Annotated in this window: 51 protein-coding genes (2 of these 51 only partly in view); 30 read left to right on the top strand and 21 right to left on the bottom strand. The window is 58.2% G+C overall.

The genetic code is table 11. The features are described from left to right. The 5 genes in view from ACMGG5_RS08090 to ACMGG5_RS08110 are tightly spaced (at most 1 nt apart) and all read left to right on the top strand, a layout consistent with a single transcriptional unit that may run on beyond the window. Positions 1–3,574: the 3' end of an aminotransferase class III-fold pyridoxal phosphate-dependent enzyme gene (locus ACMGG5_RS08090; protein WP_420278611.1), read on the top strand. It extends 4,163 nt beyond the left edge of the window; the window shows 3,574 of its 7,737 coding nt (coding positions 4,164–7,737); its start codon lies off the left edge, out of view; the stop codon is at positions 3,572–3,574. After that, entirely contained in the window at positions 3,571–4,587 is a 1,017-nt protein-coding gene (locus ACMGG5_RS08095; RefSeq protein WP_420277692.1) for an arylesterase, read from the top strand. Before ACMGG5_RS08090 ends, ACMGG5_RS08095 begins: the two co-directional genes overlap by 4 nt. Before the next feature lies 1 nt (position 4,588). Further along, positions 4,589–5,644 (top strand): 2Fe-2S iron-sulfur cluster binding domain-containing protein, encoded by a 1,056-nt coding sequence (locus ACMGG5_RS08100; RefSeq protein ID WP_420277693.1) that lies wholly within the window; start codon positions 4,589–4,591, stop codon positions 5,642–5,644. Then, complete coding sequence (locus tag ACMGG5_RS08105; RefSeq protein WP_048989472.1) at positions 5,638–6,807, top strand: alkane 1-monooxygenase; 1,170 nt, start codon at positions 5,638–5,640, stop codon at positions 6,805–6,807. The genes ACMGG5_RS08100 and ACMGG5_RS08105 overlap by 7 nt, the downstream gene beginning before the upstream one ends. Next, positions 6,800–7,747 (top strand): alpha/beta fold hydrolase, encoded by a 948-nt coding sequence (locus ACMGG5_RS08110; protein WP_032651394.1) that lies wholly within the window; start codon positions 6,800–6,802, stop codon positions 7,745–7,747. The genes ACMGG5_RS08105 and ACMGG5_RS08110 overlap by 8 nt, the downstream gene beginning before the upstream one ends. Here ACMGG5_RS08110 and ACMGG5_RS08115 read toward each other — a convergent pair. Beyond that, positions 7,715–8,428, bottom strand: coding sequence for a 4'-phosphopantetheinyl transferase family protein (locus ACMGG5_RS08115; protein WP_157188516.1), 714 nt, complete (start codon positions 8,426–8,428; stop codon positions 7,715–7,717). The genes ACMGG5_RS08110 and ACMGG5_RS08115 overlap by 33 nt on opposite strands. Positions 8,429–8,524: 96 nt before the next feature. Then, complete coding sequence (locus ACMGG5_RS08120) at positions 8,525–9,373, bottom strand: SDR family oxidoreductase (RefSeq protein WP_157188517.1); 849 nt, start codon at positions 9,371–9,373, stop codon at positions 8,525–8,527. Positions 9,374–9,457: 84 nt separating this feature from the next. On the opposite strand from ACMGG5_RS08120, the gene ACMGG5_RS08125 reads away from it, so the two are divergent. Beyond that, positions 9,458–9,844, top strand: coding sequence for a winged helix-turn-helix transcriptional regulator (locus ACMGG5_RS08125; RefSeq protein WP_252033230.1), 387 nt, complete (start codon positions 9,458–9,460; stop codon positions 9,842–9,844). A gap of 98 nt (positions 9,845–9,942) precedes the next feature. On the opposite strand, the gene ACMGG5_RS08130 is transcribed toward ACMGG5_RS08125, so the two are convergent. Then, positions 9,943–11,886, bottom strand: a complete 1,944-nt coding sequence (locus tag ACMGG5_RS08130) for a bifunctional 2',3'-cyclic-nucleotide 2'-phosphodiesterase/3'-nucleotidase (protein ID WP_420277694.1) — start codon at positions 11,884–11,886, stop codon at positions 9,943–9,945. A gap of 190 nt (positions 11,887–12,076) precedes the next feature. Between ACMGG5_RS08130 and cysQ the strand changes: the two genes are divergently transcribed. Further along, positions 12,077–12,817 carry a 3'(2'),5'-bisphosphate nucleotidase CysQ gene (gene cysQ, locus ACMGG5_RS08135; protein ID WP_024907298.1) on the top strand — a complete coding sequence of 247 codons (741 nt, stop codon included), beginning with the start codon at positions 12,077–12,079 and terminating at the stop codon, positions 12,815–12,817. Here the strand turns inward: cysQ and ACMGG5_RS08140 are convergent. After that, positions 12,811–13,368 carry a YtfJ family protein gene (locus ACMGG5_RS08140; RefSeq protein WP_032651402.1) on the bottom strand — a complete coding sequence of 186 codons (558 nt, stop codon included), beginning with the start codon at positions 13,366–13,368 and terminating at the stop codon, positions 12,811–12,813. The two genes, cysQ and ACMGG5_RS08140, sit on opposite strands and share 7 nt — an antisense overlap. A 324-nt stretch (positions 13,369–13,692) precedes the next feature. On the opposite strand from ACMGG5_RS08140, the gene ACMGG5_RS08145 reads away from it, so the two are divergent. Continuing rightward, positions 13,693–13,899, top strand: coding sequence for a DUF1107 domain-containing protein (locus ACMGG5_RS08145; RefSeq protein WP_008501430.1), 207 nt, complete (start codon positions 13,693–13,695; stop codon positions 13,897–13,899). 71 nt (positions 13,900–13,970) lie between these two features. Here the strand turns inward: ACMGG5_RS08145 and ACMGG5_RS08150 are convergent, their stop codons facing one another. The 6 genes from ACMGG5_RS08150 to ACMGG5_RS08175 form a co-directional block, all read right to left on the bottom strand. Next, positions 13,971–15,308, bottom strand: coding sequence for a hemolysin family protein (locus ACMGG5_RS08150; protein ID WP_023310162.1), 1,338 nt, complete (start codon positions 15,306–15,308; stop codon positions 13,971–13,973). Positions 15,309–15,502: 194 nt separating this feature from the next. Beyond that, on the bottom strand, positions 15,503–17,050 hold the full coding sequence (locus ACMGG5_RS08155; RefSeq protein ID WP_024907296.1) for an MFS transporter: 1,548 nt from the start codon (positions 17,048–17,050) through the stop codon (positions 15,503–15,505). 79 nt (positions 17,051–17,129) lie between these two features. Further along, complete coding sequence (locus ACMGG5_RS08160) at positions 17,130–18,152, bottom strand: Gfo/Idh/MocA family protein (protein WP_248165839.1); 1,023 nt, start codon at positions 18,150–18,152, stop codon at positions 17,130–17,132. A 12-nt stretch (positions 18,153–18,164) separates the two neighbouring features. Continuing rightward, the gene (locus ACMGG5_RS08165; RefSeq protein ID WP_420277695.1) at positions 18,165–19,232 is read right to left on the bottom strand and encodes a Gfo/Idh/MocA family protein; all 1,068 of its coding nucleotides are present in this window, start codon (positions 19,230–19,232) and stop codon (positions 18,165–18,167) included. Positions 19,233–19,243: 11 nt separating this feature from the next. Next, positions 19,244–20,413, bottom strand: a complete 1,170-nt coding sequence (locus tag ACMGG5_RS08170) for a Gfo/Idh/MocA family protein (protein ID WP_420277696.1) — start codon at positions 20,411–20,413, stop codon at positions 19,244–19,246. A gap of 16 nt (positions 20,414–20,429) precedes the next feature. Continuing rightward, entirely contained in the window at positions 20,430–21,581 is a 1,152-nt protein-coding gene (locus ACMGG5_RS08175; RefSeq protein WP_407859374.1) for a Gfo/Idh/MocA family protein, read from the bottom strand. Positions 21,582–21,773: 192 nt separating this feature from the next. Between ACMGG5_RS08175 and ACMGG5_RS08180 the strand changes: the two genes are divergently transcribed. Continuing rightward, entirely contained in the window at positions 21,774–22,832 is a 1,059-nt protein-coding gene (locus tag ACMGG5_RS08180; protein WP_420277697.1) for a LacI family DNA-binding transcriptional regulator, read from the top strand. On the opposite strand, the gene msrA is transcribed toward ACMGG5_RS08180, so the two are convergent. Further along, positions 22,833–23,474, bottom strand: coding sequence for a peptide-methionine (S)-S-oxide reductase MsrA (gene msrA / locus ACMGG5_RS08185; protein ID WP_048989437.1), 642 nt, complete (start codon positions 23,472–23,474; stop codon positions 22,833–22,835). A 224-nt stretch (positions 23,475–23,698) separates the two neighbouring features. Between msrA and tamA the strand changes: the two genes are divergently transcribed. From tamA to ACMGG5_RS08200, 3 genes are read left to right on the top strand one after another with little or no spacing between them, the layout of a single operon-like run. Further along, the gene (gene tamA / locus ACMGG5_RS08190; protein WP_024907290.1) at positions 23,699–25,432 is read left to right on the top strand and encodes an autotransporter assembly complex protein TamA; all 1,734 of its coding nucleotides are present in this window, start codon (positions 23,699–23,701) and stop codon (positions 25,430–25,432) included. Further along, positions 25,429–29,205 (top strand): autotransporter assembly complex protein TamB, encoded by a 3,777-nt coding sequence (gene tamB / locus ACMGG5_RS08195; RefSeq protein ID WP_420277698.1) that lies wholly within the window; start codon positions 25,429–25,431, stop codon positions 29,203–29,205. Before tamA ends, tamB begins: the two co-directional genes overlap by 4 nt. A 2-nt stretch (positions 29,206–29,207) precedes the next feature. Beyond that, positions 29,208–29,552, top strand: a complete 345-nt coding sequence (locus tag ACMGG5_RS08200) for a gamma-glutamylcyclotransferase family protein (RefSeq protein WP_024907288.1) — start codon at positions 29,208–29,210, stop codon at positions 29,550–29,552. Positions 29,553–29,596: 44 nt separating this feature from the next. Here ACMGG5_RS08200 and ACMGG5_RS08205 read toward each other — a convergent pair whose 3' ends face one another. Continuing rightward, positions 29,597–29,920 carry a hypothetical protein gene (locus tag ACMGG5_RS08205; protein WP_023334291.1) on the bottom strand — a complete coding sequence of 108 codons (324 nt, stop codon included), beginning with the start codon at positions 29,918–29,920 and terminating at the stop codon, positions 29,597–29,599. A 98-nt stretch (positions 29,921–30,018) separates the two neighbouring features. Then, a complete protein-coding gene (gene ppa, locus ACMGG5_RS08210; protein WP_010427397.1) occupies positions 30,019–30,549 on the bottom strand; it encodes an inorganic diphosphatase in 531 nt (176 codons plus the stop codon). 309 nt (positions 30,550–30,858) lie between these two features. Here ppa and ytfQ point away from each other — a divergent pair, with 309 nt between their 5' ends. The 5 genes from ytfQ (at position 30,859) to ACMGG5_RS08235 (ending at position 37,139) form a co-directional block, all read left to right on the top strand. Further along, the gene (ytfQ, locus tag ACMGG5_RS08215) at positions 30,859–31,815 is read left to right on the top strand and encodes a galactofuranose ABC transporter substrate-binding protein YtfQ (RefSeq protein ID WP_014882271.1); all 957 of its coding nucleotides are present in this window, start codon (positions 30,859–30,861) and stop codon (positions 31,813–31,815) included. Positions 31,816–31,947: 132 nt separating this feature from the next. Beyond that, the gene (gene ytfR, locus ACMGG5_RS08220) at positions 31,948–33,450 is read left to right on the top strand and encodes a galactofuranose ABC transporter, ATP-binding protein YtfR (RefSeq protein WP_024907287.1); all 1,503 of its coding nucleotides are present in this window, start codon (positions 31,948–31,950) and stop codon (positions 33,448–33,450) included. A 10-nt stretch (positions 33,451–33,460) separates the two neighbouring features. Then, a complete protein-coding gene (gene ytfT, locus ACMGG5_RS08225) occupies positions 33,461–34,486 on the top strand; it encodes a galactofuranose ABC transporter, ATP-binding protein YtfT (protein WP_024907286.1) in 1,026 nt (341 codons plus the stop codon). Further along, positions 34,473–35,474 (top strand): galactofuranose ABC transporter, permease protein YjfF, encoded by a 1,002-nt coding sequence (gene yjfF, locus ACMGG5_RS08230; protein ID WP_023334296.1) that lies wholly within the window; start codon positions 34,473–34,475, stop codon positions 35,472–35,474. The genes ytfT and yjfF overlap by 14 nt, the downstream gene beginning before the upstream one ends. A 93-nt stretch (positions 35,475–35,567) precedes the next feature. After that, a complete protein-coding gene (locus ACMGG5_RS08235; protein ID WP_420277699.1) occupies positions 35,568–37,139 on the top strand; it encodes a methyl-accepting chemotaxis protein in 1,572 nt (523 codons plus the stop codon). Here ACMGG5_RS08235 and ACMGG5_RS08240 read toward each other — a convergent pair. Continuing rightward, complete coding sequence (locus ACMGG5_RS08240; protein WP_024907284.1) at positions 37,111–37,467, bottom strand: helix-turn-helix domain-containing protein; 357 nt, start codon at positions 37,465–37,467, stop codon at positions 37,111–37,113. The genes ACMGG5_RS08235 and ACMGG5_RS08240 overlap by 29 nt on opposite strands. A gap of 150 nt (positions 37,468–37,617) precedes the next feature. Beyond that, entirely contained in the window at positions 37,618–38,616 is a 999-nt protein-coding gene (gene fbp / locus ACMGG5_RS08245) for a class 1 fructose-bisphosphatase (RefSeq protein WP_024907283.1), read from the bottom strand. 197 nt (positions 38,617–38,813) lie between these two features. On the opposite strand from fbp, the gene mpl reads away from it, so the two are divergent. Then, entirely contained in the window at positions 38,814–40,193 is a 1,380-nt protein-coding gene (gene mpl / locus ACMGG5_RS08250; RefSeq protein ID WP_420277700.1) for a UDP-N-acetylmuramate:L-alanyl-gamma-D-glutamyl-meso-diaminopimelate ligase, read from the top strand. 73 nt (positions 40,194–40,266) lie between these two features. On the opposite strand, the gene yjgA is transcribed toward mpl, so the two are convergent. Beyond that, a complete protein-coding gene (yjgA, locus tag ACMGG5_RS08255) occupies positions 40,267–40,818 on the bottom strand; it encodes a ribosome biogenesis factor YjgA (protein WP_008501414.1) in 552 nt (183 codons plus the stop codon). A gap of 95 nt (positions 40,819–40,913) precedes the next feature. Between yjgA and pmbA the strand changes: the two genes are divergently transcribed. Then, positions 40,914–42,266: a metalloprotease PmbA gene (pmbA, locus tag ACMGG5_RS08260; RefSeq protein WP_048992995.1), complete on the top strand. Its 1,353-nt coding sequence runs from the start codon at positions 40,914–40,916 to the stop codon at positions 42,264–42,266. Positions 42,267–42,307: 41 nt separating this feature from the next. Further along, a complete protein-coding gene (cybC, locus tag ACMGG5_RS08265; RefSeq protein WP_157188525.1) occupies positions 42,308–42,694 on the top strand; it encodes a cytochrome b562 in 387 nt (128 codons plus the stop codon). Here the strand turns inward: cybC and ACMGG5_RS08270 are convergent. Continuing rightward, positions 42,609–42,920, bottom strand: a complete 312-nt coding sequence (locus ACMGG5_RS08270; RefSeq protein ID WP_157188526.1) for a Hok/Gef family protein — start codon at positions 42,918–42,920, stop codon at positions 42,609–42,611. The genes cybC and ACMGG5_RS08270 overlap by 86 nt on opposite strands. A gap of 416 nt (positions 42,921–43,336) precedes the next feature. On the opposite strand from ACMGG5_RS08270, the gene ACMGG5_RS08275 reads away from it, so the two are divergent. Genes ACMGG5_RS08275 through ACMGG5_RS08320 form a run of 10 tightly spaced genes read left to right on the top strand, consistent with a single transcriptional unit; the run spans position 43,337 to position 51,911 of the window. Beyond that, on the top strand, positions 43,337–43,675 hold the full coding sequence (locus tag ACMGG5_RS08275) for a glycine dehydrogenase (RefSeq protein ID WP_025911967.1): 339 nt from the start codon (positions 43,337–43,339) through the stop codon (positions 43,673–43,675). A gap of 10 nt (positions 43,676–43,685) precedes the next feature. Continuing rightward, entirely contained in the window at positions 43,686–44,048 is a 363-nt protein-coding gene (locus ACMGG5_RS08280) for an SFCGS family glycine-rich protein (RefSeq protein WP_010427372.1), read from the top strand. A 2-nt stretch (positions 44,049–44,050) separates the two neighbouring features. Beyond that, the gene (locus tag ACMGG5_RS08285; RefSeq protein WP_006810338.1) at positions 44,051–44,350 is read left to right on the top strand and encodes a DUF4312 family protein; all 300 of its coding nucleotides are present in this window, start codon (positions 44,051–44,053) and stop codon (positions 44,348–44,350) included. Positions 44,351–44,372: 22 nt separating this feature from the next. Continuing rightward, the gene (locus tag ACMGG5_RS08290) at positions 44,373–45,149 is read left to right on the top strand and encodes a DUF4311 domain-containing protein (RefSeq protein WP_008501408.1); all 777 of its coding nucleotides are present in this window, start codon (positions 44,373–44,375) and stop codon (positions 45,147–45,149) included. Positions 45,150–45,162: 13 nt separating this feature from the next. After that, on the top strand, positions 45,163–45,804 hold the full coding sequence (locus tag ACMGG5_RS08295; RefSeq protein ID WP_024907276.1) for a DUF4310 family protein: 642 nt from the start codon (positions 45,163–45,165) through the stop codon (positions 45,802–45,804). A 42-nt stretch (positions 45,805–45,846) separates the two neighbouring features. Further along, positions 45,847–46,980, top strand: coding sequence for an amidohydrolase/deacetylase family metallohydrolase (locus ACMGG5_RS08300; protein ID WP_420277701.1), 1,134 nt, complete (start codon positions 45,847–45,849; stop codon positions 46,978–46,980). After that, positions 46,964–48,082, top strand: coding sequence for a DgaE family pyridoxal phosphate-dependent ammonia lyase (locus tag ACMGG5_RS08305; protein ID WP_148770218.1), 1,119 nt, complete (start codon positions 46,964–46,966; stop codon positions 48,080–48,082). Before ACMGG5_RS08300 ends, ACMGG5_RS08305 begins: the two co-directional genes overlap by 17 nt. Next, the gene (gene dagF, locus ACMGG5_RS08310) at positions 48,079–48,819 is read left to right on the top strand and encodes a 2-dehydro-3-deoxy-phosphogluconate aldolase (RefSeq protein WP_420277702.1); all 741 of its coding nucleotides are present in this window, start codon (positions 48,079–48,081) and stop codon (positions 48,817–48,819) included. Before ACMGG5_RS08305 ends, dagF begins: the two co-directional genes overlap by 4 nt. A gap of 25 nt (positions 48,820–48,844) precedes the next feature. After that, complete coding sequence (locus ACMGG5_RS08315) at positions 48,845–49,981, top strand: lactonase family protein (protein WP_157188530.1); 1,137 nt, start codon at positions 48,845–48,847, stop codon at positions 49,979–49,981. Between the two features lie 19 nt (positions 49,982–50,000). Beyond that, positions 50,001–51,911 (top strand): BglG family transcription antiterminator, encoded by a 1,911-nt coding sequence (locus ACMGG5_RS08320; RefSeq protein ID WP_032651458.1) that lies wholly within the window; start codon positions 50,001–50,003, stop codon positions 51,909–51,911. Between the two features lie 32 nt (positions 51,912–51,943). On the opposite strand, the gene nrdG is transcribed toward ACMGG5_RS08320, so the two are convergent. From nrdG to treB, 4 genes are all read right to left on the bottom strand, one after another. Beyond that, a complete protein-coding gene (gene nrdG, locus ACMGG5_RS08325) occupies positions 51,944–52,408 on the bottom strand; it encodes an anaerobic ribonucleoside-triphosphate reductase-activating protein (RefSeq protein ID WP_417927931.1) in 465 nt (154 codons plus the stop codon). A 141-nt stretch (positions 52,409–52,549) separates the two neighbouring features. Further along, on the bottom strand, positions 52,550–54,688 hold the full coding sequence (gene nrdD, locus ACMGG5_RS08330) for an anaerobic ribonucleoside-triphosphate reductase (RefSeq protein ID WP_023334309.1): 2,139 nt from the start codon (positions 54,686–54,688) through the stop codon (positions 52,550–52,552). Between the two features lie 374 nt (positions 54,689–55,062). Continuing rightward, positions 55,063–56,706 (bottom strand): alpha,alpha-phosphotrehalase, encoded by a 1,644-nt coding sequence (gene treC / locus ACMGG5_RS08335; protein ID WP_420277703.1) that lies wholly within the window; start codon positions 56,704–56,706, stop codon positions 55,063–55,065. A gap of 51 nt (positions 56,707–56,757) precedes the next feature. Continuing rightward, a protein-coding gene (treB, locus tag ACMGG5_RS08340) for a PTS trehalose transporter subunit IIBC (protein ID WP_029739268.1) crosses the window boundary here: on the bottom strand, positions 56,758–57,281 show its final stretch. Its footprint extends 895 nt past the window's final position; only the last 524 of its 1,419 coding nucleotides appear in the window; its start codon lies beyond the right edge, outside the window; it ends in the stop codon at positions 56,758–56,760.

Raw genomic sequence — 57,281 nt, forward strand, 5'->3', positions numbered from 1 at the left:
GACGATCCCGTTTTACAGCAACCTGAACGGCGAGGCGCGCGACCAAACCGACGCCGACTACTGGACCCGGCAAATTCGCCAGCCCGTTCGTTTCCTTCAGGGCGTGCAAAACGTGCTTGCGCAGGGTGAGTTCACCTTTATCGATCTGAGCGCGGACAGTTCGCTGGGCAAATTTGTGACCGCCACCGACCGCCGTCACCGGGTGCTGGCCGCAGGCGATCGGCGACATGAGTACAAATCACTGCTGACGCTGCTGGGAACGCTGTGGCAGCACGGGCACGACATCAACTGGAGCGGGCTGTACCACGCGACCACGCGGGAGGCGTTAAACCTGCCCGCCATCCAGTTCTGCCGCAAACGTTACTGGCTGGCGGATGAGACGCCAGCGCAGACCCCATCTGCAAAAGAGGACGCTATGTCAAATCAACACCATTTAGCCGCTGAAATAAAAGCGATTATTGCCGGTTTTCTTGAGGCGGATCCCGCCACGCTTGACGACGAACTGCCCTTCCTGGAAATGGGGGCGGACTCGCTGGTGCTGCTGGATGCCATCAATACCATTAAGGACCGCTACGGCGTGGCCATCCCGGTACGCGCGCTGTTTGAAGAGCTCAATACGCTGGACGCGGTGATCGGTTATGTGGTGGAGCACGCGCAGCCAGCGGCGGCTGCGGCTCCGCTCAGCACCCCGGAAACCGCCGGGCAGGCGGCGCAGCCTGTCGTGGCCATGCCGGGAACCAGCAAGCCGGTGCCTGGCGCGGTTCAGGATCTGATTGCCCGCCAGCTGGAGCTTATGTCCCAGCAGCTCACGCTGCTCAACGGCACGGCGCAGACTCTCCCGATGCCCGTCGCGCCAACGATGCCGGACGTCATCGCGCCAGCGCCTGTCGCCACCCCGGCCGCACCGGTGAAGGCCAGCGCGCACAGCAGCTGGTTTAAAAAAGAGACGAAAAAGGTCTCCCTGGGCACCGAGCGCGACCAGCATCTGGCGCAGCTCACCCAGCGGTTTGTCGATAAAACAGGCGGGTCGAAACGCAATGCCCAGCAGTACCGCGCCGTGCTGGCGGATAACCGGGCCTCTGCGGGCTTTCGTTTATCCACCAAGGAGATGCTTTACCCCTTAGTGGGGGAACGCTCTCAGGGATCGCGCATCTGGGACGTTGATGGCAACGAGTATATTGATTTTACGATGGGTTTTGGCGCCAACCTGCTGGGGCATGCACCGGACTGCGTACAGCAGGCGGTTGCCGACCAGCTGGCGCGGGGCATGCAGATCGGGCCGCAAAGCGCGCTGGCGGGCGAGGTGGCAACGCTTATCAGCGAGCTGACCGGCCAGCAGCGGGTGGCATTTTGTAACTCCGGCTCTGAAGCGGTAATGAGCGCCGTGCGCCTGGCGCGCGCCGTGACGGGGAAAAATAAAGTCGCGCTGTTTAGCGGCTCATATCACGGCGTGTTTGACGGCATTCTGGGGCGGCAGCAGGGCGGAGAAACCCCCGAGCGCGCCACGCCGATTGCCGCCGGTACGCCGCCATCGCTGGTTGACGACCTGCTGGTGCTCGATTACGGCAGCGAAGAGAGCCTGGCGCTTATCGCCCGCTATGCCGCCGAGCTGGCGGTGGTGATCGTCGAACCGGTGCAGAGCCGTTATCCCGATCATCAGCCGCGCGAATACCTGCATACCCTGCGTGAGCTGACGACGACCCACAATATTGCGCTGATGTTTGACGAGGTGATCACCGGTTTCCGTCTGGCGGCCGGCGGCGCACAGGCGTATTACGGCGTTCAGGCGGATATCGCCTCCTACGGTAAGATCGTCGGCGGCGGTATGCCGATCGGCGTGATTGCAGGCTCCAGCCGCTTTATGGACAGTATCGACGGCGGATTCTGGCAGTATGGCGATGACTCCTGGCCGCAGGCTGAACTGATCTTCTTTGCCGGTACCTTCTCCAAGCATCCGCTGACCATGGCGGCAAGCAAAGCCGTGCTGGAGTACATCAAAGCACATCCGGCACTGTATGACGACATCAACCAAAAAACCGCGCGTCTGACGATGTCGCTAAATACCTGGTTCTCTGCAACCGGTACGCCGATTGAGATCGTCTCTGCCGGCAGCCTGTTCCGTTTCAAATTCAACGGCAACTACGACATCCTCTTCCACCACCTGATGCTGCGCGGCATTTTCATCTGGGAAGGGCGTAACTGTTTTGTCTCGGTCGCACACGCGGACGAGGATATCGACCGCTTTATTGCGGCGGTAAAAGAGAGCGTTAACGCCATGCGCGTGGACGGCTTCTTTGGGCAGGCCGGATTGCGCCCCGACACGCGCTATGCCGTTGCAGACAGCCAGCAGCGTTTTCTGCAGCTGGCCGCGCGGGATGAAAGCGGGCGGTTGGCCGGGACGATCGGCGGCGTCATTGAAACGCCGCGCAACGTAGACAGCGAGATCATGCTTGCCGCCTGGCAACTGCTGTGCGAGCGCCATGACGCGCTGCGTATGCAGTTCACTGACGCAGGCGAACTTCAGGTGGCCCTGGCGCCCACCGTCGATATCAGCGAGGAAAACGTGGCGCCTGCCGCCTGTCTCGCTGAGTTTGCCGCGCGTCCCTTTGACCTGACCGCCGCGCCGCTGGCCCGACTGCTGCTGGTCCGCCATGAGAGGAAAACCACGCTCGCCATCGCGGCACATCATTCGGTGGCGGACGGCTGGTCGTTCATGGTGATGCTGCGCGAGCTACTGCATCTTTACGATGCCCTGGCGTCGGGTGAACGCCCTGACCTGGCGGCTGCGGCAAGCTATCTGCAGGCTATCCGTGCGCAGAACATCGTCAGCGAGGCAGCGCTACCTGCGCGTCTTGCGGCGCTTCCTGCCCGCCGGGCAACGCCAGACGTCCTTACCGTAATGGCACCTTCCCGGACGTATCAGGGGCAGCGGCTGGTACAGCGCTTGTCGTATCCGGGCCTGACCGCGCAGCTGCGCAAAGCTTCCGCCGAGCTGCGGGTGACCCGCTTCGCGATGCTGAATGCGCTCTTTACCCTGACGCTTGAGAAGGCGGTCGGTCATTCCCCGGTGCCGGTCGGCGTGCCGGATGCCGGGCGGGATTTCGGGCAGGGCGATGCGCTTGTCGGCCAGTGCGTCCGGCTGTTGCCGCTGTGTATCGACAGCGCCGCCTGTGCGTCGTTATCTGATGTCGCCAGGGCAATCCATGACGGCATCCTCGCGCAGCGCGACGAGCCCGCCCTGCCGTCACGCTGCTTCCACGGTCAGGATGCGCCGCTTCCGCTGCTGGCGACCTTTAACGTCGAGCCGCATGCTCCGCTGGCAGAGCTGCGGCAGTGGGAGGCCAGCCTGTCGCTCCTCCCGATCGGCGCCGTCGAATTCCCGCTGATGGTTAACATTCTCGAGACGAAAGAGGGGCTGTCCGTCGAGCTGGATTACCAGATGCGCTATTTCACCGAGGCGAGCGCCCGTGCGTTGCTGGAGCACTTCCTCAAGGCGATCGCCGTGCTGGCCGAGCAGGGAGAAGAGGCTGCCGAAGCATTATTCTCGTCGTCAGAGGTACTGGCCGCATCATGAAAAAGCTGACGATTATCGTCCTCGCGGGCGCCGTGCTGGCGTTCGTGGTTAATCTGCTGATCGATGCCGGACTGTTTTATCAGGTGCAGGAGCGCGGCGGTGAACAGTGCCAAAAAATCACCGGCATTGAGGGCGCGGAAGATATCGCGCCCTTATCGGATGGCGGGGCAATAGCCAGTAGCCTCAACCGGCACGGCAGCGCGCCCGGCGCGCTCTATTATCTCAACGGCAGCGACAGGCCGCAGCGATTAGCCGGTGACTATCCGGATGCCTTTTTCCCGCACGGTATCGATGTCTGGCAGCAGGAGGGCGAGACGTGGATCTACGTGGTGAACCACCGTCCCCAGGAGGACAGCATTGATGTGTTTCGCTTTAATCGCGCGCAGATGCGTCTTGAGTATCAGCCCGCCTTGTCGCGCGCGGTCGGAAACAACATCAATGATATCAGCGTGATTGATAAAACCCGCTGGCTGTTGACGCGGGACCACCGGTGGACGGGCTTCGCGGGACGCGTGGAGGACTATCTGCGACTGCCGCTCTCCAGCGTCCTGCTGGCAGACGAGGCGGGGCTGCATACCCTGATCGATGACCTGCATTTTGCGAACGGCATTTACTACAACCGACAATTGGGGCGTCTGTACGTGGCGGAAACCACCCGCGGCGCGGTGAGCAGCTGGGCGTGGCAGCCGAATGAGGCTGCGCCCGTCCTGCTGGGGCGCTTCAGCGGTCTGCATGGTGTCGACAATATCCTGCCGGACGGGCAGGGAATGCTGGTGGCGGCGCACCCGCAGCTTCTGAAGCTGGCCGCCTATCAGAAAGATGCCCAGGCGCGTTCACCGTCCATGGTGTGGCGGCTGACAACCGGTGCACAGGGTGAAATCAGTCAGGCCACTCTTTTCTATCAAAGCCACGGTGCGTCGCTGGCGGCAGTCAGCGTTGCCGCGCCCATGGGCGGAAAAGTGATGATGGGCAGCGTCTTTGACGACGGGCTGCTGCTGTGCGGGGAGCAATAAGATGCTGAAGAGATGGTTTTCCCGACGTGGTCATTTTCAGGGGACGCTTGAGGGACATGAATTCCCCTTGCCGTCGGGCCATACGCTCCTCGAAAGCGCGATCAACGCCGGCGTTTCCCTGCCGTATAACTGCCAGGTCGGCTCGTGTAAATCCTGTCTTTGCCGGGTAACGAGCGGCAAGGTGCGTTCGCTTGTCGACCTGAGCTATTTGCTCAGCCAGGAAGAGATTGCCGCTGGCCACGTGCTGGCATGCCAGTGCCTGCCAGAATCGGATTTAACGCTGGCCGCGGCATCCGCGTCCTGGACGCCTGCGCGAGTTAAGCGGGCTGTTGCGCTCTCATCCACGGTATGGCGCGTGACGCTGCTGGCGGAGCAGGCGTTGCCCTTTCAGCCAGGACAATACGTTCAGGTCGGTCTCGAAAAGGATAAGGATATCCGGAGCTTCTCCGTGAGCTGGCCGAGCCAGGGGCGAGAGATTGTTCTGGATATCACGCGCCGTGAAGAGGGGCGGTTATCCCCACTGCTGTGTGATGAACAGGCGACTGGACGGAAGGTGTGGCTCTCAGACTGCCGGGGGCAGTTCGGCCAGCGGGATGACGGTAACGGTCCTCTGCTGGCTATCGCCAGTGGATCGGGACTGGGTACGACGCTGGGTCTGGTACGCGCCGCGCTGGCGCGTCATCCCCACCGCGAGGTCATGCTGATCCACGCGGTTCGCAGGCGGCAGGACACATTCGACCTGCAGGAACTGCAGCGTCTGCGTCAGCACTATCCCGGTTTTCACTATCTGCACGCGTTATCCCGGGAGCGTGAGGTTCAGGCGATGGAGCTGGCAGGACGCATTACCTGCTGGCTTGACGACTGGCGCGCCCTCTATCCCCGCCGGACAGCGGTAGCCGAATGGCGCGTCGTGATTTGCGGCAATCCCGCGCTGGCGCAGGCGTGCCGGCAAAGGCTGCTTGCCGGAGGGGTAATGAGCCACCTGCTTGAAATGGACTGCTTCTCCCCGCCGGTCGGTGCAAAAAACAGTCATAACAATAAGGAGCCCGTATGTTGAGTTACCTGAGATTTACCCTTGTCCCCTGCGTTTTTTTTCCGCTGACCGCGCTCACAACCGTGCTCGGCGGCGTGTGGATCGTCGTCTCCATGCTCTGCGTGACGCTGAGCTATCTCCTTTTCGATAACGCAACCACGCACGACACCGCAGATCGCCACTACCGGCTGCCGGCGCTGCTGGAAATCATCCCGTATTTACAGCTCCCGGCCGCGCTGCTGGCGTTGTTCGCCCTTATCTGGCAGGCCGCACCGGGCGATCTGCTCGGGTTTGGCGCATGGCTGACCACCCTGACCGGTCACAACATCATGGCGCTGCATCACCTTACCGAGCCTGAGCTGCTGCTTGCGGCGGTCTCCACCGGCTATACCATGAGCACCAATACCGTGGTGGCCCATGAGCTTATCCACAAAACCCACAGCCTGGCGGCGATGATGGTCGGGCGCTGGCTTCTGGCGCTGGTCGGCGATGCGCAGTTTTCGATTTCACACGTCTATTCGCATCATCCTAACGTGGCGACCCCGGCGGACGGCGCGACGGCGCGTCGTGGGGAGAGTGTGTATCGCTTCTTTATCCGTTCTTCTCTGTCGCAGTATGTTGAATCCTGGCAGGTGGAAGCGCAGCGGCTGTCGCTTCAGAACCGAGGCGGCGCCATGCTGGTGAACCGGGTGGTGAGCGGGGTGCTGATGAGCCTGCTGATCGTGGCGGTCTGCTTTACGGCGGCGGGCGTCCGGGGCGCGCTGGCGTGCCTGGTGACCATGCTGGTCTCTAAGTTCCTGTTTGAAACGGTGAATTATATCCAGCACTACGGTCTGGTTCGTCTGCCCGGCACGCGCGTGGAGCCGCGACACAGCTGGGATTGCAATAACCGGGCCTCGTCGGCCGGTCTGCTGAACCTGACGCGCCACTCCGATCATCACACCCATCCGCGTCGTGAATACTGGAATTTGCAGGCGCACAGCTACGCGGTGGGAATCGAAAAAGGGTATGTCGCCCATATTTTTTACGCGCTGATCCCGCCGCTGTGGTTTAAGCGAATGGAAGCAAAACTCGCGTACTGGGACGAACACGTTGCCAGTGACGCAGAGCGTGCCCTGATCCGTCAGTCTGAATCATCCGCGGTTAAGTCCACTGTTCCCTGTGTTTCCGGAGAGTCCCATGAGTGAGCAATTTGATCGACTGATTGAGCAAGCCTACCAGCAGTATCGTGGCCCCGCCTACCTGCGCTCGCCGATGGTGTCATGCGTGAAGGCCGGTATCCGCCTGATGGATCGGGTTGTGCCGGGGGCGACCGCTGACTGGCTGGGCAATCGGTTTTTTACGCCGCGCCGGGTGCCGACGCGTGCAGGCGATAAAGAGATGACGGCGCTGGCGAGCCGCATTGAGTCTCTCCCTTTGAGTAATGGTAAACATGCGGTGGTGTACCGCTGGGGCAGCGAGGGACCTACCGTGCTGTTAGCCCACGGCTGGGAGTCGAGGGCTTCCCACTTTGGCAGGCTGATCAAGACGCTGGTCGAAAAGGGCTTTCAGGTCATCGGGTTTGACGCCCCCGCACATGGCAACGCGGCTGGACGCCAGAGCAGCATCGTCGAGTTCATTGAAATCATTGAACAGCTGGCGCAGCAGGAAGGGGGTTTTGACGCGATTGTGGCGCACTCGTTTGGCGGGTTATCCGTTATTAATGCGGTAAAGGCGGGATTGCGGACCCGCGCGCTGGTTATCGTGGGGGCGCCGACGCACTTTAGCGGGCTGGTCACCAAATATGCCGCGATCCTGAATCTCCCGGGTCGTCAGCAGCAAAGGCTACGACGGTATATTGAAGGGTACTTTGGTATTGGCGAGGCGGTCTGGCAACGCTTTAACGCCTATGAGGGGCTACAGCAGGTCGATCAGCCCGCCCTTGTTATTCACGACAGCAGCGATGACATCGTATTGCGGGTCGAAGCGGAATGCCTGGTCAACGCCTGGCCTGGCGCGAGGCTGGCAGAGACCCACGGGCAGGGGCATAATCCGCTGCGCCGTCCGGGGGAGGGCATCGACATGGTGATGGCGTATCTGGCTCCCTTGCTGGCGTCAGGCAATGATCGTGATAACCCTGTCGCCTGAGAGCTGATAATAGCCCTGGATCCGGCTGCCCTTTACGCGTTGAGGTGACAGCGTTTGGGTCAGCTCCAGGGTGATCCTCTGCTCTTCAGGCGCGATGTGGCACACGCGGGCCGCGTCAAAATCGAGGGCGCGGCCAACCTCAGGATAGAGCGCTTTATAGAGGCTCTCTTTCGCGGAAAAGGTGATGAGTAGCGCGCTGGCCTCGTCGAACGGGCTGGCGGCAAGACATTCCCGCTCCTGCGGTGTGGTAAACAGGTGCGCTGTCCGCTGCATCATCCCGGGGGCAAAAAACTCAATGTCGACGCCCGGCGTCAGGCCAGACGCCTCTGGCGCGATGACCGCCAGCGCCCACTCATGAGAATGTGACAGGCTTCCCCGCCAGCCGGAAGGCCACACCGGAGAACGATCCGGCGCGCTGCCCGGCGTAGCGTCACAGCCGAAGGATCTCAGCACCCGCTGCGCGGCGTAACGCGCCGCAAGATACTCCGCCCGGCGTTTTACCACGGCGCTGTTGAGCGGAGCGGGAAAGGGGATACCCCATTTATCAAAGAGCCCGTCATGGTAATCACGCGCGGTGAATGAGACCAGGCAGTAGCGCAGTGCGGGGAAAGGGGCGACGTTGCCCATCTCAACGGAGTGAATAAAAGGGGGCGCGGAATCCGTGTTTATCACAGTAAACATAGCAGGGTTTCGGTATCTGTCGGGAGGACAGAATGCCATATAAGTGCGTGCCGGGTAAGGGGAATCACCCGGCCGCGGGAGAAAACGGTCAGGCCGTTACAGAATGGCTTTGATGCTCTGCGCCAGCGGCGTCGTTGCGCGCCCGATCAGTTTGCTCAGCGTATGGCTATCGTCAAAAAGTCCCCCTTTGGAGGCACCGACATCGGAGTCCGCCAGCATATCTGCCAGCCCGGCAGGCAGGCCGACGCTTTTCAGCGCGGCGGCAAAATCCGCTTCACTGAGATTCTGATAGGTGACCGGCTTCCCGCTCTGTTTGCTGAGTTCAGCCGCCAGTTCGCTCAGCGTCCAGCCGTGGTCGCCCGCCAGTTCATACACCTTGCCCGCGTGGCCCTCTTCAGCAATCACTTTGGCTGCCGCCGCGGCATAGTCTGCGCGGGTGGCAGAGGCAATTTTGCCTTCGCCTGCCGCACCAATAAACACGCCGTGTTCCAGCGCAGGCGGCGCGCTCGCCAGATAGTTTTCGGTATACCAGCCGTTGCGCAGCAGGGCATAAGGAATGCCGGACGCCGCCAGCGCGTTTTCAGTGGCAACGTGTTCAACGTGCAGACCGAGCGGTGAGTTGTCCGCGTGCAGCAGGCTGGTGTAGGCGATAAATTTCACTCCTGCCGTTTTGGCGGCGTTAATCACGTTCTGGTGCTGGGTTGCGCGCTGGCCGACTTCACTGGAAGAGATCAGCAGCAGTTTATCCACGCCGCTCAGCGCGGCGGCGAAGGCGGCTTCGTCCGTGTAGTCTGCCTGACGCACCACTATCCCCTGCTGGCTTAAGGCCTGCGCTTTCGCCGGGTTACGTACGATAGCCACAATCTGGCTGGCCGGTACGGTTTTCAACAGCTGTTCGATAACGAGATGGCCAAGCTGGCCTGTAGCGCCGGTAATCGCGATCATGGTGAATCTCCTTCGTGTTTGTCTGATGTTGTGGCACACTAGCACCATAGCTAACTTTTAGTAAGTACGTACAAAAAGGTAAGTATGAAAACAACGATACCGACGCTCAGCGAACAAATGCGCGATGGCAATCTTTTCGCGGAGCAGTGCCCTTCACGCGAGGTGCTCAAACACGTGACCAGCCGCTGGGGTGTCCTGATTCTGCTGGCCCTGCGCCAGGGAACGCATCGCTTTAGCGATCTGCGCCGTAAAATGGGCGGGGTGAGCGAAAAGATGCTGTCCCAGTCGCTCCAGGCGCTGGAACAGGACGGGTTTGTCGATCGCGTGTCGTATCCGGTGGTGCCGCCGCACGTAGAGTATAGCCTGACGCCGCTGGGCGTTGAGGTGAGCGAGAAGGTCGCCGCGCTGGCGGACTGGATTGAGGTTAATACGCCGAAGGTGATGGCGAACAGGGACGATCGCGCGGCGTAAAAGCCGGGTATGTGCGGCCTGATGCCCTCACCCTGGCCCTCTCCCACAGGGAGAGGGAACAAACACCAAAAACGGCAACGTGCGTTGCTGTTTTGCTTTTACTTGCTCAAGTCCACCTGATAAATCGCGAACCCGATATCATCCGTCGCGACCTGTTTCATCGGGTACTGCGCCTTCTGCTTAATAAACGCGGCTGCCTTATCGGACGGTGACGTTTCAAAACGGATATCCAGCGGCGTATCGCTGTGGATCGGCGCGAGACGCCAGTTGTTATCCACTGCCGGATGAATTTCTCCCGCTTTTTTCGACTCCGCGCTGATCCACGCCGCCAGCACCGAGCGGTTCTCATCTGGAGAAGCAAAGGCGATGTGGCTATCGCCCGTACCGGCAAACTTACCGCCGTAGGCACGGTAGTTATTGGTCACCACCAGGAAAGTGGCATTCGGGTCGATCGCCTTGCCGTTGAAGGTAAGGTTTTTGATGCGCTCCGCCTGCGGGTTGATCGCCTGACACTCGCCGTCATATTTCGCCGGCTGGGTGACGTCAATCTGGTAGTTCACGCCGTCGATCACGTCGAAGTTGTAGGTACGGAAGCCGTCCCAGTTAATCAGCGACTGCGGCTTGCTGCTGTGCGGATCAATCTGGTTAAACTGTCCGGCAGAGCACTCCAGCCACTCTTTCACCTCTTTCCCGGTGGCTTTAACCACCACCAGCGTATTCGGATAGAGGTAGAGATCGGCGGCGTTACGGAAGGTCAGCTGGCCCTTTTCGACCTCCACATAGCTTGCCGGGTCATTCTTACGCCCGCCCACTTTGAATGGCGCTGCGGCGGACAGGACCGGCAGTTTTGCCAGATCCGGATCGCCCTGCACAAAGTGTTCGGCATAGGCTTTCTGCGCCATATTGACGACCTGAACGGTCGGGTCATCCTGCACCAGCGCCAGGAAGCTGTACATGTTGTCGGCGGATTTGCCGATCGGCTTGCTGACGAATTCGCGCGTGGCGTCGTGATCGTGCTTCAGCACGTCGACCAGTTTTTTATCTTCAGCCGCCAGCGATTTTTTAGCCGCAGCGTCGTAAATCGGGCGCGCTTCAGCTTTTGACTGCGTCACCTTCCAGCTGCCGCTGTCGTTGTTCAGCACCAGGTCCACCACGCCCAGATGGTCGCCCCACATGCCCGGCATCACCGACGGCACGCCGTTGAGCGTGCCTTTCTCAATGTCCGCCCCTTTGATGCCGGCAAAATCTTTGCCCGGGAAGACCGCGTGGGCGTGGCCGAAGAGGATTGCGTCAACGCCCGGGACCTCACTCAGGTAGTAAACGGAGTTTTCTGCCATGGCCTGGTACGGATCGGCGGAGAGACCCGAGTGGGCGACAACGACCACCAGATCGGCGCCTTTTTTACGCATTTCCGGCACGTATTTGCGAGCGGTTTCGGTGATGTCGTTCACGGTCACTTTACCGTCGAGGTTGGCCTTATCCCACGTCATGATCTGCGGCGGGACAAAACCGATATAGCCGATTTTTAGCGTCTGTTTTTTACCGTCCTTGTCGACGACGCTTGTCTCTTTAATCAGGTAAGGGGTAAAGAGCGGCTTTTGGGTCTTAATGTCGATGATATTGGCATTAACGTACGGGAATTTCGCACCGGCCAGGGCGTCATGGAGGTATTTCAGACCGTAGTTGAATTCATGGTTGCCAAGATTACCGACGGTATAATCCAGAGTGTTCATCGCTTTATAAACAGGATGGATCTCGCCTTTTTTCAGCCCTTTGGTCGCCATGTAATCTCCGAGCGGACTGCCCTGAATGAGATCGCCATTGTCGACCAGCACGCTGTTTTTCACTTCGCCACGCGCCGCATTGATCAAACTTGCCGTACGTACCAGTCCGAATTTTTCCGTCGGGGTATCTTTGTAGTAATCGAAGTCCATCATGTTGCTGTGCAGATCGGTCGTTTCCAGAATACGCAGATCTACCGTCGCCGCCTGAACGCTCGCTGCAATCAGCGTCGCCAGAAGCGTTGCACTAAACTTAATCATCAGAGGAGTCCTTTTTTCGATGCAGACCACAAAAGAGTATGTATCTATAGCTTGTTGCTTACAGAAATGTGAATCCTGACAGAAAAATGTAACCTGAAACCGGAATTGCTTCACAGATAGCGGAATTGTTCACATTACGATATAACTAAAACAAAGAGTTAACCTCACTGCGTTAACAAAGAGGTGGAAAATGCTAGATAAAATTTGTCAGCTCGCGCGGGATGCGGGAGATGCCATCATGCAGGTGTATGACGGTAGTAAACCTATGGAGGTGGTCAGCAAAGCGGACGACTCTCCGGTCACGGCGGCGGATATTGCGGCACATAAGGTTATCCTGAAAGGGTTACAGGCCTTGACGCCGGACATCCCCGTCCTGTCAGAAGAAGCGCCGCAAAGCTGGGAGGAGCGTCAGCACTGGCAGCGCTACTGGCTGGTCGATCCGCTGGACGGGACAAAAGAGTTCATCAAGCGCAACGGTGAATTCACCGTCAATATCGCCCTGATTGAAAAGGGAAAAGCGGTGCTGGGTGTGGTCTATGCGCCGGTCATGAAAGTGATGTACAGCGCCGCAGAAGGGAAGGCGTGGAAGGAAGAGTGCGGCGTGCGCAAGCAGATCCAGGTGCGCGATGCGCGTCCACCGCTGGTGGTGATTAGCCGCTCGCACAGCGACAGCGAGCTGCAGGAGTATCTGCAACAGCTGGGTGAACACCAGACCACCTCGATTGGCTCATCGCTGAAATTCTGCCTGGTGGCGGAAGGTCATGCGCAGCTCTACCCCCGCTTCGGGCCAACCAACGTCTGGGATACCGCCGCCGGGCATGCCGTTGCCGCGGCAGCCGGGGCGCACGTTCATGACTGGCAGGGCAAGCCGCTGGACTATACCCCGCGCGAATCCTTCCTCAACCCCGGCTTCCGCGTCTCGATTTATTGAGCCAGCAGCTTATGCAGCAGGTCAACAACCTGCTGCACCTCTTCCTGGGTTAATGCCCCGTCTTTCACCCATTGAACGCGACCTTCTTTATCCAGCACGATAATGGCGGAGCTCTCTTCTTCCAGTTGCCAGGCCTTACGGGTGACGCCGTTGCTGTCGACGATAAACTGCGACCACGGGTAGAGCTTTTTATTGCTCTCAAGGCTTGAACGCACAAACATCCCGGAGCCCGGAATGGCGTCATCGGTATTCACGATCGTGGTGGTCTGGTAGCGGTCGTGAGGGAATTTTGCGGCCTTGATCGCTTCCACCAGGTTGGCATTTTTCTCTTTTGCGGATGTACGACCGGCAATATGTTGTACAACTCTCACTTTGCCCGCGAGCTGCGCGCTATTCCAGGCTTTGTAGCTAAACTTATCATTGTCGAGAATCAATTCTCCCCGGTCAGCAATGCCGACTGGCGGTACACGTTGTCCTTTTTCAATGCTGTGAGCGGAAGCCCACAGGGGCAGCAGCAGGCAGGCTGCTGCAAGGATATTACGTAGGGTCATGGCGTTTCCTTATTGTTTGCAGGTGATCCGACCACTTGGTCTTGCGCTTTTAATGATAAGTGCGATCAATGTGGTTTTCCCGCAATCCCGATGCCAGTTTGCGGGTGAACGCACATATCCATGAAAAAACGACGGCTTATACTGCTCTCAGTCACGCTTTGCAAAGATTATTCTGAATAATTGTAATCAAACGGTAAATAAACTTATGCACACTGGGTAACACCGTAGTTCTGGTCTATAGTCATTGGGCATTAAAATTTGCGCTCAGGACAGTCGGGCCGATTGTGGCACCGCAAGAGCGTATGATTCGCAGGAGATACAAGAATGAAAATTTTCCAACGCTACAACCCGCTTCAAGTGGCGAAGTACGTGAAGATCCTGTTCCGTGGACGGTTGTATATCAAGGATGTTGGCGCTTTTGAGTTTGATAAGGGCAAGATCCTTGTCCCAAAAGTGAAGGACAAACAGCACCTGTCTGTGATGTCCGAAGTCAACCGTCAGGTTATGCGTCTGCAGACAGAGATGGCTTAACCAACGTGCTATGCAGTAGTTAAAAAGACGGCTCCCGATGGGAGCCGTTGATGTTTGTAGGGGCTGGAACGTTACGCCGACACCTTCTCTTCCGCGTCCGGCAGCTTCGGCACCAGTACGGTCGGTTTGTTGTCGATGCGCGTCACCAGCAGCTGGTCGATGCGGTAGTTATCAATATCCACCACCTCAAACTTGTAGCCGGAGAACTTCACCGAGTCGGTACGTTTCGGGATCTTACGCAGCATAAACATCATAAAGCCGCCGATGGTCTCGTAGTTGCCGGACTGCGGGAACTCGTCGATATCCAGCACGCGCATCACGTCTTCAATCGGCGTGCCGCCATCAATCAGCCATGAATTATCGTCACGCTGAACAATCTGCTCTTCCAGCCCCTGGCCAACCAGGTCGCCCATCAGCGTGGTCATCACGTCGTTCAGGGTGATAATACCCACCACCAGCGCGTATTCGTTCATGATAACCGCGAAGTCTTCCCCGGCGGTTTTGAAACTTTCCAGCGCTTCGGAGAGCGTCAGGGTGTCCGGCACAATCAGGGTATTGCGGATCTGCACGCCGCTGTTGAGCGCCAGGCTCTGGTTTGCCAGCACGCGGTTCAGCAGGTCTTTGGAGTCGACGTAGCCGATGATGTGGTCGATATCTTCATTACAGACCAGAAACTTGGAGTGCGGATGCTGCGCCACTTTGTTCTTCAGGCTCTGCTCATCTTCATGTAAATCGAACCAGATAATGCTTTCACGGCCCGTCATGGAAGACGGCACGGTACGGGATTCCAGTTCAAATACGTTCTCAATCAGCTCGTGCTCCTGCTTGCGCAGCACACCGGCCAGCGCGCCGGCTTCCACGACCGCATAAATGTCGTCAGAGGTGATGTCGTCTTTACGCACCATCGGCAGCTTAAAGATGCGGAAAATCACGTTCGCCAGGCCGTTGAAGAACCACACCAGCGGACGAAACACGTACAGACAGAAGCGCATCGGGTTGATGATACGCAAAGCCACAGCTTCTGGCGCAATCATACCGATGCGTTTCGGGGTCAGGTCGGCAAAGAGGATAAACAGGCCGGTGACCAGCGAGAAGGAGAGGATAAAGCTCAGCTGTTCGGCCAGCTCAACGGACATGTACTTAACAAAGAGGCTATAAAACGCCGGGGAAAACGCCGCATCGCCCACGATACCGCCGAGAATGGCGACCGCGTTGAGGCCGATCTGCACCACGGTGAAGAACATGCCGGGGTTTTCCTGCATTTTCAGAATGCGGGTGGCATTGATGTTGCCTTCATCGGCAAGCAGCTTCAGTTTGATTTTACGGGACGCGGCCAGCGAGATCTCAGATATCGAGAAAAATGCACTGACGGCAATCAGACAAAGTATTACTAAAATACTGTTTAACATAGTTTATCCGGCTTCTCGCCAGATCCTCAGAAGGGGAATTGATACCATTTGTGTGAAAACACATTGAACGTCAGCTCGTAGCGTTGAGCCGATTATTTCAGCGGGTAGTATAGCGTAAAGAGATGTAAATCTGCCAGAGGTCACATTTTTGGCATAAAACAGACCGGACAGCGGGCGCTGTCCGGTACATCGCGTTATTTCACGGTAGACAGGCGGACATCGCCTACCGCCCGACGGGTGGCATCGCCTCCCCACACCTGGTCATACTCATAGCCTGTGAGCTGTTTGATCACCACGCGGGTCCCGGCGTCGCAGTCGCGGTAATCCCCGCCCAGCTTACGGCGCGCAATCTCCTTTAGAAGCAGCTTGTGCGTCTCACGGGTGAGCTTGAATCTGTAGGTGGTGAAGAAGCTGACCGCCAGCAGGGCTGCCGTTGCGAAGATCATCAGGCCGATAATCGCCCCCAGCGCGCTTTCAGGCTGCGCGCCGCTGCCCTTCACAAAGCCGGACTCCTGCAGCACCAGGCCAATGATCATGATGGCAATCGCCACCGTGCTCTTGCGGGTCAGGACCATCACGCCGGCAAAAATCCCTTCGCGGCGCTGCTGGGTCACCATCTCGTCAATATCCGGAATGAAGCTGTAGATATTCCACGGAATATAGTAGAGGCCAGAGCGGGCGGCACCGAGCAGAATAAAGACCGCGGAGAACAGCAGCGTCGGTACCTGCGTTTTGGTGAGGTAGACCGTAAACAGGAAGGCCAGCACCAGGAAGATACAGCCGTAGGAGAGCCGCAGGGCGGCAGACGGCGTGACGTTCAGCCGGTTCAGCAACAGCATAAATCCATAGGTGCCGGGTACCGAGGCGAAGGCCGCAATGCTCAGCCAGCCGGAAACCGCCGAGGCATCCTGGCTCAGGCAATACACGACGTAATAGGTAAAGACCGAACCGAACACGTCCATCGCCGTGAACGAAAAGATGTAAATAATGATATGCAGGCGGAACGCGCGAATACGGAATGAAGAAAAGAGATCCAGCACCAGATATTTCAGGTGATTCAGTAGCCCGCCGCTGCGCTGGTTGTCCACTTTAAAACTGGATTCCTGCTGCACATCCTTCGCTTCCCAGGTGGTGTACCAGGTAATAAATACCGCAAGGCAGAACACGCAGGAAAATATCAGCCCGGTGAGGGTATAGGTAAAGGGATTATCTTTACCCGTAAACTGCATAATCACGCCGGGAACGGAAACCGCAAGAAAACCGCCCAGCTGGGAGCAGATCATCCGCACGCCTGAGAGGCGGCTACGCTCTTCATACCGGTTCGTCATCTCAGCCGCCAGGGTCTCCCAGGGTACCAGCACCATCGCCGACAGCAGCTCAATAGAGAGGTAAGTGCCCAGGTAATACCAGTAACCCATGTCCGTCATCCACAGCAGGGCATACAAAAACATGAGCGGTGAGCTGAGTAATAAAAAGAAGCGGCGACGACCAAATTTACGCCCGAGCCAGGTATCCCCGAAGTTATCGGTGATATAGCCCATAATCGGGCTTAATAGCGCATCAATCACGCGGGCAATAGCGAATATAGATCCCGCTTCAATGACTGAGAGTCCGCAATAGGTGGTGTAAAAAAATAACAGCCAGGTGCCGATAATGGTAAACGCACCCCCGCCAAAAAGATCGGTTACGCCGTAGCCGAGCGCCACGCCATAACCCACTCTACGTTCAGTTGGTTTGACCATAATAATATCCAGTGTAGGGTAATGATTAACCCGTTTTCTCGGGTCGTTTTTTATTAAGTGCTGGAATACAAATTACGTTCTAGTTATTGATATCTATCCATTGTTTTAACTGAGATGAGCGGTAAATAGCCTCCACAAGCTTGAGTGAATGTCCGGCTTCACGGATGTCGGTGTAATCCATGTTTCCCGGGTGGGTGATAGCGTGATAAAACCGGCGGATCGCCTGCTCGTGCCCCAGTCCCCAGTAGCTTTTGATCTGGCCGTCAGGGGAGTTATCGCTGGCCAGCCTGAGCCGCTCGCCGCGGGCGATGCACCAGAGGACGTTGTTATGCAGCAGCAGCGAGCCCTGTTCGCAGTGGATCTCCATCAGAAGCGGGGAATCGGTGGTATTGCAGTTGCTGGCGTAAAACAGGCCGCGCGCGCCGTTGGCAAAGTGCAGCGTGGCCATCGCGCTGTCTTCCCCTTCGGTCACGTCCGCGAGCTCGCCGCTGTCCACCACGCCTTTCACGCGCGTTACGCCGCCTGCGAACCACTGCATCAGGTCGAGGGTATGAATGGCCTGGTTGATCAGCAGGCTGCCCCCTTCCGTTGCCAGCCGCCCGCGCCACGGGCTTTCGGTGTAGTACGCGCCCGAGCGTGACCAGGTCAGCACGGCCTTAATGCTGAGCATTTTTCCCAGCTCGCCGTCCTCCAGCATCTGGCGAATGCGCAGGCTGGTGGGGTTGAGGCGGTTCTGGTAGCACACGCCGAGCAGACCCGACGCCTGTTCGGCGGCACGGGTGATGTCCACGAGTTCGCTGCTGTTCATGCCCACCGGTTTTTCGCAGAAAACATGCTTCCCGGCGGCGAGCGCCGCCAGGATCATGTTCTTATGCTCGAAATGCGGCGTGCAGATGTGGACCACGTCGATGGCATCATCCAGCAGCATTTCCCGGTAATCCTGATAGAAGCGGCACTGATAGCGCATTGCCAGCTCCAGCCCTTTGACGCTGTCGATGTCCACCAGCGCGCGTAGCGCGACGTTGGGGAGCAGGCGCAACGCATTCACATGGCAGCCGTGGATCGCTCCGGCACCGATAACCGCCGTGTTCAGGATCGTCATTGTCGCCTCCCGTTATTCCGTCGCGTTGGCCAGCATCTGGGCCTTTACGCAGAGCTCCGCCGCTTTGAAGGCGTGCGCCTGCGTCATGGCGTTTTCTGTACGATGCAGACAGTCGAGGATCAGTTCGCCAAAGAACGGGAACCCGACCTGTCCGGCGACCGGATAGCGGAATTCCCCCTCTTTATTGACGAGATAAACCACGTCCTGCTCGCCGCGGGTGAGATCGACATATTTGCGGATCTCGATATACCCGTCGGTGCCGAGCAGCGTCAGACGGCCGTCGCCCCAGGTTGAGAGCCCGTCCGGGGTGAACCAGTCGCAGCGGAAATAGCCGCTGGCACCGTTTTCGCCTCTGATTGTTGCGTCACCGAAATCTTCAAATGCCGGATGCTGCGGATGGTTGAAATTGCGTGCCTGGCTGGCGACCACGGTGGCGTTACGGTTGCCCGTGTAAAACAGAAATTGCTCAATCTGGTGGCTGCCGATGTCGCACAGAATGCCGCCAAAATAGCGACGATCGTAGAACCAGTCCGGGCGGCCGGCCCCTTCCCGGTGCGGGCCGGTTCCCAGGGTTTGGACGACGCGGCCAATGGCCCCCTGCTGCACCAGCTGTCCGGCAAACACCGCGCTCTCCACGTGGAGACGTTCGCTGTAGTACACGGCGTATTTCCGCCCGGTTTTCTCAACCATCGCTTTAGCATCCGCCAGCTGTTCAAGAGTGGTGAGCGGCGCTTTATCTGTGAAGTAGTCCTTGCCTGCGGCCATGGCTTTCAGCCCCAGCGCACAGCGCTCGGAGGGGATGGCCGCACCGGCTACCAGAGGCACCTCGTCGTCGTTGAGTATCACCTCCAGCGACTCCGCCACTTTTGCCTGCGGGTATTGCTGGATGAATTTATCCACTTTGGCCGGATCGGGATCGTATACCCACTTCAGCGTGGCCCCGGCTTCTATCAGGCCGTTACTCATGCCGTAGATATGGCCGTGGTCGAGCGCGGCAGCGGCAAAAACAAATTCCCCCTCGCGGACAACCGGCTGGGGTTTACCCACCGGGGCGTAGTTCATTCCGTCATTTTTGTTCATGGTGTCACTCCTTAATCCAGATCTTTGCCAAGGGGGATCGCACCCACTTCGCTGAAGTTGGCGACGCTTGCGGATTTTTCATAAAAACGGGGGGCGAGTGCATTCGTCCCGCCGGTACGGTAAAACGGGTCATCGCGCTGAATCGGCAGCGAGACCACGGTGCGGGTAATGGCGGATTTGTAGATCGCGGTAATCAGCTCCAGCGAGCGTTTGCCCTGCAGGCCATCCACTAACGGCGCCGTGCCGTGCTCGATGGCGGAAAGCAGGTCATTAATCTGCCCGGTGTGCAGCGTCCACTCGAGCTTCGGCGTCTCCTGAAAAACGGCGTTGAGCTGCGCTTCTCGCTGCTGGTCGTGGGTCTCCTGCGGGAAGCCGTTATCGGCGCTGACGCTGGCAAAGGCCTGCCACGGCGCAGAGATACGTGCCTTGTCACCCTGAATAATGATTTTCTGGTCTTCCCCGTGGTGCACGACCGAGGCGGTAAGCTGGGTGAGCGCGCCGCTGGGGTATTTGAAGATCGCGGCGCTGAGGTCTTCGACTTCAGCGTTGTCGTGCGCCACGTTGGTCATCATCGCCACCACCTCGGACGGGAAGCCGAGCATCCACTGAATGGCGTCGATGTGGTGAACCGCGTGGTTAAGGGTGCAGCCGCCGCCCTCTTTTTCCCAGGTGCCGCGCCACCACAGGTCGTAGTAGCAGTGTCCGCGCCACCAGAAGGAGTCCACCTGCGCGTGGCAAACCTTGCCCGCAAGCTCCGAATCCAGCGCTGCTTTTAAGCGCCAGAAGGCATCGGTAAAGCGGTTTTGGGCAATGATGGAGAGCGTTTTGCCGCTGGCCTTTTGTGCGGCGATCATCGCGTCGCACTCCTCCAGCGAGGCGGCCATCGGTTTTTCGCACAGCACGTGGCAGCCCGCGTTCAGGGCATCAATGCCGATCTCTGCGTGGACGTAGGGCGGCGTGCAGACGTCGACGATATCGATATTCGGCTCTGATGCCAGCATCTGCTGGTGGCTGTCATACACCCGGGCGTCCGTCAGGCCGTAGCGCGTTTTTTTCTCGTGGGCTTTTTCCGGGTAGATATCCACCAGCGCGACGATCCGGCAGCGCTGACCAAACTGCAAATAGCCCTGAATATGGTTGTGCGAGATATTCCCTGTTCCCACGATAGCGACATTTAACATCGTTTCTTCTCCGGAGTTACCAGGTGCCGGAGGCATCCAGCGTGACGCTGGCTGTCTCTTTAGCCACTGAGGTGCTGATGCGCTGCTGAAGCAGGCGCAGATACTGTTTTTCGTTGAGCGGGAGTTCGACCCAGTCGTCGGTCCAGGTGGAGAGGTGCATGGCGTTGGAGAGCGTCAACCCGCGGATCCCTTCCAGACCCGGCGCAATGAGCGGCTCGCCGCGCAGGATGGCGGCACAGAAGTTGGCGGTAATGACGTGGTGTTCGCTGCATTCCGGGGCGACGGGAAGCGTGACCTCCCAGCATTCAGGCTCTCCAAAACCGTTTTGCCAGCGGGCGTTGAAGGCGGTTTCAGATTCCCGCAGCCGCCAGTACCGCAGCTTGCCCTCTTCGACGACCACCTTGCCGCGATCGCCGACGATTTCCAGCCGGTTGGTGCCCGGCGTTTCCGCCACGGTGGTGATAAACACGCCCGTCGCGCCGTTGGCATACTCGGCGTAGGCGGTGACCTCGTCTTCTACTTCGATTTGACGATGCTTACCGAACTGGCAGAACGCGCGCAGACGGACCGGCATGCCGACCAGCCACTGCCAGAGATCGAGCTGGTGCGGGTCCTGGTTGAGCAGCACGCCGCCGCCTTCCCCTTTCCAGGTGGCGCGCCAGCCGCCGGAGTTGTAATAGCTCTGCGAGCGATACCAGTTGGTGATGATCCAGTTGGAGCGGCGGATCTCACCCAGCTCGCCGCTGTCGATCAGATCTTTCACCTTCTGGTAGAGCGGATTCGGGCGCTGGTTGTACATGATGCCGAACACCACATCGCACGCCTGGGCGCAGGCGTTCATCTCCTGCACCTGGGCGGTATACACGCCCGCCGGTTTTTCACACAGGGTGTGGATGCCGTTGCGCATCGCCAGCATCGACAGGCGCGGATGCTCGTAGTGCGGCGTGGCGACAATCACCGCGTCGATAAGCCCGCTCTGGATCATCTCCTGCGCGTCGCTGAATAAGGGGAGGGTGCCGACCAGCTGGCGAATAGCCGGATGCTTTTCCGGTGCATTATCACAAACCGCCGCCAGGCAGGCGTCGCTGACCGTACCCGCCAGTAAATAACGCGCGTGGACCGTACCGATATTCCCTATTCCAATAATGCCAAAACGTACCTTCTCCATGTCACACCTTAATTTCAGTTGAAATGAGTGATGACCGGAAAATAGGAAAGGGGAGCCGCAGCGACAATGTGTTTTTGTGAGAATACTCGCAAGGTGATTAAGTAATCTCCAGGCTTTCTGAAATTTAGTTTTAAAATCAACGGACTGTTTCTGCAAATATTTGCAAAAACTGAATGAGAGCGAGGTCACACTATGCCGGGCAAGTTAAAAATGGAGGAAATTGCGGCCCTGACGGGCTATTCCGTCAGCACGGTTTCGCGGGTATTAAGCGGCAAGTCTTACACCAGCGATAAAGCCAGGGAGGCGATCGTTCGCACCGCGCGGGAGCTCGGTGTGCTGGAGTCTATGGCGAGCGGAAGACTGCTCATTAACGGTATCTCTGTTTTTGCACCGGAAAGAACCTTTCAGGGACGCGGGGATATTTTTTATCTGGAAGTGACGAAAGGAATTGCTGAAGCCTGCGCGCGGCATAATGTGTGGGTCACGTGCTGTGGTTTAGAAGAGCAGCACGCCGATGTGAAAGTCTTTATGGAAAAAGCCAGTCATAAGAATATTAACGCGATAATTATTATTGGCACTGATGATTCCACCATATTTAAACTGGCAAGCACCCTGAATAAGCCCTGCGTGTTGATTAATTCCGTCGATCGGGATCGGTTGCTGGATGCCGTGTCACCCGATCACCGGGCGATCGGCTTCACCACCATGCAGTACCTTTTCGAGCAGGGGCATCGCCGCGTGCTCACGCTCACCTGCCTGCGGCGGGATACGCTGTACGCGCGTCTGGACGGTATCAAAGAGGCGTATCGCCATTTTCACGTCGCCTTCGATCCTCAGCGCGATTTGCTCGTGACGGAGTGGTTTACCGCAGAAGAGGCCGAGCAGGCGCTGGATGCGTGGTTAGTGAATCATGACCGCTCGCAGTGGCCGGAGGTGATTTTCCCGAACAGTACCCGCATGGTGGAAGGGGTGGTGAGGGTGTTAACGCGCCACGGGCTGCGCATTCCGGAAGACATTTCGCTCATCACGACCGATTTTGCATGGAATTTAGCGCACCGTCTGGAAAAACCGGTCACGGGCGTGACGGTGCCCTGCCGCGAGCTGGGAATTGAGGCCGTTCACCTGCTGCAAACGCGGCTCAACCGACCGCAGGCACCGGTCTTTAACCTGCTGTTACAGGGCAAAGTGATGGATTACGGTTCAGTCAGCAACGCCACGCGCCACGCGGCTCGCGTGGCGCTGGATGAGTAATCAGGCCAGCTGTGGCGGCAGGCAGACGCCGATGCCCCCGATGCCGCAGTAGCCGTACGGGTTTTTATGCAGGTACTGCTGGTGATCGTCCTCGGCGTAGTAGAACGGTTTCGCCGTCGCGATTTCCGTGGTCACCTCGCGCGTATCGCCCGCTTCACGCATGGCCTGCTGGAAACGCTCCAGGCTGGCGCGCGCGGCGGCATCCTGCTCAGGCGTGAGCGGATAGATAGCCGAACGGTACTGGGTGCCGTGGTCGTTGCCCTGACGCATGCCCTGCGCCGGGTCATGGTTTTCCCAGAAGACCTGCAGGAGCTGTTCGTAGCTGATTACCGCAGGGTCGTACACCACGCGTACCGCTTCCGCATGCCCGGTTTCGCCGGAACAGACTTCGCGATAGGTAGGATTTGGCGTGTAACCGCCCGTGTAGCCAGCCGCCGTGCTGTAAACGCCGGGCAACTGCCAGAAGAGGCGCTCAACGCCCCAGAAGCAGCCCATGGCGAACAGGGCGATTTCCATTCCCTCCGGCACGTTGGTCATGGAATGGCCATTGACGGCGTGTAAGGTCGCCACAGGCATAGGGGTGTTGCGTCCCGGTAATGCATCGGTTTGTGAAACCAGATGCTTTTTGTCGAATAAACTCACGATGGGGCCTCCCGGGGTGCGATGTTTCAGTTAAGGTTGTCACGAAGCGTTTAATTGAACACAATAAATGCGCTGAATGAGTCTAGATTTAATCATAAGAAATATTTGGGTGTTACACCCATTTTCAACCCGCGATTCGGGTTTTTGGCCAACAGGCCGTATTTTGCCGCGGAGCGGCACTTCATTTGCTTCCAGGGTGGAAACAGGGATATTCAGGAGAAAACGTGACAAAAATCCGCCAGTTATGTTTAGTCAGTGTGTTGCTGACAAGCGGGATTGCCAGCGCGGCGAATGTCCGTTTGCAGGTTGAGGGGTTATCCGGGGCGCTGGAAAAAAACGTGCGTGCGCAGCTATCGACCATCCAGAGTGATGAGGTGACGCCGGACCGGCGTTTTCGCGCGCGCGTCGATGATGCGATCCGCGAGGGGCTGAAAGCGCTGGGGTATTACGAACCCACCATTGATTTTGATCTTCGCCCGCCGCCAAAGAAGGGGCGCCAGGTCCTCATTGCCCGCGTTTCGCCCGGTGAGCCGGTACTGATTGGCGGCACGAACGTCATCCTGCGCGGCGGGGCGCGTACCGATCGGGACTACCTGGACCTGCTCAGCACGCGGCCAAAAGTCGGCACCGTGCTCAACCACGGTGACTACGACCATTTCAAAAAAGAGCTGACGAGCGTTTCCCTGCGTAAGGGCTACTTTGACAGCCAGTTCAACAAAAGCCAGCTGGGCATTGCGCTGGCGCGACGTCAGGCCTTCTGGGATATCGACTACGACAGCGGGGAACGCTACCGCTTTGGCGACGTGACGTTTGAAGGTTCGCAAATTCGTGAAGAGTACCTGCAAAACCTCGTGCCGTTCAAAAAAGGGGATTACTACCAGTCGAGCGATCTCGGAGAGCTGAACCGACGCCTCTCAGCTACCGGCTGGTTTAACTCCGTGGTTGTCGCGCCGGAATTTGATAAGTCTCGCAAAACCAAGGTGTTGCCGCTGCATGGCGTTGTTTCGCCGCGCACCGAGAACACCATTGAGACCGGTGTTGGCTACTCGACAGATGTGGGACCACGCGTGAAAACCTCGTGGAAAAAACCGTGGATGAACTCGTACGGTCACAGCCTGACCACCAGCCTGAGTCTCTCTGCGCCCGAGCAGCAGCTGGACTTCAGCTACAAAATGCCGCTGCTGAAAAATCCGCTTGAGCAATATTACCTTCTGCAGGGCGGTTTTAAGCGCACCGATTTAAACGACACAAAGCAGGACTCTACGACGCTTGCGGTCTCCCGCTTCTGGGATCTCTCCAGCGGCTGGCAGCGCGCCATTAACCTGCGCTGGAGCCTGGACCACTTTACCCAGGCCAACGTCACCAATACCACCATGCTGCTTTATCCGGGCGTGATGATCAGCCGTACCCGCTCGCGTGGGGGCCTGATGCCGACCTGGGGCGACTCGCAGCGCTACTCCATCGATTATTCCAACTCCGCCTGGGGCTCCGACGTGGACTTCTCCGTCATGCAGGCGCAAAACGTCTGGATCCGTACGCTGTACGACAAACATCGCTTTGTGATGCGCGGCAATCTCGGCTGGATTGAAACGGGAGACTTCGAGCGCGTTCCGCCGGACCTGCGCTTCTTCGCCGGGGGCGACCGCAGCATTCGCGGGTATAAGTACAAATCGATCTCACCTGAGAACGAAAAGGGCCAGCTGACCGGTGCGTCAAAACTGGCGACGGGCTCGCTGGAGTACCAGTACAACGTCAGCGGAAAGTGGTGGGGTGCAATGTTTGTTGACGGCGGTGAAGCGGTAAACGATATCCGCCGCAGCGACTTTAAAACCGGCGCGGGCGTCGGCGTGCGCTGGCAGTCACCCGTCGGGCCCATCAAGCTCGATTTTGCCGTGCCTGTCGGCGACAAAGATGAACACGGATTACAGTTTTACATCGGTCTGGGGCCTGAATTATGAGTTTATGGAAGAAAATAAGCCTCGGGGTGCTGATCTTTATCGTGCTGCTGCTCGGGACGGTGGCGTTTCTGGTAGGAACGACGACCGGGCTGCATCTGCTGTTTAACGCCGCGAACCGCTGGGTGCCGGGGCTGGAGATTGGTCAGGTGACGGGCGGCTGGCGCGACCTGCGCCTGAAGAACATCCGCTATGAGCAGCCGGGCGTGGCGGTCAACGCCGGGGAGTTCCATCTCGCGGTAAAGCTGGGCTGTCTGCGTGACAGCAAGCTCTGCGTCAACGATCTGTCGCTAAAAGATGTCAACGTGGCGATAGATTCAAAGAAAATGCCGAAGTCTGCGCCGGTTGAAGAAGAAGACAGCGGCCCGCTGAATCTCTCCACGCCGTACCCGATCGCGCTTTATCGGGTGGCGCTCGATAACGTCAATATCAAAATCGACGACACCACCGTGTCCGTGATGGATTTCACCTCCGGCCTGCGCTGGCAGGAGAAAAACCTCACTCTGACGCCAACGTCCCTGCAGGGCTTGCTGATCGCGCTGCCGAAAGTGGCCGACGTGGCGCAGGAAGAGATCGTCGAGCCGAAGATCCAGAACCCGCAGCCAGAAGAGAAGCCGCTGGGCGAAACGCTGAAAGACCTCTTCTCGAAGCCAGTGCTGCCGGAAATGACCGACGTACATCTGCCGCTGAACCTTAACATTGAGGAATTCAAAGGCGAACAGCTGCGCCTGACCGGTGATACCGACCTGACGGTCTATAACATGCTGCTGAAGGTCAGCAGCATTGACGGCAACATGAAGCTCGACGCGCTGGATATCGACACCAACCAGGGCTCGGTGAATGCGTCGGGTAATGCGCTGCTGCGCGACAGCTGGCCGGTGGATATCACGCTGAATAGCACCCTGAACATCGACCCGCTGAAAGGCGAGAAAGTGAAGGTCAAGGTGGGCGGGGCGCTGCGCGATAAGCTCGATGTTGGCGTGAATCTCTCCGGCCCGGTGGATATGGCCCTGCGTGCGCAAACCCAGCTGGCGGAAGCCGGGCTGCCGCTCAATCTTGAGGTTGTCAGCAAGCAGCTTTCCTGGCCGTTTACCGGCGAAAAGCAGTTCCAGGCCGATGACCTGAAGCTAAAGCTGAGCGGCAAGATGACCGACTACACGCTCTCTTTCCGCACCGCGGTGAAGGGGCAGGGCGTGCCGCCCGCGAACATCACCCTGGATGCGAAGGGCAACGAACAGCAGGTTAACCTCGACAAGCTGACCGTCGCGGCGCTGGAGGGCAAAACCGAGCTGACCGCGCTGCTCGACTGGCAGCAGGCGATCAGCTGGCGCGGCGAGCTGAAGCTGACGGGCATTAACACCGCCAAAGAGGTGCCGGACTGGCCGTCGAAGCTGGATGGCCTGATAAAAACGCGCGGCAGCCTGTACGGCGGCACGTGGCAGATGGACGTGCCGGAGATCAAGCTCACCGGGAACGTGAAGCAGAACAAGGTAAACGTTGAAGGCTCGGTGAAAGGCAACAGCTATCTGCAGTGGGTTATCCCGGGCCTGCACGTGGCCTTGGGTCGCAACACGGCGGATATCAAAGGCGAGCTGGGGGTGAAAGATCTCAATCTGGATGCCACCATCGACGCGCCGAATCTGGATAACGCCCTGCCGGGGCTTGGCGGTACGGCGAAGGGGCTCGTGAAGGTGCGCGGCACGGTAGACGCGCCGCAGCTGCTGGCGGATATCACCGCCAATAACCTGCGCTGGCAGGAGCTGAGCGTTGCCCGGGTTCGCGTGGAGGGGGATGTGAAATCCACCGACCAGATCGGCGGTAACCTGAACCTGCGCGTGGAACGTATTTCTCAGCCGGACGTGAACATTAGCCTGGTCACCCTGGACGCTAAAGGCAACGAGAAGCAGCACGACCTGCAGCTGCGGGTGCAGGGTGAGCCGGTCTCCGGCCAGCTCCATCTGACGGGAAGTTTCGACCGCAAAGAGGAGCGCTGGAAAGGGACGCTGGATAACACCCGCTTCACTACGCCGGTCGGGCCGCTGGCGCTGTCGCGCTCGATTGCGCTGGACTACCGCAACGCCGAGCAGAAGATCAGTATTGGGCCACACTGCTGGACCAACCCGAATGCGGAACTGTGCGTGCCGCAGACCATCGATGCGGGCGCGGAAGGGCGCGCGCAGATCAACCTCAACCGCTTCGATCTGGCGATGCTAAAACCGTTTATGCCGGATACCACGCAGGCGAGCGGCGTCTTCAGCGGGAAAGCCGATGTCGCCTGGGACACCACCAAAGAGGGGCTGCCGCAGGGCAGCGTGACGCTCTCCGGGCGTAACGTGAAGGTGACGCAGGAGGTCAACGACGCGCCGCTGCCGGTGGCGTTCGACACCCTGAACCTGAGTGCCGATCTGCATAACAATCGCGCACAGCTGGGGTGGACAATCCGCCTGACCAATAACGGTCAGTTGGATGGTCAGGTCCAGATTACCGACCCGCAGGGACGGCGTAATCTGGGCGGCAACGTTAACATCCGAAACTTCAACCTGGCGATGGTGAACCCGATTTTTGCGCGCGGGGAAAAAGCCGAAGGCATGCTGAACGCTAACCTGCGCCTGGCCGGCAACGCGCAAAGCCCGCAGCTGTTCGGTCAGATGCGGCTCAGCGGCGTGGATATTGACGGCAACTTCATGCCGTTTGACATGCAGCCCAGCCAGATCGCGATGAACTTCAACGGCATGAGCTCGACGCTGAGCGGCTCGGTATTAACGCAGCAAGGGCAAATTAACCTGAGCGGCGACGCGGACTGGAGCCAGCTCGACAACTGGCGCGCCCGTATTGCCGCGAAGGGCAGTAAGGTGCGCATCACCGTACCGCCGATGGTGCGCCTGGACGTCTCGCCTGATGTGGTCTTTGAAGCCACGCCAAGCCTCTTCACGCTTGACGGTCGTGTCGACGTGCCGTGGGCGCGCATCGTGGTTCACGACGTGCCGGAAAGTGCGGTCGGCGTCTCAAGTGATGAAGTTATGCTCAATGAAAATCTGAAACCTGTCGAACAGAAGAGCGCTGGCATACCGATTAATAGTAACCTTACCGTGCACGTGGGGAATAACGTGCGGTTGAATGCGTTTGGGCTGAAGGCGAGGCTCACGGGCGACCTGAAAGTGGCGCAGGATAAACAAGGGCTTGGCCTGAACGGGCAGATCAACATTCCTGAAGGGCGTTTCCATGCCTATGGTCAGGATCTGATTGTTCGCAAAGGCGAGCTGCTGTTCTCCGGCCCACCGGATCAGCCCCTGTTGAACATCGAAGCGATTCGTAACCCGGAAGCGACGGAAAACGACGTTATTGCTGGCGTTCGCGTCACCGGTTCCGCCGACGAACCGAAGGCGGAGATCTTCTCTGACCCGGCGATGTCGCAGCAGGAAGCCCTCTCTTATCTGCTGCGTGGACAAGGTCTGGACAGTGGACAAAGCGACAGTGCGGCGATGACCTCGATGTTAGTGGGTCTGGGGGTTGCACAAAGTGGGCAGGTTGTGGGTAAAATCGGCGAGACGTTCGGCGTAAGCAATCTGGCGCTGGACACCCAGGGCGTGGGTGACTCCTCGCAGGTGGTGGTCAGCGGCTATGTACTGCCGGGTCTGCAGGTAAAATATGGTGTGGGGATCTTTGACTCACTGGCAACACTCACGCTACGCTATCGCCTGATGCCTAAGCTATATCTGGAAGCAGTGTCCGGCGTAGACCAGGCACTTGATCTGCTCTATCAGTTTGAGTTTTAGCAATGCGAATATTTGTCTACGGCAGTTTAAGAACCAGGCAAGGCAACAGTCACTGGATGACCAATGCTCTGCTGCTGGGGAATTACAATATCGAGAACTACCAGTTGTACAGCCTGGGCCACTATCCAGGCGCGGTTCCGGGCGAAGGAACAGTACAGGGTGAAGTCTATCGTATTGATAACGCGACGCTTGCCGAACTTGATGCCTTGCGCACCAGGGGCGGTGAATACGCGCGCCAGTTGATCCAGACGCCGTACGGAAGTGCGTGGATGTATGTCTACCAGCGTCCGGTCGAAGGGTTAACGCGGATTGTAAGCGGTAACTGGTTAGACAGAGACCAGTACTGAAAAAAGACAACGCCACCGTGAGGTGGCGTTGTTTTTTTGTTCCTTCAACTCTCTTCCGTATCCCGGCGCCGGGTTAAAAACAGAGGAACGAACAGCATGATGTAGGGGGCTATAAGCCATAACAAACACAGGGCGCGTGAACGGCCATAGTAGTTTATGCACCGCGTATTGCTTGAAATGACGGGCAGGAAAAACAGTAAAAACAGCAGAATCGCATAATCGCTTCGATAAGGGATCCATAAGTAAAACAAAAACCAGGCAAGCTGGAATGTCATGATGCAGAGATACTGCCATTTGCTGTCTTTGCCGTAACAGTCAAACGCCTTTATGTAGCCCATCTTGATGCTTTGAAGAAAGAAACTTAGCATGTATAACGCTCACGATCTTGATGGTCAGGAGTGTATGTCTTTTTCAAAGGCAACAAAAAGCCCCGACATGCGGGGCTTTCATCAATCAGCAGTAAGAATTACTTCTTAGCAGCGCGTTCGAAAGAGGCGATGATTTCCGCTTTCGCTGCTTCTGCGTTGTCCCAGCCGTCAACTTTAACCCACTTGCCTTTTTCGAGGTCTTTGTAATGCTCGAAGAAGTGAGTGATCTGCGCTTTCAGCAGCTCTGGCAGGTCGTTCACATCTTTGATGTGATCGTATTCTTTGCTCAGCTTGGTGTGCGGTACTGCAACCAGCTTCGCATCTTCACCGGATTCGTCGGTCATTTTCAGCACGCCAACTGGACGGCAGCGAATGACGGAGCCTGGCTCCAGTGGGTATGGCGTTGGGACCAGCACGTCAACCGGGTCACCGTCCAGAGACAGGGTGTGGTTGATGTAACCGTAGTTGCACGGATAGAACATCGCGGTAGACATGAAACGGTCTACGAACAGGGCGCCGCTCTCTTTGTCCACTTCGTATTTGATCGGATCTGCGTTAGCCGGGATTTCGATAACTACGTAGATGTCTTCTGGCAGTTCTTTACCCGCTGGGACGTTGAGTAAGCTCATGTCGGTGTCCTTTAAAATGGATGGTAAACAAGTGGCAGGTATTATAGCCAACTCGCGCTGAATGTCTCCGCCTGTTTTCGCTTTATCTCCCCGCTTTCTCCACTTTTCAGACCGATTCCATGACAGGAAAATCCATAAACTCAGCCGCATTTTTCATGGCGAAATGAAAGCGATTACAAACTTGTGATTAACGTTTTATTCACTTTTCTGAAGTGTGATGTAACGCAATTCGTTACATATTTCATGGGCTATAGTCATTCCGCAGAACATCTTTTAACCAACAATAACTCACCCTACGAGGACGTTCATATGTGGAAGCGCTTACTCCTGGTCACAGCAGTTTCGGCAGCCATGTCGTCTATGGCGATGGCCGCTCCCTTAACCGTAGGTTTTTCGCAAGTCGGCTCTGAATCTGGCTGGCGAGCGGCAGAAACCAACGTGGCGAAAAGCGAGGCTCAGAAACGCGGCATTACCCTGAAAATTGCCGATGGTCAGCAAAAACAAGAGAATCAGATCAAAGCCGTGCGCTCCTTTATCGCCCAGGGCGTGGATGCCATCTTTATTGCACCCGTCGTGGCGACCGGCTGGGAACCCGTCCTGAAGGAAGCGAAAGACGCTGAGATCCCGGTCTTCCTGCTCGACCGTTCCATCGACGTCAAAGACAAATCCCTCTATATGACCACCGTCACCGCCAACAACGTGCTTGAAGGGCAATTGATTGGCGACTGGCTGGTGAAGCAGGTCGACGGCAAGCCGTGTAACGTCGTTGAGCTGCAGGGTACCGTCGGGGCGAGCGTGGCCATCGACCGTAAAAAAGGCTTTGCTGAAGCCATCGCGAAAGCGCCAAACATTAAGATTATCCGCTCTCAGTCCGGCGACTTTACCCGTAGTAAAGGTAAAGAGGTTATGGAGAGCTTCATTAAGGCTGAAAACAACGGCAAGAACATCTGCATGGTTTACGCCCACAACGATGACATGGTGATCGGTGCGATTCAGGCGATTAAAGAAGCGGGTCTGAAGCCGGGCAAAGATATCCTCACCGGCTCTATCGACGGCGTGCCGGACATCTACAAAGCGATGATCGACGGCGAAGCCAACGCCAGCGTGGAGCTGACGCCAAACATGGCGGGTCCGGCATTCGACGCGCTGGAGAAATTCAAGAAAGACGGCACGATGCCGGAGAAGGTGACGGTCACCAAGTCCACCCTCTACCTGCCTGATACGGCGAAAGAAGAGTTAGAGAAGAAGAAAAACATGGGCTATTAAGACCCGCGCCCCTCACCCCAGCCCTCTCCCCGGAGGGGAGAGGGAGAAAGGCAGGGCGGAGCTGGATATTAACAATTGGCACGATCAATCCCCTCTCCCCTCCGGGGAGAGGGTCAGGGTGAGGGGGAAACCATGACCACTGAACAACACCAGGAAATCCTCCGCACAGAGGGCTTGAGTAAATTCTTCCCCGGCGTAAAAGCGCTGGATAGCGTTGATTTCAGCCTGCGGCGCGGGGAGATCATGGCGCTGCTGGGCGAGAACGGCGCGGGAAAATCGACGCTGATTAAATCCCTGACCGGTGTTTATCACGCTGACCGCGGCACCATCTGGCTGGAAGGTAACGCCATTTCGCCCAAAAACACCGCCCATGCCCAGCAGCTGGGGATCGGGACGGTGTACCAGGAAGTGAACCTGCTGCCGAATATGTCGGTGGCGGATAACCTGTTTATTGGCCGTGAACCTCGCCGTTTTGGCCTGCTGCGCCGCAAAGAGATGGAAGCGCGGGCGACAACGCTGATGGAATCGTACGGCTTCTCCCTCGACGTCCGCGAGCCGCTGAACCGCTTTTCCGTGGCGATGCAGCAGATCGTCGCCATTTGCCGTGCGATCGATCTTTCCGCAAAGGTGCTGATCCTTGACGAACCCACCGCCAGCCTCGATACCCAGGAGGTGGAGATGCTCTTTACCCTGATGCGCCAGCTGCGCGATCAGGGCGTCAGCCTGATCTTCGTCACCCACTTCCTCGATCAGGTGTATGAGGTGAGCGATCGCATTACGGTGCTGCGCAACGGCAGCTTTGTCGGCTGCCGCGAAACCCGCGAGCTGCCGCAAATCGAGCTGGTAAAAATGATGCTTGGCCGCGAGCTCGAGACCAACGCCCTCCAGCGTGCAGGGCGCACGCTGCTGAGCGAGAAGCCGGTCGCCGCGTTCAGCGATTACGGCAAAAAAGGGGTGATCTCGCCGTTTAACCTTGAGGTGCGGCCAGGCGAAATTGTCGGCCTGGCGGGCCTGCTGGGCTCCGGCCGGACCGAGACCGCCGAGGTGATCTTCGGGATCAAGCCTGCCGACAGCGGCAGCGCGCTGATCAAGGGCAAACCGCAGACCCTGCGATCGCCGCATCAGGCCTCCTGTCTGGGCGTCGGCTTCTGCCCGGAGGACCGGAAAACGGACGGCATTATTGCCGCCGCCTCGGTGCGGGAAAATATCATTCTGGCGCTACAGGCGCAGCGCGGCTGGCTACGGCCGATCCCTAAGCGCGAGCAAAACGCCATTGCCGAGCGCTTTATCCGCCAGCTCGGCATCCGCACCCCGAGCGCGGAACAGCCCATTGAATTCCTCTCCGGCGGTAACCAGCAGAAAGTGCTGCTGTCGCGCTGGCTGCTGACCAAACCCCAGTTCCTGATCCTCGACGAACCGACCCGCGGCATTGACGTGGGGGCGCACGCCGAAATTATCCGGCTTATCGAAACCCTGTGCGCGGACGGTCTGGCGCTGTTGGTCATTTCCTCCGAGCTGGAAGAGCTGGTGGGCTATGCCGATCGCGTCATCATCATGCGCGATCGCAAACAGGTGGCAGAGATCCCGCTGGATAAGCTGTCCGTTCCGGCGATCATGAATGCCATCGCGGCATAAGGAGTGAATCGTGATGCCCCGTTCGCTTTCGCAAACCGGTGAGTCAAAGCGCCGCTTCAGCTGGCCAACCGGCACGCCGCAAATCGCGGCGCTGCTGGTGGTTCTGCTGGTGGATAGCCTGGTCGCGCCGCATTTCTTCCAGATCATCGTGCAGGATGGCCGCCTGTTTGGCAGCCCGATAGACATTTTAAACCGCGCCGCGCCGGTGGCGCTGCTGGCCATCGGAATGACGCTGGTGATTGCCACCGGCGGGATTGACCTCTCCGTCGGCGCGGTGATGGCTATCGCCGGGGCTACGGCCGCCTCCATGACCGTGGCCGGACATAGCCTGCCGGTGATCCTGCTGGCAGCCTTGGGCACCGGCGTGCTGGCAGGATTATGGAACGGTATTCTGGTTGCGGTGCTGAAAATCCAGCCCTTCGTCGCCACGCTGATTTTAATGGTGGCCGGGCGCGGCGTCGCGCAGCTGATAACCTCCGGCCAGATTGTGACCTTCAACTCCCCGAGCCTGGCGTGGCTCGGTAGCGGCAACCTTCTGTTCTTCCCGACGCCGGTGATTATTGCCCTGGTCACGCTCGTTGTCTTCTGGCTCTTCACCCGCAAAACGGCGCTGGGCATGTTCATTGAGGCCGTCGGGATCAACATCCGCGCCGCGCGCAACGCCGGCGTCAACACCCGACTGATGGTAATGCTGACCTACGTGCTGAGCGGCGTCTGCGCCGCCATCGCCGGGGTCATCGTCGCGGCGGATATTCGCGGGGCCGATGCCAACAACGCGGGACTCTGGCTGGAGCTGGACGCGATCCTCGCGGTGGTGATCGGCGGCGGGTCGCTGATGGGCGGGCGCTTTAACCTGCTGCTCTCGGTGATCGGCGCCCTGATCATTCAGGGCATGAACACCGGGATCCTGCTGTCGGGATTCCAGCCGGAACTCAACCAGGTGGTGAAAGCCGTGGTCGTGCTCTGCGTGCTGATCGTCCAGTCACCGCGCTTTGTCAGCATCATTAAGGGGATCCGTGGCCATGATAAAACGTAATTTACCGTTAATGATCACCCTGGGCGTGTTTGTGCTGGGGTATCTCTACTGCCTGACCCAGTTCCCGGGGTTTGCCTCGACGCGCGTGATTTGCAATATCCTGACCGATAACGCCTTTTTAGGCATCATCGCTGTCGGCATGACCTTCGTGATCCTCTCCGGCGGGATCGATCTCTCCGTCGGCTCGGTGATCGCGTTTACGGGCGTGTTCCTTGCGAAGGCGATCGGCTTCTGGGGGATCTCTCCTCTGGTGGCGTTTCCGCTGGTGCTGGCGATGGGCTGCGCGTTTGGCGCCTTTATGGGGCTGCTGATCGACGCGCTGAAAATCCCGGCGTTTATCATTACCCTCGCGGGAATGTTCTTCCTGCGCGGTGTGAGCTATCTGGTGTCGGAAGAGTCGATTCCAATTAACCACCCCATCTACGACACGCTCTCCAGCCTGGCGTGGAAAATTCCCGGCGGCGGCCGCCTGAGCGCGATGGGGCTGCTGATGCTGGGCGTGGTAGTGATTGGCATCTTCCTCGCTCACCGTACCCGTTTTGGCAATCAGGTTTACGCCATTGGCGGTAACGCCACGTCGGCCAACCTGATGGGCATTTCAACCCGCAGCACGACTATTCGCATCTATATGCTCTCGACCGGCCTGGCGACGCTGGCGGGCATCGTCTTCTCGGTGTATACCCAGGCGGGCTATGCCCTTGCAGGCGTGGGCGTCGAGCTGGATGCGATTGCTTCTGTGGTCATTGGCGGCACGCTGCTCAGCGGCGGGGTGGGCACGGTGCTGGGGACGCTGTTCGGCGTGGCCATCCAGGGGCTGATACAAACCTATATCAACTTTGACGGCACGCTCAGCTCCTGGTGGACGAAGATCGCCATCGGCATTCTGCTGTTTATTTTTATTGCCCTGCAGCGGGGGCTGACGGTGCTCTGGGAGAACCGTCAAAGCTCGCCTGTTACCCGCGTAAACACATCAGTAACAGAGCGATAACACGCTGAATTTGCTTAAAGTCTAAACATTTTCCGGTAGCGGCCGATACTCTTTTTTTATGCCCAGAAATATCTCGCTACCGGAAATAATATCATGCTTAAAACGCTATCGATTCGTACCGGCTTGCTCTCTTTACTGGCCGTTATGACCCTTCTGCTGCTGATTGTCAGCGGCATTGGCATTTATGCCCTCACACAGAGTTCTTCTTCGCTGCAGCGTATTAATCACCTTCAGGGTGAGCAGATGGTGCAGCTTAATTCAGGCTATACGCTGCTCCTGCGCGCGCGCAATGAAGCGGGTCAGGCCGTCCGCATGATGGAAATCGGCATGCTGGACGATGCGGCCAACGCGGTAAAAAACATCAATCAGGAAGTTGCCCTGGCCCAGAAAACGCTGAAAGGGGTAATTGACGGCGGCGTGGCTGACGAGCAGGGACAACAGCTGCTCGATAAAGTGGCGGCCAGCCTGGCGACGTATAGCCAGCAGGGGATCAATCCGATGCTGAAAACGCTGAATGACCAGAGCGCGGACGGGTATTACGATCTGCTCGAGAAGACGTTGATTCCGGTGGCGAAGCAGTTTGATAACGATATGCAGGCGTTTCAGAAATGGAGCGAAGCGCGGGGTCAGGCGGAAGTGAGCGCCGTGCAGTCGAGTAAAACCCGCGTCCTGATCCTGATTATCGTCGCAGCGCTGCTGACGGCGGGCATTATCGTGCTCGCCTGGCTGGTGCTGCGCCATATGCTGCTCAAGCCGCTCTCGGCCTCCATTGCTCAACTGGAGAACGTGGCAGCGGGGGATTTAACCCATACGCTGAATGCCCCCGCGAGCCAGGAGTTTAACCGCCTCAACGCGGTGATAGAGGAGATGCGCCAGTCGCTGATGAACTCGGTTCTGCGGGTACGTGATGCCAGCGCGCAAATTGACACCGGTAGCCGCGAGCTGACGCTGGGAAACCGCGATCTTGCCGAGCGTACGGAATCCACCGCCACGTCGCTGGAGCAGACGGCGGCCAGTATGGAACAGATCACCGCCACGGTGAAACTCAACGCCGATAACGCCGAGCAGGCGCACCAGCTGGCGAAATCGGTGTCTGACACGGCCGATCACGGCAGCGAGATGGTCTGCTACGTGATTGAAAAAATGTGCGATATCTCCGGCAGCTCGGCGCGCATCGCCGACATCCTGAGCGTGATCGACGGCATTGCCTTCCAGACCAATATCCTGGCGCTTAACGCCTCCGTGGAAGCGGCGCGCGCGGGCGAGCAGGGGCGCGGGTTTGCCGTCGTCGCAGGCGAGGTGCGAAACCTTGCCAGCCGCAGCGCCGACGCGGCGAAAGAGATCCGAACGCTAATCAGTGATTCGCAGACCCACGTTAACGAGGGGAGCGAGCTGGCCCAGCAGGCTGGCGAAACGATGGACGAGATCGCAACCGAAGTGCTGCGCATGACCAAACTGATGCGAGAGATTGCGACCGCGTCGCAGGAGCAGAGCCGGGGCATTGAGCAGGTGAATATTGCGGTGAACCAGATGGACGAAACCGCGCAGCAGAATGCGGCGCTGGTGCAGCAATCCTCCGCCGCGACCCGCTCCCTTGAGGAGCAGTCGCGTCAGCTGATGGAAGCCATGTCATCATTCAAAGTGACGACTCAGAACGCGGCATAATATTACCCAGCCCCGGTACGTTCTGTGCCGGGGTTTTATTCCTTCCGGAATTAAGCGCCCCGATATTATCGTGAATTTCGCCCATTAATATTTCCAGCGAGCTGGTTAAGGCTAACGCTTTTTCGGTCGGTTCAAGGTATAAACCTTTACGGAAAAATAACGGCTCATCAAAGAGTTGATTAAAGCGCTTTAAGGCCAGACTCACCGCAGGACGGGACATCTCCAGACGCAAAGAGGCCTTTGCCATGCTGCCGCAGCGGACGATTTCAATAAATACAGGGATAAGATTTAAATCAATGCCGGTATTAGCACGGGAATAATTTTTCATTGCGATTCTGCTCCACGAAATATCTGTCAAACTGTTATGGAAATAATGCAGGAGCAGTGGTGAATATTAAAGCATGTTTTTTATAAACACTTATACGGTAAAATATATAAATGACAAGGGGAGCCGGACAGGCTCCCCTGAAGAGAGGGATTACGCGTCCGGGTACTCACGGATAAAACGTTCAACGTCTTCAACCATGTGGTTGTTGCCGACGAAGAATGAACGGCGCTGGTGAAGGCTTTCCGGCACGATGTCCAGAATACGCTCTTTACCGTCGCTCGCCTTGCCGCCCGCCTGTTCAGCAAGGAACGCCATCGGGTTGCATTCGTACAGCAGACGCAGTTTCCCGTCCGGGTGGCTGGCGGTGCTTGGGTAGAGGTAGATACCGCCTTTCAGCAGGTTACGGTGGAAATCCGCGACAAGAGAGCCAATATAGCGGGACGTGTACGGGCGCTGGGTCGCTTTATCTTCTTCCTGGCAGAATTTAATGTACTTCTTCACGCCGTTCGGGAATCGGATGTAGTTGCCTTCGTTGATGGAGTAGGTGTTGCCCTTCTGCGGGAAGCGCATGCGTTCCTGGCTCAGACAGAAAACGCCCAGTGATGGATCGTACGTGAAGGCGTGAACCCCGCACCCGGTCGTATACACCAGCATGGTGGAGGAGCCATAAACGACGTAACCGGCAGCAACCTGATTAATGCCCGGCTGCAGGAAATCTTCTTCGGTCACCGGCGTGCCAACAGGCGTGACGCGGCGGTAGATGGAGAAAATGGTACCGACAGAAACGTTAACGTCGATGTTTGAGGAGCCGTCGAGCGGATCCATCAGAACAACGTATTTAGCGTGTTCACACCCTTCGAAAACAACAATTTCATCTTCTTCTTCAGAGGCGATACCCGCAACGATGTCGCGCGCGCGCAGTGCAGCTTTCAATTTTTCATTTGCGAACAGATCGAGCTTCTGTTGAACCTCGCCCTGAACGTTCTCGGCACCGCTGGCACCCAGGATATCGACCAGACCGGCCTTGTTGATATCACGGTGGATGATCTTAGCGCCCAGCTTTATTGCCGACAGCAAAGCAGTGAGTTCACCGGTAGCATGAGAGAACTCGTGCTGCTTTTCGACAATAAATTCACCTAACGTTTTCATAACACTTTCCCTGCATCTTTGTGAGTAGAGCGATTGTATGTTCACTAAAACGACTAAAGCCCAACAATCTTAACAAACATTCAAATATTAGCGCAGAGGTGAATCGCGCCAGCAACATACGGATTTACCTGAAATGCGTTTCACACCCGCTAACATGTGAGTAAAATGTGCGCCACATTGAAGAAGGATAGTGACGTATGCGCATTCATATATTGGGGATTTGTGGCACTTTCATGGGCGGACTGGCAATGCTGGCGCGCTCGCTGGGCCATGAAGTGACAGGTTCGGACGCCAATGTGTATCCGCCGATGAGCACACTTCTGGAGAAACAGGGCATCGCTTTAATTCAGGGCTACGATGCCAGCCAGCTGGATCCCGAGCCGGACCTGGTGATCATTGGCAACGCCATGACCCGCGGCAATCCGTGCGTCGAGGCGGTACTGGAACGCAATATTCCGTTCATGTCCGGCCCGCAGTGGCTGCATGACTTCGTCCTGCGCGACCGCTGGGTGGTTGCCGTTGCCGGTACCCACGGCAAAACCACGACCGCCGGAATGGCTACCTGGATCCTCGAAGCCTGCGGCTACAAGCCGGGCTTCGTGATCGGCGGCGTACCGGGTAATTTCGACGTCTCTGCGCGTCTGGGCGATAGCCCGTTCTTTGTGATCGAAGCCGACGAGTATGACTGCGCGTTCTTCGACAAGCGTTCTAAGTTCGTGCATTACTACCCGCGCACGCTGATCCTCAACAACCTTGAGTTCGACCACGCGGATATCTTTGACGACCTGAAAGCGATCCAGAAACAGTTCCACCACCTGGTGCGCATTGTTCCGGGCCAGGGCCGCATCATCCTGCCGGAGAACGACATCAACCTGAAACAGACGATGGCGATGGGATGCTGGAGCGAGCAGGAGCTGGTGGGCGAGCAGGGCCACTGGCAGGCGAAGAAACTCAACGCCGATGCCTCCGAGTGGGAAGTGCTGCTCGACGGTGAAAAAGTGGGTGAGGTGAAGTGGGGCCTGGTGGGCGAGCACAACATGCACAACGGCCTGATGGCGATTGCAGCAGCGCGTCACGTGGGCGTGCTGCCTGCGGATGCAGCCAATGCGCTGGGCTCGTTTATCAATGCCCGCCGCCGTCTGGAGCTGCGCGGTGAAGCCCACGGCGTTACCGTGTATGACGATTTCGCGCACCACCCAACGGCCATTCTGGCCACGCTTGCTGCCCTGCGTGGCAAGGTCGGCGGTACCGCGCGCATTCTGGCGGTACTGGAACCGCGCTCGAACACCATGAAGATGGGCATCTGCAAAGATGACCTCGCGCCGTCGTTAGGACGTGCCGATGAAGTCTTCCTGCTGCAGCCGCAGCATATTCCGTGGCAGGTGGCGGAAGTCGCCGATGCCTGCATTCAGCCTGCGCACTGGAGCGCGGATGTGGATGCGCTCGCGGATATGGTGGTGAAAGCCGCTCAGCCTGGCGACCACATTCTGGTGATGAGCAATGGCGGTTTTGGTGGGATCCATCAGAAGCTGCTGGACGGTCTTACGAAGAAAGCGGAAGCGGCCGCCGACGCGTAAAAAAAAGCCCGGTGGCGCTTGCGCTTACCGGGCCTACGTTCTTTTCTCCCTCCCCTCTCTGGGGAGAGGGGGATTACTCTTCGTTCTCAGACAGCTCGCGCAGATACTGGAAAATCAGGCGCGCAGATTTCGGCGGCTTATTCCCTTCTTTCTCTTTCTTCGCGTTGCGGATCAAGGAACGCAGCTGCTGGCGGTCGGCATCCGGCCACAGGTTCAGCACTTCCGGTACGGCGTCATCACCCTGTTCAATCAGGCGATCGCGGATCTGCTCCAGCTTGTGGAACAGCGCAACCTGCTGGTTGTGGCGGTTTTTCAGCTTGTCCAGCGCCTGGCGGATCGGATCGACGTCGCGCTGACGCAGCATTTTCCCGATAAGCTGAAGCTGGCGACGACGGCCTTCTTTTTTGATTTTCTGTGCCAGTTCAATGGCATCACGCAGATCCTGGTCGAGCGGGATCTTGTCCAGCGCGTTTTTACCCAGTTCTACCATTTCCGCGCCAAGCTGTTTTAACTCTTCGGCGTCACGTTTAATTTCACTTTTACTGACCCAGATGATCTCATCATCTTCGTCTTCGATGTCATCACCGGGAACGTCGTCGAGCCAGTCTTCGGGCTGCTTAGTCATGTCAGGCTCCTTAAAAAAAGAGGCTAATGTTACCAGTTAAGACGCGCACTGAAAAACGGTTCTCTGTTAGACTTCAGATAACTCTCTCTTACAGTATGGCATTTGCGATGAAAGTAACCTCACAAGTTGAAGCGCAGCGTAAGATTCTTGAAGAAGCCGTCTCCACCGCGCTGATGCTTGCTTCAGAAAAATCAGATGGCGCCGAAGTGGCGGTCAGCAAAACCACCGGCATCAGCGTGAGTACCCGCTATGGCGAAGTGGAGAATGTCGAATTCAACAGCGACGGCGCGCTGGGGATCACGGTGTATCACCAGAATCGCAAAGGCAGCGCGTCATCCACCGATCTCAGTCCGGATGCCATTGCCCGTACGGTGCAGGCGGCGCTCGATATCGCCCGTTATACCTCCCCGGATCCTTACGCAGGCGTGGCGGATAAAGAGCTGCTGGCGTTTGATGCGCCGGATCTCGATCTTTTCCACCCGGCGGAAGTGACCCCGGACGAAGCGATCGAACTGGCCGCGCGCGCCGAGCAGGCTTCCCTGCAGGCGGATAAGCGCATCACCAATACCGAAGGCGGCAGCTTTAACAGCCACTACGGCATCAAAGTCTTCGGCAACAGCCACGGCATGCTGCAGGGCTACTGCTCCACCCGTCATTCGCTCTCCAGCTGCGTCATCGCCGAAGAAAACGGTGACATGGAGCGCGACTACGCCTACACCATTGGCCGCGCGCTGGGGGACTTGCAGTCTCCGGAGTGGGTGGGTAAAGAGTGTGCCGAACGCACGCTGTCTCGCCTGTCGCCGCGTAAACTCTCCACCATGAAGGCCCCGGTTATTTTTGCCAACGAAGTGGCGACCGGTCTGTTTGGTCATCTGGTGGGCGCTATCGCGGGCGGCTCGGTTTACCGTAAATCGACCTTCCTGCTCGATTCGCTGGGCAAGCAGATCCTGCCGGAATGGTTGACCATCGAAGAGCATCCGCATCTGCTGAAAGGGCTGGCCTCCACGCCGTTCGACAGCGAAGGCGTGCGTACCGAGCGTCGTGACATCGTCAAAGACGGCGTGCTGACCCAGTGGCTGCTGACCAATTACTCCGCGCGCAAGCTGGGGCTGAAAAGCACCGGACACGCTGGCGGGATCCACAACTGGCGCATTGCCGGGCAGGGCCTCAACTTTGAGCAGATGCTGAAAGAGATGGGTACCGGCCTGGTCGTCACGGAACTGATGGGCCAGGGCGTAAGCGGCATCACCGGAGACTACTCTCGCGGCGCGGCGGGCTTCTGGGTGGAAAACGGCGAAATTCAGTATCCGGTAAGCGAGATTACGATTGCCGGCAATCTGAAGGACATGTGGCGCAATATCGTTACGGTCGGTAACGATATTGAAACACGTAGCAATATACAGTGTGGTTCTGTACTTCTGCCGGAAATGAAAATCGCCGGCCAGTAATATCCGTAAAGGCGTTTTAATAATAAAAAAGGAAGTGAGCAATGCGTAAACATCTGTTAGCGATCGTCGCGGCTTCAACGCTGGTTCTTGGCTCTTCTGCGTTTGCTGCCGATCTTGAAGACGACATGGGCATCCTCGGTCAAAACCTGAAGGTGGTGCAGAAAACGGACAATGCGGCTGAAATGAAAGACGCGCTGACCAAAATGCGTGAAGCGGCGCTGGACGCCCAAAAAGCGACCCCGCCTAAGCTGGAAAGCAAAGACGCAGACAGCGCAGAGATGAAAGACTACCGTCACGGCTTTGACGTGCTGGTCGGCCAGATCGACGGCGCGCTGAAGCTGGCTAACGAAGGCAAAGTGAAGGAAGCCCAGGCGGCGGCCGAGCAGTTTGTGACCACGCGCAACACGTACCACCAAAAGTATCGTTAATTGGGTGCCTGAGCTGTACGTCCTTTGCCCGTATGCGGAGGCGCATGACGCGCCCCCGCATCCTTGCTCCTGACTTTCCGGAGCGACAATCCATCCTCGCTGTCACTGCAAAAGAATCGTTTCGAAAACTGATCTCGCACAGTGTTTTCCGCGTCACCAGCGTTAAGATGATTATTGTCAAAGCAATAATCATCAAAACTCCAATGCCTGGGTTTTGGCGTTTCATGGATGCCTCCTTGCTTTAAAGCGGGCGAGGTAGCGAACTCCACGGTCCGACGTGTCGTTTCGAGCCCCCGCCCTGATTTTCTATCAGGCGGGGCTTTCCACTTTCCGTCCCATGCCTGAGACGGTCAGTCTCAAGCACCCGTTGCCACTCTAGCGGATCCCCATAAGAAAACCTTATCCACGTCACATTTCTACGAGACCGCTCGTAATCTTTTCCGCTTTGCTTGCCCCGTTTTGGCCACGCAATAGCGTGATATTCATCACGTAAATGCAGCGGTTTATCCAGATTCACCGTATTTATGTGGCACAGATCACTGCCGCGGCTCGCCTTTCCACTTCGAAGTGGAAAACAACTCGCTACAAACAATTCCCCCCCAACGTTAGTTTTATTCCAGAGCCATTAACGGGGTAAGACCAGTGATTAACGGAGCGGTAATGAACGACGTTGGGGAACAGGCAGAGCAAACAGAACAGCTCGCAAACACCATGCTGCAGCAGGTTTATGCCCTGCTGGCCCGGAACAACATCATCCCCAATGCGGTACAGGAGCAGATGCTCACCTCCCACGTGCGCGCCATGGCGCACCGGTCCGTGACCGGCGAGCCGCTGCCGGAGGTTGAAGCAGAGCTGTTTGACGAAATTTCACCGGATTCAATGCGGCTCGCCCGTGAAGTGGTCGCGCAGTTTGGCAACCTTCCTGATGAAGAAGCCTGGCTGCTCTCCGTTCACTTTGAAGTCGCGAAAGACAACCTTTAAGGAGCAACACATGGAACAGATTACAGTCGTGATTGGCGATCGCCTGGGTAAAGGTCAGAAAGTGGCTGCCGGTGTGGAAAAAGCAGGTGGACGCGCGGTGGTTGTGCCGGGCATGGCGGCGGACATGAAGCTCGGCGACATGATGAAAGCGGAAAACGCCACCTTCGGCATCTCCTTCTGCGGCAGCGGCGGCGCGGGTGCCATCACTGCCCAAACCAAATATGGCTACAAAGCCAAATACGGCATGCGTTCCGTGGAAGAGGGCGTGACCGCCATCAACGAAGGCTGCAACGTGCTGGGCTTCGGCTTTATGGATAAAGAAGAGCTGGGCGAGCGTCTGGTGCAGGCGTGGCAGAAAAAATACGGCGCATAAGCATGAAAGAACAGTTCACAACCACGGTGAGAGTGAAGGGGAAGGGCGACGCCAAAGCGCGCGCCTTTGCCGACGCGCTCAACCACGTTCAGGCCGCGGTGATGAAAGCTTCACCGCATATCTTACTGCGTATTGAGCCACAGGATGTGCAGGTCGTTCAGGCGCAAGAAGCGGTGCGTAAAGAAGCGTTTCTGTTCTTCTTTCTGCGCCGGGAAAGACGCACCTACAGCGTGGAGCTGGATGTGACCGTCAACGTGACCGCCATCAATCTCGACCAGGTGGATTTCGTCACGCAACGCTGATTATTCATAAAAGGGCAGACTGATGTTCTTAATTATATTAATAAAATCGCTCATCATTGGCGGCCTGGTTGGCGTCGGTGTCGGAGCCGGGGCTGCACGCATGTTTCATGCGCCTACCACACAGGGTATGGGCGCGTTTCGTACGTTGGGGGAACTGAACTCCTGTGAAGGGGATCCGGCGTCCCACTTCTCCTTTGGGTTAGGTTTCTTCTTTAACGCCTGGGCCTCTTCCGTGGCCGCAGGGGCTTTCACACAGGACGTTGACCACCGCATCATCCCGAACTGGGGTGCTGCTGCACTGATGATCAAAAACCGTAACGTCGGCGAAACGCTGCACGACCCGCGCAAAATGGCGATTGCCTGCGGCGTAATCGGCATGATCGTCGTGACCTTCCTGAACCTGACCGCCTCCTCCGTTCCGGCAGCGCTTCAGGTCACTGCCGTGAAGGTGCTGGTACCGGCGGCGAACCTTCTGGTGAACACCGTGATGCCGGTGATCTTCTGGCTGGCGGCCATCGACGCGGGTAAAAAATCGGGCTTCTGGGCCACCATCTTCGGCGGCGCGGCGCAGCTGATCATGGGCAACGCCGTACCGGGCCTGGTGCTGGGGATCCTGATCGGTAAAGGCGTTGAAGAGAGCGGCTGGAACCACGTCACCAAAGTGATGATGGCGGCGATCGTCCTGCTCTTCGTGCTGAGCGGCTTCTTCCGCGGCTTCGACATGAAGATGATCGAATCCTTCCATCTGACCGTGCCGAACTGGCTCGACATGATCCACAACTCGCTCAGCGGTAAATAACAGGAGCCTCTACATGGAACAGAATAAAGGTTTTTGGTATGCCGACTGGTCGTTCCCGATCTTCGTTGGCCTGCTCTCCTCCGGCGTCTTCGCCGGGACGCACATGTACTACCTCTACGGCATCGGCGCGTTTAACGAAGTGGCCTTCGTGGCGATGCTGAAAGCGGGGATCGATACCGGCGTCTACGGCGCGGTGGCGGCGTTCGGCGCAAGCTTCCTGTTCGCCCGTATTATCGAAGGGTCGCTGGTCGGTATTCTCGACATCGGCGGTGCGATCCAGACCGGCGTGGGCCTCGGGGTTCCGGCGCTGCTGCTGGGCGCGGGGATCATGTTCCCGGTGACCAACTTCATTGCTTCGCTGATCACCGGCCTGGTGATTGGTCTGGCAATTGGCTACGTCATCATCCTGGCGCGTAAGTTCACCATCAACCAGAGCAACTCCACCTACGGCGCAGACGTGATGATGGGCGCAGGTAACGCCTCCGGCCGCTTCCTCGGGCCGTTGATTATCCTGAGCGCCATGACCGCCTCCATTCCTATCGGCGTCGGTTCCCTGCTCGGTGCGCTGGTGTTCTACATCTGGCAGAAGCCGATCACCGGTGGCGCGATCCTCGGCGCAATGCTGTTGGGCTGGCTGTTCCCGGTCGCCCTTTAATACCCGCGGGCGCTCCGGTGCCCGCCTTATCAGGAGATCCTCATGTTTGATTTACTCCTGCGCCGTGCGCGCCTTGCCGACGATACCCTGACCGATATCGCCATTCAGGACGGGAAGATCGCGGCGCTGGGCGACATTGACGCCCCCGCGCATAAAACGGTTGAGCTGAACGGCGACGTGTTCGTCAGCGCAGGCTGGATTGACTCCCACGTTCACTGCTACCCGAACTCCCCGATTTACCACGACGAGCCCGACAGCGTGGGCATTGCCACCGGCGTCACCACCGTGGTGGATGCGGGCAGTACCGGTGCCGATGACGTGGACGATTTCTACGACATCACCCGCAGGGCCTCCACCGAGGTGTTTGCCCTGCTGAACATCTCCCGCGTGGGGCTGATCGCCCAGAACGAGCTGGCCAATATGGCCAACATCGACACCGACGCGGTGAAGCAGGCGGTGAAGCGCCACCCTGATTTTATCGTCGGCCTGAAGGCGCGCATGAGCAGCAGCGTGGTCGGTGAAAACGGCATTACGCCGCTGGAGCGCGCCAAAGCCATTCAGAAAGAGAACGGCGACCTGCCGCTGATGGTGCACATCGGCAACAACCCGCCAAATCTCGACGAAATTGCCGAACTGCTGAGCTCGGGCGACATCATCACCCACTGTTACAACGGCAAGCCTAACCGCATTCTGACGCCCTCCGGCGAGCTGCGCGCCTCCATCACCTCCGCCCTGAAGCGCGGCGTGCGTCTGGACGTGGGGCACGGCACGGCGAGCTTCAGCTTTGAGGTGGCGAAACGCGCCATCGCGATGGGCATTCTGCCGCACACCATCAGCTCGGATATCTACTGCCGCAACCGCATCAACGGCCCGGTGGGCTCGCTGGCGAGCGTGATGTCGAAATTCCTCGCCATCGGCATGTCGCTGCCGCAGGTGATTGACTGCGTGACCGCGAACGCCGCCGACGGCCTGCGTCTGGCGCGCAAAGGCCGCATTCAGCCGGGTCTCGACGCCGACCTGACGCTGTTCACGATTAAACGTCAGCCGACGGTGCTGACGGATGCCGAAAACGACAGCCTGCAGGCTGAACACATTCTGGTGCCGCTTGCCGCGATCCGCGCGGGCAAGGGCTACATGACCGAACAAGGGAGCACGGAAAATGCCTTCGATTTATGAGAAGTACCGCTTAAAGCAGGTAATCAACACCTCTGGCCGCATGACGGCGCTGGGCGTCTCCACGCCGCGCCCGGAGGTGGTGCAGGCGGCGATGGACGGGATGAATCACTATTTCGAGATGAAGGATCTGGTCAACAAAACCGGGGAATACATCGCGAAGCTGCTGGACGTGGAAGGGGCGACGGTCGTCTCCTGCGCGTCGGCGGGCATCGCCCAGTCCGTGGCGGCAGTGCTGGTCAAAGACAGCGACTGGCTGCTGGAAAACCTGCACGTGACCCCGATTGAGAACAACGAAATCGTCCTGCCGAAAGGCCACAACGTGAACTTTGGCGCGCCGGTGGGCACCATGGTGGCGCTGGGCGGCGGTAAGCTGGTGGAGGCGGGCTACGCCAACGAATGCTCTGCCGATCAGCTGGCGGCGGCGATCACCCCGCGCACGGCGGCGATCCTCTATATCAAATCGCACCACTGCGTGCAGAAAAGCATGCTCAGCGTCGAGCAGGCGGCAGTCGTCGCACGTAAACACGATCTCCCGCTGATCGTCGATGCCGCGGCGGAAGAAGATCTGCACGTGTACTACCGCTCCGGCGCGGACCTGGTGATCTACAGCGGCGCGAAGGCGATCGAAGGCCCAACCAGCGGGCTGGTGATCGGCAAAACCCAGTACGTAGAGTGGGTAAAACGCCAGACGGCGGGCATTGGCCGTGCCATGAAGGTGGGCAAAGAGGGCATTCTTGGCCTGACCTGCGCCATCGAACACTACCTGACGGCGACCAAAGAGAGCGGTGCGGAAATGGTGGCGAAAATGACGCCGTTTATCGAGGCGCTCAACACTCTGAACGGTGTGACCGCGCGCGTGGTCTGGGACAGCGCCGGACGCGACATCGCCCGCACCGAGATTAAGTTCGACGAAGCCGCAACGGGCGTCGGCACGGGTGATCTGGTGGCGAAGCTCAAGCAGGGCGAATACGCCATTTACTTCCGTGGCTACAAGGCCAACGAAGGGATTATCGAGGCGGACGTGCGCAGCGTGAATGCTGACCAGCTGAACATCGTGTACCGCCGCATTAGCGAAGTATTAGGACAGGAGAAAAAAGCATGAAACTGACCCCCAACTTTTACCGTGACCGCGTCTGTCTGAACGTGCTGGCAGGCTCCAAAGCCAACGCCAACGCCATTTACGAGGCGGCGGAAGGTCACGTGCTGGTGGGCGTGCTCTCCAAAAATTATCCGGACGTGGCGAGTGCCGTCGCCGATATGCGCGAATACGCCGCCCTGATTGATAACGCGCTCTCCGTTGGCCTGGGCGCGGGCGACCCGAACCAGTCGGCAATGGTGAGTGAAATCTCCCGCCAGGTGCAGCCGCAGCATGTTAACCAGGTCTTTACCGGCGTGGCTACCAGCCGCGCGCTGCTGGGGCAGAATGAATCCGTGGTCAACGGTCTGGTCTCTCCGACTGGCTCCGTCGGCATGGTCAAAATCTCCACCGGACCGCTGAGCAGCGCGGCGCCGGACGGCATCGTGCCGGTTGAAACCGCGATTGCCCTGCTGAAAGATTTCGGCGGCAGCTCAATCAAATACTTCCCGATGGGCGGCCTGAAGTGCCGTGACGAGTACAAGGCGGTGGCGGAAGCCTGCGCCCGTCACGACTTCTGGCTGGAGCCAACCGGAGGTATCGATCTGGAAAACTATGAGGAGATCCTGCAGATCGCCCTCGACGCGGGCGTGAGCAAAATCATCCCGCATATCTACAGCTCAATTATCGACAAAGCCAGCGGCGATACGCGTCCGGAAGATGTGCGTACCCTGCTGGCGATGACGAAGAAGCTGGTGAAGTAGAACTCACACATATACAGGAGCCACCATGCACACCCGTACCCTGCTTGTCGCTTCACTTTCTTTACTGACCACTGCCGCGATCGCCCAGACGCAATACGCCTGGGTGGGCACCTACAACCCCAACGGCGAAGGGCTGTACCGCTTTACCGTTGACCCGCAAACCGGCGCGCTGGCGAATAAAACGCTGGTGAGCAAACTGCCGAATGCGGCGCAGTTGACCCTTTCACAGGACGGCAAAACGCTGTATCTGGCAAGCGAAGTGGAGCAGGGCGCGGTGCAGGCGCTGCGCGTCGGCGATAACGGTGCGCTGAGCGAGCTCAATCAGGTGGCCTCCGGCGGTGCGGGGCCGGTTTACCTGTCGCTGACGCCGAACGGTCGCCATCTGCTGGTGGCCAACTACGTCAGCGGGTCGATTGCCGTTTTGCCGATCAAGGCAGACGGCAGCCTGGGTAACGCCACGGACACACATCAGGACAAGGGCGAACCGGGCGCGGCGAAGCCTGAAGCCGCTGTGGAGGGTAGTTTCGCGATCAGCGATCATAATGGCCCCCACGCGCATATGATCGCCGCCGATCCGAGCGGAAAATATGTGTTTTCCACCGATCTTGGGCTGGATCGCCTCTACCAGTACCGTTTTGACGATCGAACCGGGAAGCTGACGCCGAACGATCCACCGTTTATCAGCGCCTCCTCGAAAGGTGCCGGACCGCGCCACTTTGTCTTTACGCCAAAAGGCGATGCCCTGTGGCTGATTAACGAAGAGGCGTCTACGCTCACCCATTATACCGTGAACGCCAACGGCACCTTAAAAGAGGGCAAAACGCTTTCAGCCCTGCCGGAAGGCTACAAAGGCACCAGCTTTGCTGCCGGGCTGGCATTAAGCGCTGATGGCAAACAGCTGTATGTGGCTAACCGTTTGCATAACAGCATCGGGCACTTTACCGTAACAGCGGAGGGTACGCTGACGCATCAGGACGATGTGTGGACGCGTGGTGATTATCCCCGCACCCTGACGCTCGATAAACAGGGGCGCTGGCTGTACGTCATGAACCAGCGGAGCGACAACATTACCCGTTTCCGCGTCGGTCAGGACGGCAAGCTAAGCTTTGAGCCAGACTATACCCCGGTCGGCAGCCCATCCCAGATGGTCATTTCACCTTAAGCCGTAAGAGGACAAACCCGTGCGATTTCCGAACCAACGTTTAGCGCAACTTTTCGAACTGTTGCAAAACGAGACGCTGCCGCAGGACGAGCTGGCGCAGCGGCTGTCGGTCTCCACGCGAACCGTCCGTGCGGACATTACCGCCCTTAACGCGCTGCTGGCCAGCCACGGCGCGCAGTTCATCCTGAGCCGGGGCAACGGCTACCAGCTCAAAATTGAGGATGCCGGGCGCTATCAGCAGCTTCAGGCATCCCACCCGCGCGCGCTGCGTGTCCCGCGGACCGGGCCGGAGCGCGTGCATTATCTGGTGGTGCGTTTTCTCACCTCGGCGTTTTCTCTTAAGCTGGAGGATCTGGCGGACGAGTGGTTCGTCAGCCGCGCCACGCTGCAAAGCGACATGGCGGAGGTGCGCGAGTGGTTTCATCGTTACAACCTGACGCTGGAAACCCGTCCGCGCCACGGCATGAAGCTGTTTGGCAGCGAGATGTCTACCCGCGCCTGCCTGACCGATCTGCTCTGGGAGCTGGCGCAGCAGGACAGCCTGAACCCGCTGGTGACCGACGTGGCGCTGAATGCGGGCGTGGCGGAGCAGATGGTGCCGGTGCTGCACGACGCCCTGACGCGTCACCACATTCGCCTGACCGATGAAGGCGAGCTGTTCCTGCGCCTGTACTGTGCGGTGTCGGTGCGGCGCATCAGCGAGGGCTATCCGCTGCCGGAATTCCACGCCGAAGATGTGGAAGAGAACGTGCGCGAGGCGGCGAAGGATATCGCGGTGACCATCCAGCAACTGGCGGGCAAAACGCTTTCGCCGTCGGAGGAGAGCTGGCTGTGCGTGCACATTGCGGCGCGGCAGATTCAGGAGATTGCCCCGAGCGCAATTAACGCCGACGACGACGAAGCGCTGGTCAACTACATCCTGCGCTATATCAACACCCACTATAACTACAACCTGCTCAGCGACGCGCAGCTGCACGCGGACCTGCTCACGCATATCAAAACCATGATTACCCGCGTGCGGTATCAAATCATGATCCCCAATCCGCTGCTGGATAACATCAAGCAGCACTACCCGATGGCGTGGGACATGACCCTCGCGGCGGTGTCGAGCTGGGGCAAATACACGCCGTATGTGATCAGCGAAAACGAGATTGGTTTCCTGGTGCTGCATATTGGCGTCGGGCTGGAGCGTCACTACAACATTGGCTACCAGCGTCAGCCGCGCGTGCTGCTGGTATGCGACGCCGGTAATGCCATGGTCCGCATGATTGAGGCGGTGCTGCAGCGTAAATACCCGCAGATTGAGGTCACGCGCACGCTCACCCTGCGCGAGTACGAGCTGGCGGAAACGATTGGCGAAGACTTTGTGATCGCCACCGCCCGCGTCAGCGAAAAGTCAAAACCGGTGGTGATGATTGCCCCGTTCCCGACCGACTATCAGCTGGAGCAGATTGGCAAACTGGTGCTGGTGGACCGCACCCGTCCGTGGATGCTGGATAAATACTTCGACGCGGCCCATTTCCGCATTATCGACAAGCCGATCGATCAGCAGACGCTGTTCCGCGAGCTGTGTGAACAGCTTGAGGCAGAAGGCTTTGTTGGCGCGGAGTTCCTGGATTCCGTCGTCGAGCGTGAAGCCATCGTCAGCACCATGCTCGGTGACGGTATTGCGCTCCCGCACTCCCTCGGCCTGCTGGCGCAGAAAACGGTGGTCTATACCGTGCTCGCCCCGCACGGCGTTCAGTGGGGCGACGAAACCGCGCACGTCATCTTCCTGCTCGCCATCAGCAAAAGCGAGTACGAAGAGGCGATGGCGATTTACGATATCTTCGTCACCTTCCTGCGCGAGCGGGCGATGTCACGTCTCTGTAGCTGCGAGGATTTTGCCGGATTTAAGGCGGTGGCGATGGAGAGTTTGAGTCGTTTTTGAGATAAGGGCGGATGGATAACATCCGCCTTTGATCAACGCAAATGATGTACAACCTGGTTGCTGCTGCCGCGCCAGATGAGCGCCGGGTCTTTTAAATCCTGCATGAACTTGCCGTCGACCAGCACGTTAATCAGATCCACGACTTCCATCTGCTGCGCATTCAGCTCATCCAGCCTGTAGCCTGTCCAGACCCAGATATCTTTTCCCGAGCACTCGCGGCGAATGCGCTTCACCAGCTTCAAAATATCCGGCACGTTTTGCGGGTGCAGCGGATCGCCGCCGGAGAGCGAAATTCCCTGGCGGTGAATGCGCGTATCGTTCAGGTCGCTGATGATTTTATCTTCCATCTCCGCGGTGAACGGCTTGCCGGAATTCAGGCGCCAGGTGCTTTTGTTGTAGCAGCCGGGGCATTCGTGGACGCAGCCAGAGACGAACAGGGTGCAGCGGGTGCCGGGGCCGTTGACGATGTCGACGGGGTAGTACTGGTGATAGTTCATAGCGTTAACCTGATGCCCTCACCCCGGCCCTCTCCCACAGGGAGCGGGAGAAAACCGGAGTCAGGCTTAGCAATGTGCTCGATCGGTTCCCTCTCCCTTGAGGGAGAGGGGTAGGGTGAGGGGGAGAACCCTGCGCAGAACTTACCCGATCTGCCCATTCCCCAAATGCTTCACGCGGCGCTTCACCTCTTCCTGCTTGCCCGCGTTAAACGGACGCGCGTCCGGGCTGCCGAGGTAGCCGCACACGCGACGAGTCACGGAGACGCGGGCCGCATCGTGGTTGCCGCATTTCGGGCAGGTAAAGCCTTTACTCGTACACTCGAACTCACCGGTAAAGCCGCACTCGTAGCACTCGTCGATAGGCGTGTTGGTCCCGTAATACGGCACGTGCTGATAGCTGTAATCCCACACGTCCTCCAGCGCCTTCAGGTTGTGCTGAATGTTCGGGTACTCGCCGTAGCAGATGAAGCCGCCGCTGGCGATCGGCGGATAGGCAGCTTCGAAGTCGATCTTGTCGTACGGGTTCACCTTCTTCTCCACGTCGAGGTGGAAGCTGTTGGTGTAATACCCTTTGTCGGTCACGCCTTCCACAATCCCGAACTCGGCGGTGTCCAGACGGCAGAAGCGGTCGCACAGGTTCTCGCTCGGCGTACTGTAGAGGCTAAACCCATAGCCGGTTTCCTCTTTCCACTGGTCAACCGCGTCGCGCAGGCGCTGAACGATGGCGATGCCTTTTTCGCGCAGGGCCTCACTGTCGTACATGTGCGTGTCGCCAAACAGCGCGTTGATGGTTTCGTGGATGCCGATATAGCCTAGCGAAATCGACGCTCGACCGTTTTTGAAGATCTCAGACACGTCATCGTCCGCCTTCAGGCGCACGCCGCAGGCTCCTTCCATATAGAGGATCGGCGCGACGCGGGCTTTGACTCCTTCAAGACGGGCGATACGGGTCATCAGCGCTTTCCGCGCCAGCTGCAGACGTTCATCCAGCAGTGTCCAGAATTCAGCTTCATTGCCTTTCGCCTCCAGCGCGATGCGCGGCAGGTTGAGGCTGATGACGCCCAGGTTGTTGCGCCCGTCGTGGATCTGCTCGCCGTTTTCATCTTCGTACACGCCGAGGAAGCTGCGGCAGCCCATAGGCGTTTTAAACGAACCGGTCACTTTGACGACCTGATCGTAGTTCAGGATGTCCGGGTACATGCGCTTGCTCGCGCACTCCAGCGCCAGCTGTTTGATATCGTAGTTTGGATCGCCAAACTTGTGGTTCAGGCCATCGCGAATCGCGAACACCAGTTTCGGGAATACCGCCGTTTTGCGGTTCTTGCCGAGGCCGGAAATACGGTTGCGCAGGATGGACTGCTGAATCAGGCGCGATTCCCAGCTGGTGCCCAGACCAAAGCCGAAGGTTACAAACGGCGTCTGGCCGTTGGCGGTGTGCAGCGTGTTCACCTCATACTCCAGCGACTGGAAGGCGTCGTAGCACTCTTTCTCGGTGCGGGAATGGGCGTAGCCGTCAGCGTCCGGGATCTGCCACTCTTCAGCCGTTTTACGATGCTTGTTGAAGCTCGCCGTGACGAACGGAGCCAGCACTTCGTCAATGCGGTTAATGGTGGTCCCGCCATAAATGTGGCTGGCGACCTGGGCGATAATCTGCGCCGTGACCGCGGTAGCCGTGGAGATGGACTTAGGCGGTTCAATCTCGGCGTTACCCATTTTAAAACCGTGGGTCAGCATGCCTTTCAGGTCGATCAGCATGCAGTTGAACATCGGGAAGAATGGCGAGTAGTCGAGATCGTGGTAGTGAATTTCGCCGCGCTCGTGCGCAGACACCACGTCGCGCGGCAGCAGATGCTGACGGGCATAGTGTTTGGCGACGATACCGGCCAGCAGGTCGCGCTGGGTGGGGATCACTTTACTGTCTTTGTTGGCGTTTTCATTGAGCAGGGCGGAGTTGGTCTGCTCGACCAGGCCACGGATCTCCTGGTTCAGACGACCGCGCTTCTCGCGCTGCACGTCACGATCGTGACGGTACTCAATGTAGGCGCGCGCCAGCTGCTTGTAGGGCCCCGCCATCAGCTGGTTCTCAACCGCGGTCTGGATCTCGTTGATATCGACCTGGCTGCGTTCGTTCATCTGGCTGCTAACGACTTCTGCGACGGTGGCGCAGTAATCTGCGTCATCGACTCCCGCTGCTTTAGCTGCACGCAGAATGGCTTCCTGGATGCGCTCTGATTTAAACGGCACTTTACAGCCATCACGTTTCATCACATGCGGTGTCATGATCACTCCATTTTTGAAAACAGGTTATCCACAGAGGTGGAGAAGTATTCACCGGACGCATTTCCCGCCAGGCCAAAGACTTCCCGCGTTCCCGGCTCGTGTTATCCACAATTCCGGCCAGCGTAAGCGCCGTCTTGTCGTTGGAATAGTAGACGATAAATACAAGATATTGGGTCGGCATGCATTTTAAGTGCTACATATAGTGATTTGCATCAAACATGTTTGCGATTTATTTGATTCAGAACAAAGTAAAAAGGCGAGAGTACAAACGGCGGGCGCTACAGCATTTGTAAAGGCGAGCGAGAAAAATCTGATTAATTATTCAACAAAAACAGTAAAGTAAGCCGGGTGCAGGGCTGCACCCGGCAGGACGGTTACTGTTGTAACCACCAGACGGCTTCAAACGGACGCAGCGACGTCGTTTGCGGTGACGGGTAGTTACTCATCAACACCTGCAACTTACCGCTGAGAAGGTCTGTCTGCCATTCCTGAGGCGTATTGCTCAGGTTTGCCGCAACAATCAGGGTCTGTCCCTGCCACTGGCGACGGTAGCACCACAGAGAAGGGTGTTCCGGCAGGAGATCTTCATAATCTCCCCACGTCAGCACCGGCAGGGTTTTGCGCAGGCTAATCAGCGACTGATAGGTATAGAAGACGGAATCCGCATCGTCCAGCGCCGCGCGGGCGTTCACGGTTTCGTAGTTGTCGCAGACGCCAATCCACGGTTCGCCCTCGCTAAAGCCCGCATTGTGCGACGCGTCCCACTGCATTGGGGTTCGCCCGTTATCCCGGGACTTACTCGCCAGAATCGCCAGTAATTCATCCGGATCGCGGCCGTTGGCGCGCAGTTCGGCGAACATGTTCAGGCTTTCCACGTCGCGGTAATCGGTGATGCGGCTGAAGTGCGGGTTCGTCATCCCCAGCTCTTCACCCTGGTAAATATACGGCGTGCCCTGCATGCCGTGCAGCACCATGCCGAGCATCTTCGCGGCGTAAACCCGGTATTCTCCTTCGTCACCGAAGCGCGACACGATGCGCGGCTGGTCGTGGTTACACCAGAACAGCGCGTTCCAGGCTCTGTTATGCATCCCCTGCTGCCAGTGGCGGAAGAGGGTTTTCAGCGCCACGAAGTCCGGCTTCGCCTTCGTCCACTTTTCGCCGCCGGGATAGTCCACCTTCAGGTGGTGGAAGTTAAAGGTCATCGACAGCTCGCTTCCGTCGAGAGACGCGTACTGCTGGCAGTTCTCCAGCGAGGTCGAGGACATCTCGCCTACCGTCATCAGGTTGCGCGGGGTGAAGAGGTCGCGGCTCATCTCCTGCAGATATTCATGGATGCGCGGCCCGTCAGTGTAGAAGCGGCGACCGTCACCCGCCTCGTCATTCGGGAAATCCTGATCTTTCGAAATCAGGTTAATGACATCGAGGCGCAAGCCGTCGACGCCGCGGTCGGCCCAGAACTCGCACACCTTTTTCAGCTCGCCGCGCACCGCCGGGTTTTCCCAGTTGAGGTCCGCCTGCTCCGGCGCGAACAGGTGCAGGTAATACTGCTCGCTCTCCGCGTGCCAGCGCCAGGCGTTGCCGCCAAACTTGGAGCGCCAGTTGTTGGGCAACTGCTCAGGCGTGCCGTCGCGCCAGATGTAGAACTGGCGGTACGGGCTCTCTTTGTTCAGCGATTCCCGGAACCAGGGGTGCTGGGTTGAGGTGTGGTTGAACACCATATCCAGCACGATGCGAATGCCGCGCTGGTGCGCCTCGGCGACCAGCTCGTCGAAATCATCCAGCGTGCCGTACGCCGGGTCGATGGCGGTGTAATTCGCCACGTCGTAGCCGTTATCCACCTGCGGGGAGATATAAAACGGCGTCAGCCAGATGGCGTCGATGCCGAGGGTTTTCAGGTAGTCCAGACGCTGCGTCACGCCGCGTAAATCGCCGGTGCCGCTGCCGGTGGTGTCCTGGAAACTCTTGGGGTAAATCTGGTAGATAACGCCGTTTTGCCACCAGTGAGGAAGGGTATTCATAGTGTGTTCCTGCAAATGCGAAGGGGCGCAACTGCGCCCCGAAAGAGAGAGTTAAACAATCTGCAGCGAGCCCTGACGGAACTTACGCTGGTAAACCACGGTAGTCAGCGCCATTGGGACGATAATCGCGATGGCCATTGCCAGGGCGAACACCTGCCAGTAAGCTGGCTGGATGGAGAGGATGCCCGGCAGGCCGCCGACGCCAATCCCGTTTGCCATTACGCCGTTCAGTCCGCACACCAGGCCCGCCAGACCGGAACCGATCATCGCGCAGAGCATCGGGAAGCGGTATTTCAGGTTGATACCGTACATCGCCGGTTCGGTGACGCCGAGGTAGGCGGAGATGGCCGCCGGAACGGAGATCTCGCGTTCATTGTGCTTGCGGCTGACGATGATGATGCCGGTCACCGCGGACGCCTGAGCAATGTTAGACAGGGCGATAATCGGCCAGACCGGCGTTCCGCCGAGGCTCTGGATCATCTGCATATCAATGGCCAGCGTGGTCTGGTGCACGCCGGTGATCACCAGCGGGGCGTACAGGAAGCCAAACAGCGCGGCGCCAATCGGGGCGAAGC

Source organism: Enterobacter sp. BNK-34, from assembly GCF_048684445.1.
Lineage (GTDB): Bacteria > Pseudomonadota > Gammaproteobacteria > Enterobacterales > Enterobacteriaceae > Enterobacter > Enterobacter pseudoroggenkampii.

Bases quoted from the DNA above. Each gene is read 5' to 3' on its own strand.
- ACMGG5_RS08095 (WP_420277692.1), top strand. From the start codon at position 3,571: ATGAAAAAGCTGACGATTATCGTCCTCGCGGGCGCCGTGCTGGCGTTC.
- ACMGG5_RS08100 (WP_420277693.1), top strand. From the start codon at position 4,589: ATGCTGAAGAGATGGTTTTCCCGACGTGGTCATTTTCAGGGGACGCTT.
- ACMGG5_RS08105 (WP_048989472.1), top strand. From the start codon at position 5,638: ATGTTGAGTTACCTGAGATTTACCCTTGTCCCCTGCGTTTTTTTTCCG.
- ACMGG5_RS08110 (WP_032651394.1), top strand. From the start codon at position 6,800: ATGAGTGAGCAATTTGATCGACTGATTGAGCAAGCCTACCAGCAGTAT.
- ACMGG5_RS08115 (WP_157188516.1), bottom strand. From the start codon at position 8,428: ATGTTTACTGTGATAAACACGGATTCCGCGCCCCCTTTTATTCACTCC.
- ACMGG5_RS08120 (WP_157188517.1), bottom strand. From the start codon at position 9,373: ATGATCGCGATTACCGGCGCTACAGGCCAGCTTGGCCATCTCGTTATC.
- ACMGG5_RS08125 (WP_252033230.1), top strand. From the start codon at position 9,458: ATGAAAACAACGATACCGACGCTCAGCGAACAAATGCGCGATGGCAAT.
- ACMGG5_RS08130 (WP_420277694.1), bottom strand. From the start codon at position 11,886: ATGATTAAGTTTAGTGCAACGCTTCTGGCGACGCTGATTGCAGCGAGC.
- cysQ (WP_024907298.1), top strand. From the start codon at position 12,077: ATGCTAGATAAAATTTGTCAGCTCGCGCGGGATGCGGGAGATGCCATC.
- ACMGG5_RS08140 (WP_032651402.1), bottom strand. From the start codon at position 13,368: ATGACCCTACGTAATATCCTTGCAGCAGCCTGCCTGCTGCTGCCCCTG.
- ACMGG5_RS08145 (WP_008501430.1), top strand. From the start codon at position 13,693: ATGAAAATTTTCCAACGCTACAACCCGCTTCAAGTGGCGAAGTACGTG.
- ACMGG5_RS08150 (WP_023310162.1), bottom strand. From the start codon at position 15,308: ATGTTAAACAGTATTTTAGTAATACTTTGTCTGATTGCCGTCAGTGCA.
- ACMGG5_RS08155 (WP_024907296.1), bottom strand. From the start codon at position 17,050: ATGGTCAAACCAACTGAACGTAGAGTGGGTTATGGCGTGGCGCTCGGC.
- ACMGG5_RS08160 (WP_248165839.1), bottom strand. From the start codon at position 18,152: ATGACGATCCTGAACACGGCGGTTATCGGTGCCGGAGCGATCCACGGC.
- ACMGG5_RS08165 (WP_420277695.1), bottom strand. From the start codon at position 19,232: ATGAACAAAAATGACGGAATGAACTACGCCCCGGTGGGTAAACCCCAG.
- ACMGG5_RS08170 (WP_420277696.1), bottom strand. From the start codon at position 20,413: ATGTTAAATGTCGCTATCGTGGGAACAGGGAATATCTCGCACAACCAT.
- ACMGG5_RS08175 (WP_407859374.1), bottom strand. From the start codon at position 21,581: ATGGAGAAGGTACGTTTTGGCATTATTGGAATAGGGAATATCGGTACG.
- ACMGG5_RS08180 (WP_420277697.1), top strand. From the start codon at position 21,774: ATGCCGGGCAAGTTAAAAATGGAGGAAATTGCGGCCCTGACGGGCTAT.
- tamB (WP_420277698.1), top strand. From the start codon at position 25,429: ATGAGTTTATGGAAGAAAATAAGCCTCGGGGTGCTGATCTTTATCGTG.
- ACMGG5_RS08200 (WP_024907288.1), top strand. From the start codon at position 29,208: ATGCGAATATTTGTCTACGGCAGTTTAAGAACCAGGCAAGGCAACAGT.
- ACMGG5_RS08205 (WP_023334291.1), bottom strand. From the start codon at position 29,920: ATGCTAAGTTTCTTTCTTCAAAGCATCAAGATGGGCTACATAAAGGCG.
- ppa (WP_010427397.1), bottom strand. From the start codon at position 30,549: ATGAGCTTACTCAACGTCCCAGCGGGTAAAGAACTGCCAGAAGACATC.
- ytfQ (WP_014882271.1), top strand. From the start codon at position 30,859: ATGTGGAAGCGCTTACTCCTGGTCACAGCAGTTTCGGCAGCCATGTCG.
- ytfR (WP_024907287.1), top strand. From the start codon at position 31,948: ATGACCACTGAACAACACCAGGAAATCCTCCGCACAGAGGGCTTGAGT.
- yjfF (WP_023334296.1), top strand. From the start codon at position 34,473: ATGATAAAACGTAATTTACCGTTAATGATCACCCTGGGCGTGTTTGTG.
- ACMGG5_RS08235 (WP_420277699.1), top strand. From the start codon at position 35,568: ATGCTTAAAACGCTATCGATTCGTACCGGCTTGCTCTCTTTACTGGCC.
- ACMGG5_RS08240 (WP_024907284.1), bottom strand. From the start codon at position 37,467: ATGAAAAATTATTCCCGTGCTAATACCGGCATTGATTTAAATCTTATC.
- fbp (WP_024907283.1), bottom strand. From the start codon at position 38,616: ATGAAAACGTTAGGTGAATTTATTGTCGAAAAGCAGCACGAGTTCTCT.
- mpl (WP_420277700.1), top strand. From the start codon at position 38,814: ATGCGCATTCATATATTGGGGATTTGTGGCACTTTCATGGGCGGACTG.
- yjgA (WP_008501414.1), bottom strand. From the start codon at position 40,818: ATGACTAAGCAGCCCGAAGACTGGCTCGACGACGTTCCCGGTGATGAC.
- pmbA (WP_048992995.1), top strand. From the start codon at position 40,914: ATGGCATTTGCGATGAAAGTAACCTCACAAGTTGAAGCGCAGCGTAAG.
- cybC (WP_157188525.1), top strand. From the start codon at position 42,308: ATGCGTAAACATCTGTTAGCGATCGTCGCGGCTTCAACGCTGGTTCTT.
- ACMGG5_RS08270 (WP_157188526.1), bottom strand. From the start codon at position 42,920: ATGAAACGCCAAAACCCAGGCATTGGAGTTTTGATGATTATTGCTTTG.
- ACMGG5_RS08280 (WP_010427372.1), top strand. From the start codon at position 43,686: ATGGAACAGATTACAGTCGTGATTGGCGATCGCCTGGGTAAAGGTCAG.
- ACMGG5_RS08285 (WP_006810338.1), top strand. From the start codon at position 44,051: ATGAAAGAACAGTTCACAACCACGGTGAGAGTGAAGGGGAAGGGCGAC.
- ACMGG5_RS08290 (WP_008501408.1), top strand. From the start codon at position 44,373: ATGTTCTTAATTATATTAATAAAATCGCTCATCATTGGCGGCCTGGTT.
- ACMGG5_RS08295 (WP_024907276.1), top strand. From the start codon at position 45,163: ATGGAACAGAATAAAGGTTTTTGGTATGCCGACTGGTCGTTCCCGATC.
- ACMGG5_RS08300 (WP_420277701.1), top strand. From the start codon at position 45,847: ATGTTTGATTTACTCCTGCGCCGTGCGCGCCTTGCCGACGATACCCTG.
- ACMGG5_RS08305 (WP_148770218.1), top strand. From the start codon at position 46,964: ATGCCTTCGATTTATGAGAAGTACCGCTTAAAGCAGGTAATCAACACC.
- dagF (WP_420277702.1), top strand. From the start codon at position 48,079: ATGAAACTGACCCCCAACTTTTACCGTGACCGCGTCTGTCTGAACGTG.
- ACMGG5_RS08315 (WP_157188530.1), top strand. From the start codon at position 48,845: ATGCACACCCGTACCCTGCTTGTCGCTTCACTTTCTTTACTGACCACT.
- nrdG (WP_417927931.1), bottom strand. From the start codon at position 52,408: ATGAACTATCACCAGTACTACCCCGTCGACATCGTCAACGGCCCCGGC.
- nrdD (WP_023334309.1), bottom strand. From the start codon at position 54,688: ATGACACCGCATGTGATGAAACGTGATGGCTGTAAAGTGCCGTTTAAA.
- treC (WP_420277703.1), bottom strand. From the start codon at position 56,706: ATGAATACCCTTCCTCACTGGTGGCAAAACGGCGTTATCTACCAGATT.